General features: G+C 62.0%; 30 protein-coding genes. 17 read left to right on the top strand and 13 right to left on the bottom strand.

Going from position 1 to position 42,884, the window contains the following annotated elements:
• Nucleotides 1–198 precede the first annotated feature (198 nt).
• The 6 genes from JNK74_23570 to JNK74_23545 all read right to left on the bottom strand — a co-directional run bounded on the left by JNK74_23570 (nucleotide 199) and on the right by JNK74_23545 (nucleotide 7,090).
• Nucleotides 199–1,383 carry an exo-alpha-sialidase gene (locus JNK74_23570; protein MBL7649168.1) on the bottom strand — a complete coding sequence of 395 codons (1,185 nt, stop codon included), beginning with the start codon at nucleotides 1,381–1,383 and terminating at the stop codon, nucleotides 199–201.
• A gap of 56 nt (nucleotides 1,384–1,439) precedes the next feature.
• Nucleotides 1,440–1,739 (bottom strand): putative addiction module antidote protein, encoded by a 300-nt coding sequence (locus tag JNK74_23565; protein MBL7649167.1) that lies wholly within the window; start codon nucleotides 1,737–1,739, stop codon nucleotides 1,440–1,442.
• A gap of 4 nt (nucleotides 1,740–1,743) precedes the next feature.
• Nucleotides 1,744–2,040: a type II toxin-antitoxin system RelE/ParE family toxin gene (locus JNK74_23560; GenBank protein ID MBL7649166.1), complete on the bottom strand. Its 297-nt coding sequence runs from the start codon at nucleotides 2,038–2,040 to the stop codon at nucleotides 1,744–1,746.
• Nucleotides 2,041–2,092: 52 nt separating this feature from the next.
• Nucleotides 2,093–4,189, bottom strand: coding sequence for a PQQ-binding-like beta-propeller repeat protein (locus tag JNK74_23555; protein MBL7649165.1), 2,097 nt, complete (start codon nucleotides 4,187–4,189; stop codon nucleotides 2,093–2,095).
• A 162-nt stretch (nucleotides 4,190–4,351) separates the two neighbouring features.
• Entirely contained in the window at nucleotides 4,352–5,503 is a 1,152-nt protein-coding gene (locus JNK74_23550; protein MBL7649164.1) for an SGNH/GDSL hydrolase family protein, read from the bottom strand.
• Nucleotides 5,504–5,692: 189 nt separating this feature from the next.
• Nucleotides 5,693–7,090 (bottom strand): aldehyde dehydrogenase family protein, encoded by a 1,398-nt coding sequence (locus JNK74_23545; protein ID MBL7649163.1) that lies wholly within the window; start codon nucleotides 7,088–7,090, stop codon nucleotides 5,693–5,695.
• Between the two features lie 215 nt (nucleotides 7,091–7,305).
• Between JNK74_23545 and JNK74_23540 the strand changes: the two genes are divergently transcribed.
• Entirely contained in the window at nucleotides 7,306–8,808 is a 1,503-nt protein-coding gene (locus tag JNK74_23540; protein ID MBL7649162.1) for a PilT/PilU family type 4a pilus ATPase, read from the top strand.
• A 21-nt stretch (nucleotides 8,809–8,829) separates the two neighbouring features.
• Here JNK74_23540 and JNK74_23535 read toward each other — a convergent pair whose 3' ends face one another.
• The 5 genes from JNK74_23535 to JNK74_23515 form a co-directional block, all read right to left on the bottom strand.
• On the bottom strand, nucleotides 8,830–10,350 hold the full coding sequence (locus JNK74_23535; protein MBL7649161.1) for a hypothetical protein: 1,521 nt from the start codon (nucleotides 10,348–10,350) through the stop codon (nucleotides 8,830–8,832).
• Nucleotides 10,351–10,479: 129 nt separating this feature from the next.
• Nucleotides 10,480–12,732 carry a polysaccharide biosynthesis tyrosine autokinase gene (locus tag JNK74_23530; GenBank protein ID MBL7649160.1) on the bottom strand — a complete coding sequence of 751 codons (2,253 nt, stop codon included), beginning with the start codon at nucleotides 12,730–12,732 and terminating at the stop codon, nucleotides 10,480–10,482.
• A gap of 3 nt (nucleotides 12,733–12,735) precedes the next feature.
• Nucleotides 12,736–14,229, bottom strand: coding sequence for a polysaccharide biosynthesis/export family protein (locus JNK74_23525; protein MBL7649159.1), 1,494 nt, complete (start codon nucleotides 14,227–14,229; stop codon nucleotides 12,736–12,738).
• 65 nt (nucleotides 14,230–14,294) lie between these two features.
• Nucleotides 14,295–16,703 carry a tetratricopeptide repeat protein gene (locus JNK74_23520; GenBank protein MBL7649158.1) on the bottom strand — a complete coding sequence of 803 codons (2,409 nt, stop codon included), beginning with the start codon at nucleotides 16,701–16,703 and terminating at the stop codon, nucleotides 14,295–14,297.
• Nucleotides 16,700–17,728, bottom strand: coding sequence for an AAA family ATPase (locus tag JNK74_23515; protein MBL7649157.1), 1,029 nt, complete (start codon nucleotides 17,726–17,728; stop codon nucleotides 16,700–16,702). The genes JNK74_23520 and JNK74_23515 overlap by 4 nt, the downstream gene beginning before the upstream one ends.
• Nucleotides 17,729–18,231: 503 nt before the next feature.
• On the opposite strand from JNK74_23515, the gene JNK74_23510 reads away from it, so the two are divergent.
• The 4 genes from JNK74_23510 to JNK74_23495 all read left to right on the top strand — a co-directional run bounded on the left by JNK74_23510 (nucleotide 18,232) and on the right by JNK74_23495 (nucleotide 23,618).
• Nucleotides 18,232–19,992 carry an FHA domain-containing protein gene (locus tag JNK74_23510; protein ID MBL7649156.1) on the top strand — a complete coding sequence of 587 codons (1,761 nt, stop codon included), beginning with the start codon at nucleotides 18,232–18,234 and terminating at the stop codon, nucleotides 19,990–19,992.
• Nucleotides 19,993–20,184: 192 nt separating this feature from the next.
• Nucleotides 20,185–21,726, top strand: a complete 1,542-nt coding sequence (locus JNK74_23505; protein MBL7649155.1) for a hypothetical protein — start codon at nucleotides 20,185–20,187, stop codon at nucleotides 21,724–21,726.
• Nucleotides 21,727–21,818: 92 nt separating this feature from the next.
• Nucleotides 21,819–23,189, top strand: coding sequence for a sigma-54-dependent Fis family transcriptional regulator (locus JNK74_23500; protein ID MBL7649154.1), 1,371 nt, complete (start codon nucleotides 21,819–21,821; stop codon nucleotides 23,187–23,189).
• A gap of 45 nt (nucleotides 23,190–23,234) precedes the next feature.
• Nucleotides 23,235–23,618: a hypothetical protein gene (locus JNK74_23495; protein ID MBL7649153.1), complete on the top strand. Its 384-nt coding sequence runs from the start codon at nucleotides 23,235–23,237 to the stop codon at nucleotides 23,616–23,618.
• A gap of 51 nt (nucleotides 23,619–23,669) precedes the next feature.
• On the opposite strand, the gene JNK74_23490 is transcribed toward JNK74_23495, so the two are convergent.
• Nucleotides 23,670–23,957 (bottom strand): hypothetical protein, encoded by a 288-nt coding sequence (locus JNK74_23490; protein ID MBL7649152.1) that lies wholly within the window; start codon nucleotides 23,955–23,957, stop codon nucleotides 23,670–23,672.
• Between the two features lie 148 nt (nucleotides 23,958–24,105).
• Here JNK74_23490 and JNK74_23485 point away from each other — a divergent pair, with 148 nt between their 5' ends.
• The 5 genes from JNK74_23485 (at nucleotide 24,106) to JNK74_23465 (ending at nucleotide 32,578) form a co-directional block, all read left to right on the top strand.
• Nucleotides 24,106–24,573, top strand: coding sequence for a hypothetical protein (locus JNK74_23485; protein MBL7649151.1), 468 nt, complete (start codon nucleotides 24,106–24,108; stop codon nucleotides 24,571–24,573).
• Between the two features lie 317 nt (nucleotides 24,574–24,890).
• Nucleotides 24,891–26,453 (top strand): ribonuclease Y, encoded by a 1,563-nt coding sequence (gene rny / locus JNK74_23480; GenBank protein MBL7649150.1) that lies wholly within the window; start codon nucleotides 24,891–24,893, stop codon nucleotides 26,451–26,453.
• 141 nt (nucleotides 26,454–26,594) lie between these two features.
• Nucleotides 26,595–27,392, top strand: coding sequence for a TIGR00282 family metallophosphoesterase (locus JNK74_23475; GenBank protein ID MBL7649149.1), 798 nt, complete (start codon nucleotides 26,595–26,597; stop codon nucleotides 27,390–27,392).
• A 474-nt stretch (nucleotides 27,393–27,866) separates the two neighbouring features.
• Nucleotides 27,867–31,451, top strand: coding sequence for a chromosome segregation protein SMC (gene smc / locus JNK74_23470; protein MBL7649148.1), 3,585 nt, complete (start codon nucleotides 27,867–27,869; stop codon nucleotides 31,449–31,451).
• A complete protein-coding gene (locus JNK74_23465; GenBank protein MBL7649147.1) occupies nucleotides 31,448–32,578 on the top strand; it encodes a glycosyltransferase family 4 protein in 1,131 nt (376 codons plus the stop codon). The genes smc and JNK74_23465 overlap by 4 nt, the downstream gene beginning before the upstream one ends.
• A 115-nt stretch (nucleotides 32,579–32,693) precedes the next feature.
• Here the strand turns inward: JNK74_23465 and JNK74_23460 are convergent, their stop codons facing one another.
• Nucleotides 32,694–33,464 carry a 1-acyl-sn-glycerol-3-phosphate acyltransferase gene (locus tag JNK74_23460; protein ID MBL7649146.1) on the bottom strand — a complete coding sequence of 257 codons (771 nt, stop codon included), beginning with the start codon at nucleotides 33,462–33,464 and terminating at the stop codon, nucleotides 32,694–32,696.
• 262 nt (nucleotides 33,465–33,726) lie between these two features.
• Here JNK74_23460 and JNK74_23455 point away from each other — a divergent pair, with 262 nt between their 5' ends.
• The 7 genes from JNK74_23455 to JNK74_23425 all read left to right on the top strand — a co-directional run bounded on the left by JNK74_23455 (nucleotide 33,727) and on the right by JNK74_23425 (nucleotide 42,745).
• Complete coding sequence (locus JNK74_23455) at nucleotides 33,727–34,233, top strand: hypothetical protein (GenBank protein MBL7649145.1); 507 nt, start codon at nucleotides 33,727–33,729, stop codon at nucleotides 34,231–34,233.
• A 105-nt stretch (nucleotides 34,234–34,338) separates the two neighbouring features.
• Nucleotides 34,339–36,792, top strand: a complete 2,454-nt coding sequence (locus JNK74_23450; GenBank protein MBL7649144.1) for a hypothetical protein — start codon at nucleotides 34,339–34,341, stop codon at nucleotides 36,790–36,792.
• 347 nt (nucleotides 36,793–37,139) lie between these two features.
• Nucleotides 37,140–38,234, top strand: coding sequence for a type IV pilus twitching motility protein PilT (locus tag JNK74_23445; protein ID MBL7649143.1), 1,095 nt, complete (start codon nucleotides 37,140–37,142; stop codon nucleotides 38,232–38,234).
• A gap of 212 nt (nucleotides 38,235–38,446) precedes the next feature.
• A complete protein-coding gene (locus tag JNK74_23440; GenBank protein ID MBL7649142.1) occupies nucleotides 38,447–39,118 on the top strand; it encodes a sigma-70 family RNA polymerase sigma factor in 672 nt (223 codons plus the stop codon).
• Between the two features lie 102 nt (nucleotides 39,119–39,220).
• Nucleotides 39,221–39,916: a hypothetical protein gene (locus tag JNK74_23435; GenBank protein MBL7649141.1), complete on the top strand. Its 696-nt coding sequence runs from the start codon at nucleotides 39,221–39,223 to the stop codon at nucleotides 39,914–39,916.
• A 131-nt stretch (nucleotides 39,917–40,047) separates the two neighbouring features.
• Nucleotides 40,048–41,958 (top strand): hypothetical protein, encoded by a 1,911-nt coding sequence (locus JNK74_23430; protein ID MBL7649140.1) that lies wholly within the window; start codon nucleotides 40,048–40,050, stop codon nucleotides 41,956–41,958.
• A gap of 223 nt (nucleotides 41,959–42,181) precedes the next feature.
• On the top strand, nucleotides 42,182–42,745 hold the full coding sequence (locus tag JNK74_23425; GenBank protein ID MBL7649139.1) for a hypothetical protein: 564 nt from the start codon (nucleotides 42,182–42,184) through the stop codon (nucleotides 42,743–42,745).
• Nucleotides 42,746–42,884: the final 139 nt, after the last annotated feature.

Here is a 42,884-nt window from a genome sequence, read left to right as displayed (position 1 = left end):
ACGGCAGAGCCTAATGAATTCTCACCGGCTGAGCCGGTGGATTAGCTTGGATTTAGAATAGTGAATTGAAATATCGGAATTCGATTTTGGAGCGCTTGCGCCTGCCATTTGGGTTTCAATTCCCTATTCTCTATTCTTAATTGGCCATTCCGCTCGCGGATTCACTATTCTCAATTCACTATTTCCGCCTCCGGCGGATTACTTCCATTTGATCCTCGCCACGTACACGGAATTGTCCGAGCCATACTTCTCCACACCGGCGGGCTGCATCCATTCGGCGACGGTGACCCAGGTTTCTTCATCGCTGACTTTGGTGACGGCGAAGTTGCCGAGTCGCGCGCCGCGCTGGGGGACGAGGATGCGTTCGGTGTTGCGGATCACGCACAGCTTTTCGGGACCGACCTGGGCGATGAAGAGGGGGGCGCGGTGGCGGAAGACGTGGTCGTTGTTGGCGCCCCGGCGGGTGTAGACGAGGAAGAGGCCCTTGTCGCTGGTGACCCAGTGCTGCTGGGTGTTGTAGCTGCCGAGCTCGGCGCCGTCGTCGAAGGTCCATTTGACGGGCGGATCGAAGTGTAGTCCGTCGTTGCCGCGGGTGACGTGCCCGGCTACATCGTTGCGCAGGGTGAGGAAGTATTGCCCGTTGAAGGCGGCGAGGGAGGGTTCGGCGAGGCCGCGCTCCACGTCGTAGTTGAGCATGTCGCCGTGCTCCACGTAGCGGAGGGTTTCGCCATCGAAGCGGGCGCGGACGACGGTGGCGCTGAAGGGTCCGGGGGCCGCGCCTTTGCAGTAGATGGGCAGGAGGATGTCGCCGTTGGGCAGGTCCACGCGCTGGGTGCAGCCGGCGCCGTTGTTGTAGAAGATTGGGTCGGCCGGCATTTCCATTTCGCGCCAGGGGGTCCAGGTGCGGGCCTCGGGGTCGTAGGCGGCGTAGGCGGTGGCGCGCGGCCGCTCGTCGACGATGGCGTTTTCCGCGTTGTACATGGCGGTGTGGCCCGTACCCAGGAGCGTGCCGCTGGCGGCGTGCCACATGGGCGTGAAATCGCAGACGACGGAGGTTCCGCCCAGGTCGTTTGGACGCCGCCCGAGGGTTTCGTGTTCCGTCGGCCCGCTCCAGGTCTTGCCCAGGTCGTCCGTGCGCATTTCGTTCAGCGCGTAGAATACATCCGAACCGCTGAGGAGCAGCTTCTGCATCGTCAGCACGACGGACGGGGTCTCCCCGGGAATCGTCCCCGCGCGGGGGTGCACCCAGCAGGTTTTTTTGTCGAAGCCGGCGTGGATGGTGTCCAATTGGATGTCGTAGTCAACAACTTCCACGGCAGAGACCGAGAAAACGCTGAACACCAGTCCAATGGATGCCACAGATCGAATCGTAATAGCTCTCATCGCTTCGCTCCAAGCTTTCTAGCGCCGTTCCGCGTCGGGAATCACACGTGCGTTCATCAACCCGGATGGGCCTCGGCGTGCAACTTCAGCCCGAGCGCGCCGACCACTTTCAGGATCGTGTCGAAGCTTGGGCTGTGATCGCCGGACAAGGCTCGGTAGAGGCTTTCCCGCGAAAGCCCGGCGTCGCGCGCCACTTGCGTCATGCCTTTCGCACGGGCGATGTCGCCCAATGCTTTTGCGACCGATGCGGCATCGCCGTCGGCTTCCTCAAGGACGGCTTCGAGATAGGCCGCCATTTCTTCCGGTGTCCTGAGGTGTTCTGCGACGTCATAACGGGTGGTGATGGTTTTTGGCATGGTTTTACTCCGGTAAATTGCGCCCCAGCTTGAGGGCGACTCTAATATCCCTGGCCTGGGTGCTCTTGTCGCCACCCGCCAACAAAATGATAAGCGTCTTCCCCCGCTGCTTGAAATACACGCGGTAGCCGGGGCCGTAGTCAATTCTCAATTCCGAAATGCCCTCGCCAATGGGCTTGACATCACCCGGATTTCCCGCGGCGAGGCGTTCGATTCGCGCGAGCACACGAGCCCGCGCCCGGATATCGGCCATGGTATCCAGCCAGGTCGCAAACTCGGAGGTTTTTCGAACTTCGAGCATAACATAACTGTAGCCCATGGGCTACACTTTGTCAATTCGTAATTCTCAATTCTCAATTCTTAATTCGAAACGCGACATACGCGTCGCCTTCGGCGGTGCCCATTTTCCCGCCGCCCGCAGCCACCACGACGTACTGCGTGCCGCCGACTTCGTACACACTCGGCGTGGCGTAGCCGCCGGCGGGCAGTTTGGTCTCCCAGAGCATGGCGCCGGTTTTCTTGTCGAAGACGCGGAACATTTCGTCTTTGGTGGCGGCGATGAAGAGGACGCCGCCTTTGGTGACGACGGGTCCGCCGTAGTTCTCGGTGCCGGTGGGTTCGTGGCCCTGGGCTTTGAGGTCGGGGGTGTCGCCCAGGACGGATTTCCAGAGGATCTCGCCGGTGTTCATGTCGATGGCGTTGAGGGTGCCCCAGGGGGGCTTGATGGCGGGATAGCCCAGGTGATCGACGAAGCGGTTGTAGCCGGTGAACTGGTATTGGGGCGGCAGGGCCTCGGCGGGTTTGTCGCCTTCGGCGGCGGGCGTTGCGGTGGCCGCTTCATCGGCCTTGTAGATGTAGTCGAGGACGGCCTTCATCTTGGCGGGATCGATGTGCTTGAAGCTGGGCATGAAGCCTTTGCCGGTCTGGGTGAGGGCCTCGGCGACGTCGCGGGGGGTGCGGGTGGCGATGCCCTGGAGGGCCGGGAACATGCTGAAGGGGTTGCCCTCGCGGTTGACGCCGTGGCAGAAGAGACACTGCTGGGCATAGACCATGGCGCCTTCCTGCAGGGCGGGGTCGGCGCCGAGCTGGTTGATGTCAACCATCTGCAGGATCCAGGGCATCTCGCTGGCGTTTACATAGAGCACGCCGCTCTCCGGGTCGGTCGCCGCGCCGCCCCATTCGCCGCCGCCGTCGAAGCCGGGGAACACGAGGGTGCCTTCGCGGCTGGGGGGTGTGAAGGGCTTCTTCTTGATGACGTCCCAGCGCTTGGTCACGTAGTCCTTCGACTCGGGGGTAATGTCGGTGATGTCGTTGAAGCCGAAGGCGCTGCGGGAGAAGCGGGGCGGCTTGGTGGGGATGGGCTGGGTCTTGGCGGCGAGTTCGCCGATAAGATCAGAAGGGGGCACGGCCTTTTCTTCAATCGGGAAGAGGGGCTCGCCGGTTTCGCGGTTAAAAAGGAAGACGTAGGCCGATTTGGTGATCTGGGCGACGGCGTCGATCTTCTTGCCGTCGTGCTCCACGGTCATGAGGTTGGGCGGGGCGGGCAGATCGCGGTCCCAGAGATCGTGGTGAACCGTCTGAAAGTGCCACTTGCGCTCGCCGGTGTTCGCATCGAGCGCGAGGAGGGTGTTGGCGAAGAGGTTGTCGCCGTGGCGGTCACCACCGTAGAAATCGAAGGCGGCGGAGCCGGTGGGCACATAGACGATGCCGCGCTCGGCGTCGAGGCTCATGCCGGCCCAGGAGTTGGCGGCGCCGGTGTAGGTGTAGGCTTCGGGGGGCCAGGTTTCATAGCCGAACTCGCCGGGCTGGGGAATGGTGTGGAAGACCCAGGCCTGGGCGCCGGTGCGGACGTTGAAGGCGCGGATATGGCCGGGGGAGGAGGGCAGGGCTTCGTTGGTGCGGAAGCCGAGGATGTAAAGGTCCTTGTAGACCACGCCGGGGGTGGTGGCGGCGACGGGGAAGTCTTTGCCGTCGTGGCCCAGGCCGAGGGAGAGGTCCACTTTGCCGCCCGCGCCGAAGCTTTCGATGGCCTGGCCGGTGGACGCGTCCAGCGCGTAGAGGTGGGAGCCGGCCGCGAAGAGGATGCGCCGCTCGGCGCCGTCGGTCCACCAGGCGAGGCCGCGACACACGGCCTTCTGGCGATCCGCCGGGGTGAAGGCCCATTGCTCCGCGCCCGTGGCCGCATCCAACGCGAAAACCTTCATCCACGGCGACACGCCATAGAGCACGCCGTCGATGATGAGCGGGTTGCACTGGATCTGGCCGAGCTTTGTGGCGTCGCCGCCCTCGCTGGCGTAGGTCCAGGCCACTTCAAGCCGGGTGGCGTTTTCCGGTGTAATCTGCGTGAGGGGGGAGTAGTGGGCGCTGTCCTGGCCGCCGAGATAGGCGGGCCAGTCGGTGTTTTGCGCGGCGGCACTCAGGGCGCAGAGGGAAAACAGACAGGCACTCATACGGGCATGGGTCATGGTCGTCGGGCCCTTTCGGCGCGGGGTTTCTTATGGGTCGTATGGGTCGTATGGGTCGTATGGGTCGTATGGGGCGTATGACCCCGAATCAGTCCGATCCGTCTGATCGGTCCGATCACCGGTCCCCCATTCACTATTCCAAATTCACTATTCCAAATTCCGAAGGACCCACGCGTAGATCGAATCGCCGATTTGCTGGTAGCCCGCGTCATTGGGGTGTACGCCATTGTTTAGGCGCGCAATGCTTCCCGTGTCGCGGGCGTTGGCGGGGCCTTCGCTTGCGGGATAGTTACGGTGACAATCCAAGTTGATATAGGCCGGGATCAGCGAGAGCCCTTCCGCCTCGTGGCCGCCGTAGGCCTCCACCATGCGCTCGAGCAGGCGATGCTGATTTTTGAGGTACTGCCAGCGGGTCTGGCCGTTGTTGTAATTCGCACCGAAAGCGTCTTGTGTGCCCGCGGGCGGCACGGGCGCGATCAGGCCCACGTGCGTGCTGGAATCGAAGGCGTGAATCATGCCGATGAGCTGGTCCATGTAGCTCAGGATGCCGTCGATGGTGGATTCGAGGTTATCGTCCTTCGCATGAAAGACATCGTTGCACCCCAGAAAGATCGTGACGAAATTGGGCGAAGCGCCGCCGTTGTAATCCGCGCAATAATGGCCGAAATCGATCTCCGGCGGGTTGTCCCCGTTCTTATAGACGAATGGGCTGCCCCAGGGGTGAAACACGCCGGTCCGGGGTGCGCCGGTGTAGCGGGTGGCGAATCGCTCCGCCGTCCAGCCGCCGTAGCCTTCGTGGCGGTTCAAGGGGTTGTCTTTGGGCTGGTGACTGCCCACCAGCGTGATCTTCGGGCTGTCGGGTGCGGCGCAATAGTCGAGAAGCGTCTGGGTGTACACCGAGGCGTGGGTGAGGCTGTCGCCGATGGCGAGGTAGGTCAGGGCCCTGTCTTTCCCCGTGCCCGCGCGCACCACCTGCACGACGGAATCCGCCTCGGCGATGACGGCGTTGTTGCCGTCGATCACGCGCAGCTTCAGGGCATAGCTTCCGGCGTCCTCCGCCGTTGGCGTGAAGGTCCAGCGCTCCGACTGCTGCATCCCCTTTTCACAGTCCACGTCGAAAACATAGTTCGCCGGATTGACCGCGAGGATTACGTTCTCGAAGTATAGGTTGGCCTCCACGCCGGGCACGGCGGGGATCACCGGCGGCAACAATAGGCGTACCGGACCCGCTTCGGCCCCCGCACGCAAAGCGGCACTCAACACGAACAACACCAAAAAATGCTTCCGCAACGACTTCACAGCACAATTCCTTTCGCGTTTCGATGAGACCAATCCCGACCCATGCTAACGCCCAAGACGATCAAAAGCAATCACACGAAAAATTTCCGTGAAATTCCGTGTGCTTCCGTGGTCATAACGTTTTGAACCACGGAACGGCACGGAATTTCACGGAAAAGAAAAGGCTGATTTTTTGCTGCGAACTTATCCTTACTTCGGAATCTCCGTGCGCAGGTGCATGCTTTTCAGCCGCGTGAAGGCCGTCAGGCCATAGTGCGAAAGCGTCGCGCCGCGGCCCGTATCTTTTACGCCGCACCAGGGCAGCGCCGGGTCCAGAAAATCGCAGCGGTTCATGAAAAAGGTGCCCGTCTCGATTTGCTCGCCGATCTTGATCGCGCGATCCACGTCGGAAGTCCAGATGGACGCCGTGAGGCCGTAGGGACTGTCGTTCATGTACTTGATCGCTTCGTCATCGCCGGAAACTTTCAAAATCCCGATCACGGGACCGAAGCTCTCCTCCTGCATCAGGCTGCAATCCTGCGGCGCATCGGCCACTAGCGCGGGCGCGCAAAAATAGCCCTTCGACGGCAGGATAAATTCGTCCGGCGACACCACGAGCCTTCCGCCCGCCTTCACGGCATCGTCCACCTGTTGCTTGAGGAAGGCCGGGGCGGCTTTGGAGGCCAGCGGGCCGATAGACGTTTCTGGGTCCATCGGATCGCCCAGTTTGTAGGCGCGCACGGCCGCCGCCGCCGCCTCCACGAAGCGATCATAGATCGGCGCCTCCACGTAGATGCGCTCCACCGCGCAGCAGGACTGGCCCGCGTTGTAGAACGCGCCGTCGATGCAATTGGCCACCGCCCAGTCGAAATCCGCGTCGGCGCAGACATAGGCCGGGTCCTTGCCGCCCAGTTCCAGGCCCACGTCGATAAAGCGATCCGCCGCGCTGTGGTTCACCTGGCGACCGCCGGAGACCGAGCCCGTGAAGGATACGTGATCCACGCCGCTGTGCTGGATAAGCAGTTCGGTAACCTTGTGGTCCGCCGCCACCGCCCGCACCAGCCCTTCGGGCGCGCCCGCCGCCTTGAAGGCCTCTTCAAAGACCGTGCCGCACTTGGGGGTCTTGCTGGAGTGCTTCACGATCACCGCATTGCCCGCAAGCACGGCGGGGATCACGACGTTCACCGCGATCAGCAGGGGATAATTCCAGGCGGCGATATCGAGTACCACGCCCTTTGGTTCATGGCGGATATAGCGCGCGAAGCCTTCCTTGTGGGGGAGCACGTCGTCCTTCAGGGCTTCCTCGGCGATGGCGATCATGTGGGTTGCCCGGTCCACCAGACCATTCACTTCGCCCCGGGCCTGGCCGATGGGCTTGCCCATCTGGGCGGTGATATCCTGGGCGATGGCTTCCTGATGCTCCTTGAACCAGGCCGTCGCCTTCGTGCAGAGGGCCTGGCGCTGGGCGATGTGGGTGCCGCGCCAGCCCAGATACGCCGCCCGCGCCGACGCCACCACACCGTCCACCTCGCCCGCTGCAAGCCCCGCAACCTGAAACACAACTTCTTCACTGAAAGGGCTAATCACCGAAATTTCATTACTGCTCATGGGGTACCTCGTCGATTGCTTGCGGGGGAAAAGGGGCGGTCCCGGGCGGGTCCGCGGCCGGGAAGCCGACGGCGTCCAGGCGGGGACAGTATAGTGGAGGGGACGAATTTGCTTCAAACGGATTTTCGTTGAACTCCCATCACACAAGCGCTAGTATACCCCCTGTGAGGGTTCCCTCACGGGCAAACCAAATGAGAGAGACAGGAGGTTGTTGCATGGCTACGTTCCTACTGGGTACGGGTTCGCAAAAAAACCTGCGCCAGATTACCACGCTCCTCGAGAAGCACCTGCTTCGCACGGAAGGCATCCCCCGCAAGATTTCCGCCTGGTTCGGCACCTTTGCCTTCGAAGCCGAACGCCTGGAATTTGACGACCCCTTCACCCGCTTTACCGTACGCGTTCAGACCGGCGACCCGCTCGTCCCCGAGTTGGAGGCGCGTGCGGCGCGTCTCGCTCACGCCTGCACCGTCGAGAAGCAGGACGGCGTGGTTCAATTCTCCTTTGTGCCCCCCAGCGGTCCCGTGACCGAGGAAAGACTGTTGGCGCTTGACCAGTTCTGCGCAAAACTGCGAATCCCCGAGGTGTGGCGCGCGGAGGGAAGCAACTACCGCATCGACCGCATCAGCGTGGAGCTTCTTTTCCAGGCCATGGTCCAGTACAAGGCGAGCGACGTCCACCTCTCTCCCGGCGTCAGCCCCATCTTCCGCATCGACGGCGATACCCGCACCTCGGAGCTGATGGGCGCCCTTTCGGCCGTGCAGATTACCGAACTGATCCGCGAGATGGCCCTCGATGAGGCGTGGGACGAATTCGTCAACCACAAGCAGACCAGTTTCAACTTTCACCAGTCCGGCCTGGGCTATTCCCGCGTGTCCGCGTTTATCAAGTCGGGCGCGCCCCATTGCACGCTGCGCTTCCTGCCGGAAACGATTCCCAGCTTCGAGGATCTCCACGTCCCCCGCAAGACCATGGAGCAGTTGGCCAGTCTCCACCGCGGTCTGCTCCTCGTCACGGGCATGACCGGAAGCGGCAAGTCCACCACCGTGGCCGCCGTCATCGACTGGATCAACAGCACCCGTTCCAGCCACATTCTGACCATCGAGAATCCGGTGGAATTTGTTCACACGAACAAGAAGTCGGTGATTTCCCAGCGAAATCTGGGGATCGATGTGGACTCCTTCAATGACGCGGTGACCGGCGCGCTCCGTCACGACCCCGACGTCATTCTCATCGGCGAAATGCGCGACCCCGACACCATCCGCTCGGCCATCAACGCCGCCGCCACGGGCCACCTGGTGGTGAGCACCCTTCACGCCAATACCGCCGCGGAAGTGGTGAACCGTATCGTGAGCTTCTTCGACCCCGTCGAACGCGACCTGGTCAAACTCCAGTTGCGCGACTGCCTCAAGTGCGTCATCTGCCAGCGGCTCGTGCCCCGGATCGGCGGTGGCCGCGTGCCCGCGCTGGAAATGATGCTCAACGACGTTAAAGCGGTGGCCGACGGCATCATGGAGGGCAGCACCGATCACATCCGTATCGGCATGCAGCAGACCGTGTCCCACTCCTTCCTCTTCGAACACTACCTCCACAGTCTTTTCAAAGATGGGAAGATCGACATGGAGCATGCCCAGTCCTTTGCCACGGACAAGAGCATGTTCGACCAGATCCACATGGGGACCTATGCCGTGCCTCGGCTCGACGCCGTGCGCGGTCACTGAGCCGATCCGGCGTCCTTTCGATCAGCGGGCCGCAGAGGCCGCCGCGCCTTCCACCGCCGGGATATCCGGTGCGGAAGGCGCTTTTTCTTTTGCCAGCGCCGCCGCCTGCTTCTTCGCCAGGAATCGGGCCGTGTGCCGGGCGATTGCTTCATTACGGATCGAGACCGTGAGCGCGATGAGGAACCAATAGGGCTCCATGATGCGGACGATCAGAAACGAGATGGTTCCGATCGAGTGGACGACCAGCGCGAGCGTGGCGCCGAACATGCCCAGCGCGATACCCCGGGCCATCCAGTCCTCCGTCCAGCGGTAGGCCTCCCGCGTTGTTCGCAGGAGTCGCCATTGTAGAAACAGGAAGGTAAAAAGCCCCACGAATCCGGTCTCGAGCAATACGCGCGCGTATTGGCTGTCCAGCACCGACTCCCAGGATATACCCCCGCCAAACAAGAAGAACTCCGTGCCGAGGGACAAGAGGAAGGCCACCTTTCGCCAGACGTGAACCCGCTCATAGGTCGATTTGTCCACCTTGCCCAGCTCCTGGCCCGCGATCACCACTTCCTGCCCGCCTTCCTCCTGCACCGTTTTCATCACGCGCTCGATCACCACGTCGGGCATGATCACCGAGGAAAGCGCGAGGGTGATCGCCAGCGCGGCGAGAATGGCGTACTGGCGGCTCATCAGCGCGATCACCGTGATCCCGGCGATCAGCCCGCCGTAGGAGGCGCGGCTCAGCGTGTAGAGGAGGGGCACGAAACCGGCGCCGCACAGCATCAGAAACAGAAGCTTCTTCTTAAACCCCGGCGCCTGGATCAGCAAGCCCAGCGCGACGCACAGACAGACCACCAGGTAACCACCCAGGGTGTTCGGCTCCGTGCCCCCTTTTTCGAAGGGTGCGCTCACCCGGGGCGTCGTTCCGATGGAGTGCATGCCGAAAACGCTGACGATCAGCATCACCAGGAAAAACAGGGTCATGGGCGTGCGGAGATCCCGCGAGCGGCGCACCGAGTGGGCCACCATGAAAAAGATCAGGTAGAACTCCATCATCTTGAGCAACACGAAAAAAGCCGCGCGGCGATCCCACGCGGGAAGGCTGCGCTCGAGGGCCAGCAGTGTGGAAAAGATGCAGACGCTGAAGTAGGCGACAATCGCCACGTTGATCGGGCTCGGCTGCCAGAGGGTGAGACGGCCTTCAAAGGTGAGCTTGATCATCACGCCGATGAAAATGACCAGAATCAGAATGTCGTCATAGCGAATATTGACGTTGCGGTCGCCGCCCGATCCGGGGCGCAGCTCGATTTCAGGCGAAAGCAGCATGGCCACCAGCAGCACAAAGAGCCCCACCTCCACCCGGAGGACCGTGCCGCCGAACACCAGCATGCTGATGGACAGGGCGATGGTGAGGCTTTGATTGCCGAGGATCATGTGCTGGAGCACGAGGCCCACGCAGCAGATCACCATGAAGGCCGCAAAAATGGGCACTTCGAGCTGGCTCTCCGCGACTTCACCGCGGCCGATGCCCCGCTCTGAACGGAAGAATGGCATTGTTTTCAGCCTACCTGGGGCGCGGAACTATGGAGCGGGGGCTTTCAAGCCCCAGGAAACTCCCGAGCCCGCATGGCCAACCTGTTGCTCGATAGCCCGGGGTGGCGGCGGGCAGGCCCCCGCGCCACATCAAAAGTGGTACCATTTCCGCCGGCCCTGAGAACCGTCGTCATAGTAGTAGTAATAGTAATAGTAGTGGCGACGCGTCGTCTCCAGGCCGTTCACCACCACGCCCGCCACGTCCACCTGCGCCGTCGTGAGCAGCTTCTTCGCCCGCACCACCGTCTCGCGCCGCGCGTTATTCGTCGAAACGACCATCATGCACGTGTCCACATGCGTAGCCAGCAGCACGGGGTCGGTCACCACCAGCACCGAGGGCGCGTCGCAGATGACCAGATCGAACTCGTCGCCCAACTGGCCCATGAGCGCCGCCATGTGGTCGGAGCCAATGAGTTCCGAAGGGTTCGGAGGCACCCGGCCGCTGGAAATAATCCAGAGGTTCTCGATCCGCGTGGGGCGGATGACACTCTTCGGATCCAGCCCTTCGCGGAGCACGTCGGCGAGGCCCGGGCCCCGCTCCATGCGCAGCACGCGATGTACATTGGGGCGGCGCAAGTCCGTGTCCACGATCAGGACGCGCATGCCGCGATCCGCCATGGTCACCGCCAGGTTCACCGCCGTCGTCGTCTTGCCTTCGCCCGGCACCGCGCTGGTCACCATCACTGTTTTCGGTTTGAGCTTGATCGTGGCAAACTGGAAGTTCGTGCGCAGGGTCCGGTAGGCCTCGGAGATGGGCGATTTCGGATCGTGCTGCGTCACGATGCACGAGTCGATCTGCTCCTCGTCCACCGTGCTCACATAGGTCGCCCGGCGACGGCGTCCGCCCCGGGGCCGCCCGAAGCGCATCCGCGGGATCGTGCCGATCACCTCCAGGCCGATATACTCGTTCACGTCCTCGATGCTGCGAATCGACGTGTCGTTAAACTCGATCATCATCGCCAGGCCAAAGCTGAGCACCAGTCCCACCAGGCCGCCAATCGCGAAGTTGACCCAGCTCTGCCGCCCCGAGCCCTTGCCGGGCGTCGGCACCCCGCTGATCACCGAAGCCGTGCGCTCCACCGAACCCAGGCCGTGCTCGATATTCGCCCGGATCTCCAGCTCCTTGTCCGAGGCCTCATTGAGCTTCTGCTCGATATTGTCCACCTCGCGCGTCAACTCTTCGGAGGACATCTTCAAATTCACCAGCTCCGGCACCTGGGGGAGCAATTCGTCGCGCTCCTTCTTGATGGCGTTCGCCCGGATCTCGAGCCCCGTCAGTTGGAGGCGCAGGTCGATCTGCTGCTGGTAGATGTTTTTTCGCTTCGTCCAGATATCGCTGCCGCCGGGGATTCCAATCGACTTCTGGCGCTCCGCCTCCATGATCAGGCCCTGGGTCTCGGCGATTTCCTCCTCCAGCTCCAGAAGCCGCGGCCAGGTGGGCTGGTAGATGGCGCTGAGCGACATCTTTTCTTCCAGCAGCCCGTCCAACTCCGCGAAGAGTCCCGTCACCATGTTGTCGCTCGGTTGATTCAGCGACTCGGAAAACTGCTCCGCCGCCAGCTCCAGTTCCTTGTCCAACTCCGCCAGTTTCTGTTTCACCGTCTCACGGGTGGATTCGGATTCGCTCAGCGCGTGCTCCATCCGCGCCAGTTCCTGATCCACCGTCTCATAGGCCCGGAACCCATGCTCCTTCTTAAAGGCCAGCCGGGCTTCTTCCGCCGCCGACAGATCCGCGCGCAGCTTTTGGATGTGCTCCTTGATGAAGTCGTGCTTTTCCCGCACATCCTCCATGTGTACCTGGCGGTTCATCTCCATGAACACCCGCGTCGCATACTCCGCGATGTCCTCCGCCTCCCGCGCACTCTCGCAGCCCTGAACGTGGATCTCTATCTGATCCTTGCTGTCCTTGCTCGTCGAGAACTTGATCTTCCCGGCGACGCGCTGCGACTCCACCTTGAATTCCTCTTCCGTGGCCACATCGCTGCGCGGGCCGCCGGTCGCAATATCCCGCTGGATCAGCGCCCGGGCGACTTCCTCTGCCACCGCGGATTCGCTGGTCTTGGCCACCAGCGTGGCCGCCTGCAAGGTGGGCGAGCCGGCCGACTTCGGCGCCAACTGGGAATACTCCGTCGGCTTGATGATAAGCATGCCCGTGGCCTGATAGAGGGTCGGCGTGGTCTTGTGGGTCATCCACGTAAGCCCGCCGAAGGAAACCGCGCCGAGTATCGTGCTGAAAAGCAACAGCGCCCAGCGCTCTGAAAAGATATTCCAGAGAAACCGGAACTGGTTCTCTTTCGGCTGTCGCGTCCCCTCTTCAAGGATCGGCGTATCAATACTCGACATGGCCTATTCCTTGCGCACTTCCGCCCGAGATTCCAGCGCCGCGAGAAACGCGTCGTCGTGGCCAAAGCCCTGCAACTCCAGGCTGCGCTCCCACTGGATATCTTCCGGCTGATCATGGATGGTCGGCGTCACAAATATCATGAGCTCGCGGCTGGTCTTGCTCCGCTCCTGGTGTTTGAAGAGATTTCCGAAAATCGGCAGGTTGCCCAGGCCCGGAAGCTTCTGGATCACCGTGTGGTTGTCCGCCATCACAATTCCGCCAATCACCAGGGACTGGCCGTCGCGCACGATGCGCTGACTGTCGCTGCTGCGGACCGCGCGGACCGGAACGCCGTTGGAAACACCCACCGCGGTGGAGACCTCGGGCGTAAGCTCGACAAGAATATAGCGCCCACCGTCGGGGTCGCGGCGCACGTGGGGCGTCACGTCCAAAGTGATGCCGATTTCCAGAAAGCGGGTATTTGAGACCGATGAGAATCCCGCCGTGCCCAGTTCCGAATAGGGGAATTCCTCGATCATCCGGATAGAGGCTGGTTTGTGATTCACGGTGCCGATATAGGGCGAGGCGAGCAATTCCGCCTTGTCGTCCGCCACCAGCGCATCCAGCATGACCCCCAGATCGATGCCGCTGTTCATGTAGCCGAAGAACATCTGTCCCGCCGTGCCTACCTGCACCGGCACCTGAAGGCGCCGGTCAAAATTGCTTTCATCAATGAAGCGCCGCCCGCCCGCCGTACCCGTGCGGGTGGAGCTTTGCAGGGCCTCGTTCACGTTGGCGCCCGCATACTGGCGCATGGAGTTAAGCAGCGCATCCTGGCGGGGCGCCGGGCTGTAACCGCCCGCCGCCTCGTCGCCCTGCACGAACCAGCGGATACCCAGTTCCTTCGCCGCCGCCGTCTCCACTTCCACAATCTTCGATTCAATCAGGACCTGCGTAATCTGGGATTTCATCTCGTCCAGTTCGCGGATCACCGACAGCATGTTCTGCACCACCGCGGGCTCGTCGGTCAGGATCATGCTGTTCGTGTTCGGATCAAAGCTCACACTCCCTCCACCGCTCGACATCCCCGAGAGCGCCGCCTGGAGCGACTCCGCGTCCGCGCTGTTCAGCGGCACCACCTGGGTCTGCATCGAAGCCGTGCGCACGTAGCCCCCCGGAATCTTCTCGCCCTCCGTGCTCCGGGACACCGTCACCTTCGGGTTCTTGAGCACCGCCTTCAGCCCCATGGATACCCGGGCGCCCGCCTCTTCCAGCGAGAGTCCTTTGAGGGATACATTCCCGATGTAGGGCACTTCCACGTTGCCGTTCGCATCCAATTGCGTCGTCGTGGATAGCTCCGGTTGCCGGTGAACGTTGATAAAAACCAGATCGCCCGCGTCCAGGGCCGTGCCCGTCGCCGCCTTCGCTTCCGCCTCCGGTTCCTGCGACACGGCCGCGCCGCAAAGCAACAGGCCAACAAGCGAGAAGGCGGTTCTGAACGCTCTGGAAATCTGCATGACTTTTTACTCCACGGGTTACACCCTGGTCGGCCCGCGCATCCTTGCGCGGCGCCGCGGCGTTCTCATTGACTTTCGAATTCCGGGGCGGCGGCCGGTCCGGCGGCCGCCTCGGGGGCGGGCGCCGGGGGCACGAGCGCTTCGAGCTCCGCCCCGGGAATTTCGGCACGACCGGACTCATCCTGTGGAACCGGTATGGCCGATTCCACCGGCGCCACCGATTCCGACTCCGCCGGCGCGACGGACGCGGGCGCGGTTGCCGGCGCGGGCGGGGCGCCCTCGGCGGCGGGAACCGCGTCAGTCGCGTTGGCGTCCGTCTGCTCGGCAAAGGAGAGCCACTGAAGGCGCTCCTCAAGATTGCTCCGATCACTCGGGGCGATTCCCGGCACCTGAATAGCCCTCCGCCAGTACGACATCGCCATCTCCTTCAACTGCTCACGCTCCGCGCCGTCCCGTGCGGCTTCGGCCCGGCGCCGGAAGAGATCTCCCAGTTCCAGATAGTCCGATTCCGCGCTGTAGTTTCCGGGCAGCGTGGCCGACTGGAGGTAGGAGGTCTCGGCCTGTTCGTAGTTGCCGGTCATGCTGTAGGAGCGCGCAAGATAGCGCAACATGGACAGCGCCGCCGCCGGATCGTCCGCCGGTTTTACTTGATCGCGAAGCACGGCTATCGCTTCTTCGAATTGCTTGAGCTCGTAGTGCAGCCGCCCCATGATACTCAGTGCCCGGGTGCGCTTGGGGTGCTGGGGATAGTCTTCCGTAAACTTCTTGAAAAGCGCCAGCGCGCTCTCGTAGCGCTGCCGCGTCTCGTCCCAGGAGGTCGCCGGGCCAAGGGTCAGCGTGTGGGCGGCGCGGAATTCCGCGTCGGAGCGGCCCTTCTCTCCCGGCGCCATGCGGGACGCCAGTTGCAGATAGGTATGGGACGCCGCAAGATAGTTCTGATCCGACAACTCCCGCTCCGCCCGGACCGTCAGGTCCTCGTCCTGAAGCATCATCGGGCCAATCACGAAGGTCCAGAGGGTTCCCGCCAGACCGCCGAGTAATAGAAGGAAAAATACCGCCTTGACAATCTTTCTGCTCTTGCGGGCCACCCGTGAATGGCGGCGCGAGCGGCGGCGCGAAGGCGCGGCGCTGTAGTCGTAGTTGAAAGCCAGATCACTGTCGGGATTGGGAGCAATGGTCGGGGTCGCCTCCGTGGGGACCGTGTTTTCCGCCCGCTCGCGCATCCGGAGATCCAGGGCCGTAGGGGGAGCCTGTGTGCCCCCGTAACTCAAATCCTCCAGCGGTGCCGGCTCAAGGGGCAATGCCGCCCCTGGAGCCTTCGCCACGACGGGAAGGGGCGCCGGTGCGGCGGGCGGTGCGATTGGCGCGCGCTTCTCCAGCGCCTGCATCAGTTGCTCCGCTTCCGCAAGGGCGCCGCTCGCCGGGGACGTGCGCGACACCGTCGGGGCCGGCACGGATACAGCCGCCGGCGCTGAGCCGCGGACCGTCATGGAATCGAGCAGGGCGTCCCAATCATCGGAAATCCCCGATCGGGCCGCTGGTGCGTCGTCTTCCCGCGCGGGAGCCTCGGGTGCGACCGGTTCTTCCGGTTCTTCCTCGATGGCGTCCTCCGCCGCAGGCACATCGACTTCTTCCGGAGCCGCTTCCGTCGCGCGCCCCGAAAGAGAGGCCAGCAGCGCGTCGAAATCGTCATCGTCAATCTCGGCGGCCGGCGCCGACAGGTTTGCCGTGGGTGCGGAGGCTTCAGGCGCCTCCTCGGGGGCCACTTCACCCGGCTCCGTTGCTTCGTCTTCGATCTCGAGATCGGTCTCATTCGCCGCGTCGGAGGTGCCTTCCGGCTCCACCGTATCGGCGGCTTCCACGCCCATGACCGACTCAAGCTCCTCCACCAGCGCCAGCAGCGCGCCGGACGCGGAGCCTTGATACTCCTCCGGATCACTCGGGAGATCCGCGGCTTCTTCGCTTTCCGCATCCACCGGCGCGTCGGCCGAGGGGTTTTCCTCCACGCGCTGGAGCCCCGCGACGATGTCGCGGAAAGCCTGCGCCGAACGCGAGGCGCCGCCGTCCACCACCAGGGATTCGGTATTCCGATTGGGAATCAGATCCGCGTCGAGCGTGATGTCCCGCAGTCCGCCGAGCAGTGAATCGCCGCTCAGGGTGTCATCCACATCCGCCACACCCTTCTCGTAGAAGCTCAGCGGACCCTGGGGATTCAGATCTTCATAAATGGGCGTGTGGGCCAGCGACCCGTCAATCCCGTGAAGCGCCTGGCGCAGCGGCGGGCGGGTCAGTCCCGTCATTTGAATAAAGTCGAGGGAATTGCCGCGCTGTGTTTCCGGCACGCCGCTCTCGTAGCGATCATCCACCGGCATCCCGTTAAACAGGCTGCCGTCGATCGACGCCAGTTGCTGGCGCACGTAGGCGTCCCCCTCGGTCGAAGGGTCCCGATGGTCTCGATCGGCCCCTGGGCTCATAGGCCCCCCGATCCCTGGCCCTGGCGATCCCGGGCCGATCGCAGCAGCAGGTCCGCCGCGCGGCGGTCCCGGGACTGCTGCTCCCGCGCCACCGGCTCACGCACCAGTCCCGCCGCCGTCACGGCGGGCGCGACGACTCGTGGCGGCGGCGCCATGCCCGCGGCCTGGGCCGCCCGTGCGCGCTTCTCCGCATCGGGCAAGGTGGTTTTCTCGATGGTGTGGAGCACGATATCCGGCGTAATCTGCCGGGTCTTCAGTTGTGCCGCGAGCAGCAGAGAGTTGCGGCAGAGGGTAACGATGACCCGGGGGCTTCCCTCCGCATAGGCGTGAATCGCACGCAGGGCGCCCTCTTCGAAGGACGGGCCAAGCCCCGGTTGTGCGCCCGCCTGGTGCAGGCGAAAATCGATAAACAGCCGCATCTCTTCAAACTGGATGGGCTCCAGGGTATAGGTCAGGTTGATGCGCTGCTCGAAATTCGGCGCGGCCCGGAGCACCTGCATCCACTCCAACTGGGCGAAAAACACCAGATTAAGGAGCTTCTGCTGCTGCGTCTCAAGATTTTGCACCAGCCGGAGTAGTTCAAGCTGGCCGCGCTTGTTCAGATTCTGCGCGTCGTCGATGATCAGCGTGCAGATGCGGTGGCGGTTTTCAAGCAGGTGCTGGTTCAGCGCCTCCATATGGGAGACAAAAGAATGCTCCGCCGGGCGAAGGCCAAACTGGGCCACGATCGCCTCCAGCAACGCAAAACTGGTCCACGAAGGAATCGGCGAACCCACCACCGCCGTCTGATAACGCTCCGGCTCCGCCGCCATACCCGTGATCAGCTTGCGCAGCAGCGTCGTCTTGCCCGTGCCATAGTTCCCCAGAACGACCGCAATGCCATGGCTCGCGTCAATCCCGTTCCAAAGGCGGAAGAGGCACTCCTTGTGCGCGCGCGTGGCATAGAAATAGACCGGGTCTGCCGTGGGAGCAAAAGGTTGCTCGCGCAGGCCCAGAAGCCCCAGATACGATTGCGAATCATCCATGCGCACGTTGCCTAATTCTAGCGATGCTCTGGCGCCAGTCCATCCCAACCACATCCATTGTTGGTTGCGACCACGCCGCACCTACATCCGTGTGCGGGCGACGTGTGAGCACATCTGATTTTCTGCGTTTCTCCGGTCGAGTCACCTCCACAACCCTGTGGCCAGGCGCCCTGTGCCGGGAAAAACCGAGAACACCGCGCTAAACACACCAGTTCAACGGCGCGGGATCTCCGCAGGCACCAAGTGCTTTACGGGCTATTGTAACCTGTCTCAGCGACCCTAATAATAACGAAACCGCTCAATACTGTCAATCAATTACCGCAGAAGGGCCACCGCCGCCGGGGGGCGGCCAAACCGCGTCCGGATCGCGCACCATCAAGCACCGCTAGGAGTTACATATATTATTGACTTGGTTTATCGGCACAATCATGCTATATACTTAATCCGATAAGGTATCTTTTGAACCGTCGCGGCGCGACTGTGCGCTCAGGAGCTGGGAATTCATGAGAAAAGAGCGGGTGGTCATACTCACGGGACCCCTTCAGGGGCGCTCCATTGAAATAACGCGAAAACTGTCAATTGGTCGAAACCCCGACAATGACCTCCAACTGGAAGACCTCCAGATCTCCCGGCAGCATGCCGTCATCGAGCAGAACGAACACGCCACCATTGTCCGGGATCTGGGCAGCGGCAACGGCAGTTTCATCGGTGATCGGCGCATCCTGGAATATAAACTGTCTCATGGCGATGTGCTCCGCCTGGGCACCCAGGAACTGCGCTTCGAGGCCGAGGCGCTCTCCCAGGAGGAAATTCAGGCCAAGGCAACCCGCGAAGCCGAGCGGGGCAGTAGCGGCGGTGTAAAGTTCGACAACACCCTGGGCGGGCACTTTGAAACCGCCAAAGCGTCCAACGTGTTCGAAACGTTTTTCCAGAGTCCCGGCGCCGCCGCCAACGATACGAAGCTGGCCGAGATTCAGCAGCGCCTGCGGGCGGTCTACGCCGCCAACGAGATTATTACCAGCGAACGCAACCTCAACAAGCTGTTCGAGCGGGTGATGCAGGAAATTTTCCAGCTCATTCCCGCCCACAACGGCGTCATCCTCCTTCACGTTCCGGGCAGCGACGAACTCGTCACCGAGTTTGTCCGCTCCGGCGATAAGAATGCGGAAGTCAAAATCAGTTCGTCCATCGTCAATCGCGCCTACGAGCACGGTGAAGCCATCATCACCTACGACGCGGCCGACGATTCCCGTTTCGAGGCCGGTGCCAGCATCATCAGTCAGAATATCGCCTCCGCCATGTGCGCACCCCTCACCTGCCAGAAGGAATGCCTCGGCGTCATCTACGTGGACACCCGCGGCACCACCAACGCCTTCGTCAACAGCGACCTGGAACTTCTCGTGGCACTTGCCGGGCCCGCGGGCGTCGCGATCAAGAACGCTCAGTACGTCCGCATGCTGGAAAAGGCCTACGAAGACACGCTCCTTGTGCTCGCCAACGCCATCGAATTGCGGGACCACTACACCGTGGGCCACACGTGGCGTGTAACCAATTTTACCATCGAAGTCGCCAAAGAACTGGGTTGGCCCGAAGAAAAATTAAAAGAAGTTCGTATGGGCGGCGTGCTCCACGATGTCGGCAAGATCGCCGTAGACGACGCTATCCTCCGCAAGCCCGACCGCCTTACCGACGAAGAATTCGAGAAGATCAAAGTGCACCCGGAGAAAGGGGCGCAGCTCCTCCGCGACGTGGACTTCCTCGTCCCCCTCATCCCCTATTGCCTCTACCACCACGAGCGATACGACGGCAAGGGCTATCCCTATGGCCTCGCCGGCGAAGAGATCCCCATCGAGGGACGCGCCGTGGCCGTGGGCGACACCTTCGATGCCCTCACCAGCAACCGCCCCTATCGCAAAGGCCTTGATCCAGAAAAGGCCATCAGGATCATTGAAGAAAACAAAGGCACCCAGTTCGACCCGGACTGCGCCGACGCCCTCATCCGAAGCTATCGCAACGGCAAGATCGACCGCATCCTTCAGGACTACCACAAGAGTTCAGAACGCAGCATCGCCTGCCCCTTCTGCAGCACCTTCATCCAGCTCAACGAATCCACCACCGAAGGCGCCGAAGTCTCCTGCGACGTGTGCCACCGCGCCGTCATGATCATGCGCAAGAACGACGCCTGGTTCGGCGATCTGGTACCCGAAAACAAGCGGGCAAGCCAGGCCAAGCGAAAGATCCTCACTGACAGCGACCGGGGGTAGGGTGCCCGTGGACGGGTACAAACATCGCGGCGACCATTAGTCTCGCGTATCCTTTTCCAGGGTCTATTCCCCGCTGTGGTCGGGTGCACGCCGGACAGGACAGCCCGGTGTGGCTCCGGTGTGCGCGGCACAGTGCGGGGTATCCATTACGCGCAATAAGATCCCCCATCCTTCTTGGAGGCGCTGGTCACGATGAAGTCACTTCTGATAGTACTGCTGGCTACCGTTGCGGTCATGGCTTCGTCCCGAAGCATGGTGGTTGCAGAACCGAGCGGCGTGTTGGACATTGGCGACCGAAAGCAACTCTTTCTTGACCAAAGTGTAGTCGAGTCCGCGTCGGGCGTTACCTTTACGATGAATACACCGTCGAAACGACTCGAGGGTCCGGTGCTTCTACCCGATGCGCCGTGGGAAGAGGCGGCGGACGGGAGTATCGGCCTGTATTGCAGCGTACTTCGGGAGAACGGAAAGACGCGGCTCTGGTATGACGTGCGCTTTGGCGATACGGTGCAGGTGGCCTATGCGGAGTCCACCGATGGCATCCACTTTGAGAAGCCGGCGCTGGGAATCTTCCCGCTGAATGGCTCAATGGAAAACAACATCGTGATGCCGAGTCGTATTGGCGGATGCGCGGTGTGGATCGATCCCAACGCGTCCCCCGAGCAGCGCTACCGAAGCCAGAGCAAGGGCTACAACGAACCCACGGCACAACAGCTTTATTCCTACACCTCACACGACGGCATCCACTGGACGCAATGGATGCATGAGAACATTGGCGACTGCGATACACAGAGCATCGCCTTCTGGGATCGGCAGGTTGGGCGCTATGTGCTCTATACCCGGCGCAATCCCAACCCTGGCACACCTTCCCGCTCGCGGATCATCCGGCGTCTGGAGTCGGACGACTTGACGAAGTGGGAGAACGAAACCCTGGTGCTCCAGGCGGATGCTGTGGATGATGCCACCTACGCTTCTCCCACGCCCAAGCCGCCGGTGGACTATTACGGCGGCGCGGTGTTTCGCTATCCCGACGAAGAGGGGCTCTATCTGATGCTCAGCCAACCCTTCTGGCATTTCAAGCGTCGCCCCGAGGGCCAGCGCTGGGGCGTGAAGGATGTGGAGAATCCAAAAAGTGGCGAGAATCTCGGCCCGGCCACGATCGATGTGCGCCTGAACGCGAGTCGTGACGGCATCCACTTTGAGCGGGTGGGCGGGCGACGCCCCTTTCTGGCACCGGGCCTCTCGGGCGCCTTCGACTCGAAGATGGTGTGGGCCATTCCCAACCCGATCCCCATGGGCGATGAAATCTGGATCTACTATGCGGGCACCAACAAGGACCACGATGGCTTTGTCGATCCGGCGGCCCAGGGACTCCTCAGCGGTATCTCTGTGACCACCCTCCGTCTGGACGGCTTTGTATCGGCGGACGCGGACTACACGGGCGGGGAATTGACGACGCGTCCCCTGATCTTCAGCGGCAACCGGCTTGAATTGAACATGGACGCGGGCGGCGGTGGTAGTGTTCAGGTTGAGCTGCTGGACGAAGTCGGCGCGCCGATTTCCGGCTTCTCCCGGGCGGAGGCGACCCTCCTTTGCGGGAACTCAGTGCGGACGCCCGTGTCCTGGGGAGAGGGCTCCGATGTTGCGTCCCTCGCCGGAAGGCCTGTCCGCCTTCGCTTTATCATGCGGGATTGCCGTCTCTACGCCTTTGGTTTCACGGACACCGCCGGCTGACTAACGTTGCAATCGCGTGCGCGTTGAGATTTCATTTCACGGCTTCGCTTCATTATGGTACAATGGCAGGCATGAAAGCTTCACGTGTTGCAATGAAGAGCGCACCCCTCCGGGACCGCTTTGGGGATATTTTGATCGCCTGTGCCGATGTGGCCTATGGCCATACGGTGGGGCACTTCCTGTCCACGGAGCATGCCCGGACGGAGCGTTGTCATGACGCCGCGGGGGTGCTGCGTCTGGTGGGGAGGCATCCCTTTGACGTCATCATCCTCGATCTCGATTTGAATCAGGACAGTGACGTCGATCTGGTTTCGTTTATCCGCGAGCAGAATCCGGCGGCGCGGCTTATTCTGCTATTTGATATCTACGAGATGGATCGGGCGTTGGAAGGGGTCCGTCAGGGCGCTTTTTTCTATCTGCCCAAGTCCAGCCCGCCTTCCGATGTGGCGCTGGTGGTGACCAAGGCGCGGCAGGTCCACGCGCTGGCCACCACGGCGGACCGCTATGAGCAGGGGATGGTGGAGGAACTCGCGGGCAACAGCCCGGCCATGCAGCGGGTCATCCGGCTGCTGCAGAAGGTCGCGCCCACCGACGGCACCGTCCTCCTTCTCGGCGAGAGCGGCACGGGCAAAGAGGTGTTGGCCAACGCGGTCCACCGCCTGAGTGCGCGAAAGGACAAGCCCTTTGTCGCGATCAACTGCGCGGCGTTGCCCGAGGCCCTGCTCGAAAGTGAGATGTTTGGCCACGTGAAGGGCGCCTTCACCGGGGCGAATCAAGACAAAGTCGGCCTCTTCGAGGAAGCCAACGGCGGCACCATTTTCCTGGACGAAATCGGCGACATGGCCCCCATTACCCAGGCCAAGCTCTTGCGCGTATTGCAGAACGGCGAGATCCGCCGCGTGGGCGCAAGCACGTCAACGCGCGTCAACGTCCGCATCATTGCGGCGACGAATCGCGACCTGGTAACCGCCGTGGAGGAGAATCGCTTCCGCGAGGATCTTTACTTCCGGCTTAACGTGGTGCAGATTCGCATTCCCCCCTTGCGCGAACGCATGGAAGCCCTGCCCAGCCTGATCCAGCATTTCATCAAGCTCGCCAACAGCCGCTATGGCAAACAGGTCTCCGGGCTCGACGACCAAACCAAAAGTCTGCTGGCCCACTACGAATTCCCCGGCAACGTGCGCGAACTGGAGACCATCATCGCCCACGCCGTCATCATGGCCGACGGCCCCCACATCCACGCGGTCGACCTGCCCGACCAGGTCCAGTTCGGCATCAAGCCCCGCCTGCGCATCGCCCACCAGGCTGAGCGCAGCGTCATGACCCTGGTGGAACTGGAAAAGAACCACATCCAGACCACGCTGGAGTCGCTCAAAGGCAATCAGACCAAAGCCGCCAAGCTGCTGGGAATCTCACGCTCAACCCTGTGGCGGAAGATGAAGGAATACGGGCTGGAGGGGTGAGGCGTGCCAGGGTTTTCCTGCATTGAACCAGAAGTGGCGAGTAGCATGGTTGGAAGAACTCGTCTGGACACATCCGTCCATCCACCGATCGTGCACGAATTGGAAATCGAGTTAGACTACTGGCCGTCCGGCGAAGTGCTGGAGGAATTCCCTTGTTTCTTCGTGGTTCCCCGCGTGCGAGTTGCGATAGAAGCCTCGAAACTGACCGGAGTCACCTTTCACGAAATGACGGTATCGCCATCGGACAACTACCGCGACCTTTACCCGAACCAACCCCTGCCGGAGTTTATCTGGATGAAGCTCCACGGGGTCGCGGGTCAGCACGACTTCGGAATTGCGAAAGATTTGCGGCTCGTAGTTTCGCGCGATGCGGAACTGGTGCTGCGGGGCTTCAATCTGAGCTTCGCGACGTTTGATGCGTATCCGTGAGGAACAAAAAACCAATGAGCGATTTGCGCACACATATCGGGTCTGGTTGTTCTAAAAAACCAGGAACACCGGATCATCAGGAGCGGAAAACGACTCCGGGCATACTTTTCGGGCGAAGAAGTAGACATCTCGTCCGAATCGTTCATAGGCCAACTCAATAAGCCCACGACGGGTGTCCGAAACACCAAAAACCTCTTCGCCCCGAATCGCGACGAACTTGCCCGGATAGTCCCGCATGAACTCGGCCTCATGCGCAACAAAAAATGCTTCGTCGCGGAGAATGTCGAATGCGGCGTTCGCCTCGACTTCGGTCTCGGATCTGGTAAGAGTGGCGCTCATACACCTATTATACCCCTCGCTGCCCAAGCCGTCCAGCATTTGATTTAAGGTTTTATAGTCTCTCAATCAAGAGTGCAAAAGCCTTGGAAACTTTCGCACCGTTTGCCAAACGCACTTCCAGGGCGTATCATGGACGGAGAGTCCAATCGTGAAACATCGTAAACTCGGTACATTTGAGCGGTTAAAGTGGCGAACACCCCTGAGTGCGACTTTTCCGCGCACTACTGAATCGTATGAAATTGTACATACTTGGAGCGATGCCGTCGTTGACACGGCCTCACCAGCACACATTTTGCCCGGCAGTTGCCCAACGCTACACGCCCGTGAAGACGCTCGATCTGAGTCGGAAATACAAGTTTGGCTAAACCTTGGTGTGAAGCAAGAAATTGTGACCATGGTAAGTCACGAGATCTATCACGCACCAATCAGCGGCGTGGAGAGCGTGCCCCAATGGCGTTATCTATTTTGGGTGGACTTGAATATCCCCGGGATCCCGGATTTGGATTTCGCTCCGGTCATTTTCATGGACATTCCCCATCCCATCATCAGCGTCGGCCTCTGTGTCGAGTGCGGAATGCGCTTCACCTTCGACGCCAACGGCTTTTCCGTCCGCTGACCATCCCGCGCCCCCCAAGCCCCCGCGCCGCGTTGACTTCCCCCATCCGCAACCCTATAATGAGGGGCAACTAATATTTCTGCTCCGGCATCAGGTATGTGAGAAGCAAGGATTCAGGTCAATATCCGGCCCCAACCTTTGGGTTTCCGGCTATTTATTCATACGGTGATTTTTTAATGTCGTATCTTGTCATTCAGGCACGCAGCGCCAAATTTACCCTCTGGACTGACAATCTGATCTAAATCCTTGCCTGTTCATAGCACCTTCCGCCGGTTGTTAATACTGTATAACCCTTTACAGGGCGGAGGTTTATGTAAATGGATATTGCAAGCGTTATCTCAGGCGGAATCGGAGGCCTGATTGTGGGTTACGTCGCCTGTGTCGTCTTGTCGCAGGCCCGGGGCAACAGCCTTCTGGGGAAGGCGCGCCGCGATGCGGCCCAGCTCCTTTCGGACGTGGAACGGGAATCGGCTACTCGGGAGAAGGAAGCCAAGACCCGCGTCAAAGAGCTCGAAATTGACCTGCGCGCAAAAATGGAGCAGGAAGCCCGGGAGCAGCGCAAGGAAATCGCCTCCATTGAGAAGCGTATCCTGACCAAGGAAGAGGCGGTCGACAAGCGCGCCGAAGTCCTCGACAAGAACGCCGTGGCCCTCGCCACCCAGGAACGGGAGCTCGTCAAGCGGGAAAAGGCCCTCGAAAAGGAACTCGAGAAGGTCGCCGCGCTCATCAAGGACCAGACCCAGAAACTCGAAGATATCTCTGGACTTACGGCGGATCAGGCCCGCCGTGAACTGTTTATCACGCTCGAAAACGAGGTCAAGCGCGACTGCGCCCTCCAGCTTAAGCGCACGGAAGACGAGCTGAAGGAGCAGGCCGAGAAAAAGGCCCGCTGGATCATCAGCGAAGCCATCGGACGCTGCGCCTCGGATCACGTGGCCGAGACGACGGTTTCCGTGGTCAACCTGCCCAGCGACGAGATGAAGGGCCGGATCATCGGCCGCGAAGGGCGCAACATTCGCGCGCTGGAAAACGCCACGGGTATCAATGTCATCATCGACGACACCCCCGAAGCCGTTATCCTGTCGGGCTTTGACCCGATTCGCCGCCAGGTGGCCCGCATCACCCTGGAACGTCTGATTCAGGACGGTCGCATTCACCCCGCCCGCATCGAGGAGATGGTGGAAAAAGTCAACGAGGAAATGGCGAAGACCATCAAAGAGCGCGGCGAGGCCGCCTGCCTCGAGGCCGACGTGCACGGTCTGCACCCCGAAATCGTCAAGCTCATGGGCCGCTTGAGCTTCCGTACATCCTACGGCCAGAATGTTTTGCAGCACTCCATCGAGGTCTGCCACCTTTCCGGTATCATGGCGGCTGAACTCGGCCTGAATATCCAGGAAGCCAAGCGCGCCGGCCTCATCCACGACATGGGCAAGGCCCTGACCCACGAAGTGGAAGGGTCCCACGCCATCCTGGGTCACGACATAGCCAAGCGTCATGGCGAGAACGAGACCGTGTGCAACGCCATTGGCGCCCACCACAACGAAATGCCCATGAACTCGGTTATCGCCGTGCTGGTTCAGGCGGCCGACGCCATGTCGGCGTCGCGTCCCGGCGCCCGCAGCGAGACCATGCAGAACTACATCAAGCGCCTCGAACAGTTGGAGCAGATTGCCAACGAGTTTGACGGCGTGGAAAAGGCCTTCGCGATTCAGGCGGGCCGCGAGGTGCGCCTGGTGGTCCAGCCAGACCGCGTGAGCGATGCCGAGGCCTCCGCTATGGCCCGCGACGTGGCCCGACGCGTGGAAACCGAAATGACCTATCCCGGCCAGATCCGCGTTACCGTAGTTCGAGAAACCCGCGCGGTGGAAATGGCGAAGTAAAGGCGCCGGAACGTAAAATTCTGCCTCACGGGCGCGCGCCGCATGGCCGCGCCCGTGCTTTACTCTAGTCACGAAGGGCGTGAGCGCTGGGCGGGCCCTTCTTTTCGATCCAGACTTTTCCAACATGGCGACTTCGTAAACATGAAACTGGTATTTATCGGCGATATTGTCGGCAAGCCCGGGCGGCAGATTGTCGCCCAGCGGATCCGCGAAATTCGCGATTTCTGGCAGCCCGATATTATCGTGGCCAACGCCGAAAATGCCGCCGGCGGCCTGGGCGCGACCCCGGAAGTCATCGACGAACTCAAGCGACTCGGAATCGGTGGTTTCACCATGGGCAACCACACCTGGCGCAAGAAAACCATTATCGCCGCCATGCCCGGTCTTCCGGAGCTGGTGCGACCCGCCAATTTTCCCCCGGGCCTGCCCGGTAAAGGCGCCACGGTCATCACCCTGCCGGACGGGCGCAAACTGGGCCTGCTCAACCTGATCGGTCGGGTATACATGGAGCCTTTCGATTGCCCTTTCCGCGCGGCGGACGCTCTGCTGCCGGAATTGCTCAAGGAAACCCGCACCATCCTGGTGGACATGCACGCCGAGGCCACCTCGGAGAAGATCGCCATGGGCTGGCACCTCGACGGACGCTGCTCCGCGGTGGTGGGCACCCATACCCATGTGCAGACGGCGGACAACTGGATCCTGCCCGGCGGCACCGCCTATATCACCGACGTGGGTATGTGCGGCCCGATCCATTCCGTCATTGGCACGGACAAGGATGTGGTGGTGAAGAAGTTCATTTCCGGCATGCCGGAAAAATTCGACGTGGCGACGGGAACAGCGTTGCTGTCGGCGGTGGCCATCGAGATTGACGACGCCACGGGCCAGGCCCGCGCGATTGAGCGGATTCTGATCCGTGACGAGAAGGTGAAGAAGAATTGAGCGTCGCTTTGTTGGAGCGCAATTTGTAACTCGCCGTTCAGCGGGCGAGACGGTCTAATGACTCAATCTCGTAACAAGTCGGCGGCAGATCGAAAATTGAAGAAACAAGGTGCGCGCCCCGAAGGGGCAATGCAGCTTCCAGCCCAGGGCAACGCCCTGGGAATAGGGGTGTCTCGTTGTAATAGCCCTGAAAGGGCAGCGCAGTACAGCGCGTGCTTAAACTGCGCTGCCCTTTCAGGGCGCGGAACGTGTGTTTCTCGATTACCCAGGGCGTTGCCCTGGGCTGGAAACTGCACTGGCCCTTCGGGCCGGAAGAGCGTCGCTATCGACAATGAATGAGTATTGCCCATCCCCATCGCAAGCACGATGGCAGAGCACGAAATCAGTATCATAACGAAGGCCCATAGCTATCTTGACCCATAAGACCCATACGCAATTTCCTGGGAATTTCCCAGTTCAACCAACGGTGATTCAATGTACTTTAAACGCGTAGAAATGCTCGGGTTCAAGTCCTTCGCGGACAAGACCCACATCGATCTGGAGTCGGGCACCACGGCCATCGTGGGGCCCAATGGTTGCGGCAAGAGTAATATTCTCGATGCGCTGCGCTGGTGCCTGGGTGAACAGAGCGCCAAGGCACTCCGCGGCAACCACATGCAGGACATTATCTTCAACGGCAGCGAGCAACGGTCACCCATGGGCATGGCCGAGGTGACCCTGACCTTCGACAACGCCGATTCCAAGTTGCCCCTCGATTTCGCCGAGGTGCAGGTGACCCGCCGCGTCTACCGCTCGGGCGAAAGTGAATACCTCATTAACAAGGCTCCGTGCCGCCTTAAGGACGTCCAGGAACTTTTCATGGACACCGGCATCGGCACCAATGCGTACTCATTGATCGGCCAGGGCAAGATCAGCCTCGTGTTGAGCTCCAAGCCGGAAGATCGCCGCTTCCTCTTTGAAGAGGCCGCGGGCATCATCAAGTATAAGGCGCGCAAGAAGGTGGCCATGCGCAAGCTCGACAACGCCGAGCAAAACCTCTTGCGCCTCACCGACATCATCGCCGAAGTGCAGCGCCAGATGCGCAATCTCAAGCGCCAGGTGAACGCGGCGATTCGCCACCGCGAACTGACCGAAGCCCTGCGCGGCCTGGAAATCCGCAACGCCTGGCTCCACTACAACGAGTTGAGCGGCCAGATCGAAGATCTGAAAGAGCGCTACACCGTGGCGGAGAAGGCCTATGAAAAGGCCTCGACCCAGACGGCGAAGATGGAGGCGCGCCAGGAAGAACTGGCGGTCAAGCGGGTGGAGCTGGAGCGCATGCTCATGGCCCGACGCGAGGGCGAGTACCAGGTCGATTCCGAAATGGAAAAGATCGAGAGCGAGATCGCCCTCATCCGTAAGGAGATCGAATTCTCCAAGACGCAGTGCGCCCAGGCTGAGAAGGACAAGGAAGAATTCCTCAAGCGCGCGGAGAACGCCAAGGGCAGCCAGGGCGAGACCGGCAGTCGTTCCTCGGAGCTGACCCAGGAAATCGAGGGTACCGAGGCGGCGCTCAAGGCAAAGCAGGCGGAGTACGCGCAGGCCGAAGCCGCCGTGGCCGAGGCCGAGCAGCGCGTGGAATCCGCACGCGCCCGCACGCTGGACACGATCAACACACGCAACCGAACCCAGACCGAGCTGGAGACGGTGGGCGTGAGTCTGCAGAACATCGACGATCAGCTCGAAGGAATTTTCGGGCGCCAGAAGGTGCAGAACACGCGCCACGAGGATCTCTCCACCCAGCTCCAGGAGCGGCGCAAAGAAGAGGGCGAGGTCCAGAAGCAGCTCACCGAGACCGTGACCGACCGCAAGGGCACCCAGGAAAAGCACCGGACAATCTCCGAAGAGCTCAAGGCCGCCAACGAAGAGTGGCAGCAGCTCCGCGAGCAGAAGAGCAGCAAGGAAGCGCGCCTGAACTCGCTGCGCGAACTGCGCGACAACTACGAAGGCTTCGCGGTCGGCGTTAAGGCCGTCATGAAGGCCCGCCAGCACGAAATGCCCGAAGTGGACGGTATCATCGGCCCGGTGGGCGACTTGCTCTCGACCGACAAGGAATACGGCAAGGCCATCGAAGCGGCCCTCGGCGGCAACATCAACAACATCATCTGCGATCACGCCGACGCGGCAAAGTCCGCCATTGCCTTCCTCAAGAAGCACCGCGCGGGCCGCGTGACCTTCCTGCCGCTCGACACCATTCGCAGCAACAACCGGGACGACACGGACACGCTCCGCGGTTCTCACGGCGTTATCGGCAAGGCCATCAATTACGTCCAGTGCGACGCGCGCATCATGCCCGCCCTGGAGTACCTGCTGTACAACACGATGATCGTCGAGACCATCGACGACGCCATCCGCATCGCCCGCGCGGAGCGCCGCTTTCCCCGCCTCGTCACGCTGGACGGCGACGTGGTGACTTCCTCCGGCGCGGTAACCGGCGGTCAGACGAAGAACGACAGCCAGGGCATGCTGGGCCGCAGCGCGGAGATCGAAGATCTCGAAGGCGCGGTGCAGAAGGCCACGGGCCGCATCAACATTCTGGTCCAGCAGGCCCAGCAGATGACTGGGGCACTGCAGGAACTCTCAAAGAAAGCCGCGACGCTGACGGAACAGGAAGACAGCCTGCGCCAGCGAATGAACAAGGCGGGCGTGGAAATCGCGCGCCTGAGCACGGAGCTTGACACGCTGACCAGTTCCGGCTCGCAGTTGGGCGAGCAGCGCGACGCGCTCCTGGCGCAGCGCGAGGCGCTGGAGACCAGGCGCAAGGAGGCGGCGGAGCGCATCACGTCAATGGAGGGTGACGACGACCTGATCCAGCGGGAAACCGCCCAGGCGCAGGAAGACGCGGCTCAGCGGCGCATTGCCCTTTCGACGTGCAGCGACGCGCTCGCCGAACTGCGCATCAAGCTGGCCTCCTTGACTCAGAGTCTGGAAGAGGCGGAGCGCAACCGGCTGCGCGAGGCCCGCGAACACAGCGAGGCCCTCGAAGAAGCCGCGCGTCGCGACAAGATGATCGAGAGTCTGATGATGAAGGCCCGCGATCTGGAGGCGGGCATCGCCGATCATCTGGAGCGCGCCAAGGCCCTCTCCGAGACCAAAGAAGAGGCCCACGACAAGGTGCTGGAGGCGCAGAAGGAGCACAACGCCCTGAACGAGGAGGCCTCCGGCCTTGCCCGAAGCCTCAAGGAGCTGCGCATCGAGACGGCGAAAGGCCAGAAGGAAGTTCACGCCCTGGAACTCGAGCTGACCCAGCGCGAAGACCGGATCGCCTACCATCAGGAGCGTATCGCGACAGAGTACGGTCTGGGCCTCGCTTCGCTCGATGAGAAGCAGGTGGGCACCGACGAGTACGACGAAAAAGAGCGGGAAAACCTGATCAAGGAACACCGCAAGGACATCCAGCGCCTGGGCACGGTGAACCTCATGGCTATCGAGGAATACGAGGCGCTGGAAAAGCGCGATCAGTTCCTCTGCTCCCAGGAGGAGGACCTGCGCAAGGCCCGCGAAACCTTGCTGGGCGTGGTGGACCGTATCGATACCACCATCAAAGAACTCTTCATGGACACCTTCAAAACCGTGAGCGAGTGCTTCAAGAATTACTTCCGCCGCCTCTTCAACGGGGGCCAGGCCCGGGTCTATCTGCTCAACGAGGACGATCCCCTTGAAAGCGGCATCGAGATCGAAGCGCGCCCGCCCGGAAAGAAGCCCCAGACCATTTCGCTCCTCTCCGGCGGCGAGCAGGCCATGACCGCCATCGCGCTGCTGTTCAGTATCTTCACCGCGAAGCCGAGCCCCTTCTGCGTGCTCGACGAAGTGGACGCGCCTCTGGACGACGCCAACGTGGGCCGCTTCCTCGAGCTCGTGGGCGAATTTACGGACCAGAGTCAGTTCATCATCATCACGCACAACAAGCAGACGATGGCCAAGGCGGGCGCCATCTTCGGTGTGACGCAGCAGGAGCGTGGCGTGTCCCAGTTGGTCTCCGTCAAATTTGAGGATGTCAAAGACGAAGACGCGGCATGAGAGTCCTCCACCTTTTCAGCAATTGCAAATGGACAGGGCCGGCTGAGCCGGCCCTGAACCTTTGCCGCGCCCTGCGCGACGAAGGCGTCGAAACGGAGTTCGCCTGCGCGCCGGACGCGGGGAAATCCGTCAATATGGTGGTGGAGTCGGCCCGGTCGCGGGGCCTGACGCCAATCCTCGATTTTCACCTGCGCAAGCACCGCCATCCCTGGTACAACTTCCAGGACGTGCGGCGGCTTCGCCGCTATCTGGCCGAGCACCCCTTCGATATCGTCCATTGTCATCTGGACAACGATCACGAGATCGCTGCACGTGCCCTCCAGGGCGGCAATACCCCCCTGGTGCGCTCCAGCTATGAGGGCACCGGTCTTGAGCGTAATACACGACGCCAGCGGATGCTCGCGCGCACCACGGCCCTGCTGGAGCCCTCCGAAATGGCCCGGCTCCACGACATTGCGGCCTTTGGCATTGCGCCCGATAGAACCGAAGTGGTACCCGGCGCGATCGACATCACCCGCTTCGACCCGAAACGTTCTCTGCCCGATGCGCGCACAAGACTAGGCCTGACGGCCGACGCCTATGTAATCGGCATTGTCGCGCGCATGCAGACCCACCGCCACTTCGAGGATTTGCTCCAGGCCATGCGACACGTGGTGGATGCCCTGCCCGAAGCGCGGCTGGTGATCATCGGCCGGGGCACCCACCAGGAAAAAGTGGCCATGGAACCGGCACGAAAACTGGGTCTCGACGGGCAGGTGATCTTCACGGGCTATATTGAGGGCGATGACTTTGTCGCCGCGATCGCGGCAATGGACGTGGGGGTCTACCTCGTGCCCGGCAGCGATGGCACCTGCCGCGCGGCCCGGGAGCTCCTGGCCATGGGAAAGCCGGTGGTGGTGGCGGATCGGGGCATGCTGAAAGAAATTGTACCCGACGGAGAAGCGGGCATTGTGACGGACGGTAGCGTGGCGGGGCTGGCGAACGCGCTGCTGTCGCTGGGGCGCGATCCGGAGCGGCGCGGCGCACTCGCGGGGGGTGCCCGAAGGCTCGCGGAGACGCGCTACGCCCTGGGGCCACAGGCGGAGCAGGTTAAGGGGATCTACGAACGGATTCTGGGGCGAGCATAGGCTTTTTGAGTCTGCAACGACGACCATGGTGTGCCACCTTTTCTGATACCGATTGTTCGTCTGGAGTGACTTCCTTCGGTCTGCCGACAGGGATGCCAACGCTCCCAATCCGCCGTCACGTAAACGGTACGTACTTCGCCTTCACCGCCTCGTGCAGGGCTGCGGCCAGAGTCTTACGATCGGTGCCCGAAATTGGCCCTTCGCCGAAGTGCAATGTCACCTTGAAGCCCGGATACCTCAGCAGCCGCCGCACGTGAAAGAAAAAGCCCTCGGGTCGCCACCAGCCCACCACATCCGAAGGTCGGGGCGTGTTGTTGGGCGTGCTGTAGTTGATGGTGACGTAGTGGACCGGCAGGCCGTTGTCGATGGCGGGCTGGATCAGCGCCGACTTGAATGGCTCCACCGCCAGGCCGCGGGAGATGCGGCTTTCCGCAAAGACCACCAAGCCGTCGCGCTCGGCCAGGGTGTGTGCGATGAGCTGGTTTACCCGGACGGCGTCCTGCCGCTGCTCGCGATTGATGAAAAGCACGTGAAGCGATTTTGATACCCAGCCGATGACGGGCCAGTGCTCCAGATCGCCCCGGGCCACGAAGGTGCATCCGAGTACGGTGGCGAGGGTGAAGATATCCAGGTAGCCGAGGTGGTTGGCCACGAGGTAGTAGGGCGGCTTCGGCAGGGGGCCGTGCACCTCCAGGGCCATGCCCACGATGCGGCGGAAGCCCTGGCCCCAGACCCGCATGATCCAGCGGCGCCCTCGACGGTCCAGCGCCTCAGACCACCATCCGATGGGCCAGAAGGCCAGACGCACACTCCAGATGGCGGCGGTCCACAACAGTACGAGCGGAAAGCGCACGCCGCTGCGCAGGGATTGGAGAAGGGTTTCCATCGTGTGGGCCAGGTATCCTCGGATCGCGCGGGCCACCCGATCACGGCACCGCCGGGGAGATGATAGCACGGCGGCGCGCGGCGGCGACAAGCGGGAAAAGGAGCGATATGCTTCTCATCATCCGTCGTATCGGCGCTATCGGTCCCATTCTTAGCCTTGACACACCCACCCGACTGTGGGAAAATTAAGGTGGCGCAGTAGCTTAGGCACTTCCCGCCCCGGCGATCGCGCCATAAAGCGTCAATCCGAGGCATAGAAAACCGTGGCACTCAACATTGGAGCGACATCGCAAGCGGTACTACCGCTGGCATCGGCTGGGGTCTCCCGGTCGGTTCGCAGTGCCGCATCCAATCAGAGTGCCGAGAAGCCGGGTCAGCTCGTGCGGGACAAAGAAGCACCCGCCGTCCGCGCGGGATTTGGTGAAGGCACCCTTTCTCCATCCGGTGCCGCGCTCAAGACCCTCGATGCCAACCTCCGCGCCGCCGAGCAGCTTGTACCCACGGTGGAAGAGCTTCGAGAGCGGGCGCGACTGGCCCAGGCCCGGCGGGAGGAAGCGGTCGCCGCACGGGAAGCGGAGCCGGTCGAGTTTCGCCAGCCTGAACGGGTGCGCCCCGAGGCCAGCCCCGCCGTCCGCAATTTCTTCGAGCGGGAAAGCCCGCCGGCGGAACGACCGGAAGAGGATACCGCGCCTACGGAAGTCTCGAATGGCGCCGCGCCTTCCATCGACGCATCCGCCGCGCCGGGGACCCGGTTGAATCTTCAGGCCTGAGCCTGCGGACCCGGGAATCTCAGGTCTTTCGAGCGCCCCCGCCAACCTGCTATGGTATGGCGCATCCAGCGTGAGTCTTACGCCCATCTTTCAGGAGTATCCCCCATGTTTCATCGCCGCCCGACACCCCTCCTTCTGTTCGCGTTCACCGCTTTTCCTCTGGCGGTCCTTGCCCAGCCCTTCGAAGTCTCGGGCGAGCGAAAGGATGTGCAGGTCATCCGCGAGGCGAATCAGACCTACACGATCCCGATGGGCGGTACCGCGGACATGGACAACACGGCCACACGGCGGCACGAGACCTGGGACGTCGGCTTTCAGAACAATGTCTCGCTGCTCCTTGAGAATACGGGCACGAGCACCGTGGTGAACCCGCGCATTGTCACCAACGGCAAGCGTCAGTGGCGGACGGCGGAGTCGATGCTGGCGGAGTTCACGGCGGGCGCGAAGGATCCCCAGGAAAAGATCTATATGATCTGGGAGGGACTGCGGCAGAACCGCCACCACGACGCCCCCCTCTTCGAAAAAGGCGACTACCACGATCCGGTGCGCTTTCTGAACTGCTATGGCGGGGGCTTTTGCGATGATTCCGGGGCCATCGGTACTGGACTATTCCACCTCGCGGGCTTCAACGCCGAAGCCGGTGGCCAGGACCCCTTTGTTCGCGGACTGCACGGCCATGTGATGTGCGAGGTATGGCACGATGGCGACTTCCAGTGGATGGACATTGACCAGAGCACCTTCTTCCTCGATCGCGAGAATCGCAAGCCGGTCAGCGGCGACACGGCCACGCGGGACCACGACTATGCCCGGCGCGAGCTTGCCTTCGGCCCCATATTCCCCGGATGGGAGGTTCCCGCGCGCAATGCGGCCATGTTTGGCGCGGACGATGAGCGCAGCCCATACTGGAAGACGGGCCACACGATGAATTACAGCCTGCGTCCCGGCGAGCAGATCGAGTTTTTCTGGGAGGGGCGGGGCAAGACGCCCTGGCAGGAAAAGGAACGGAAACATCGTTTTTATGGCAACTCCGAGTTGCTCTATACGCTGCCGGCGGATCCCTCGCGCCTTTCGGGCACGGACGTGGTGCTGGAAGGTTTCAAGGTGGCGCGCGACGCCTTCTTCATGGCGGCGGAGGTCTCCTCCATGACGATTCCCGTTGCCTCGCCCTATACGATCTGCGGCGGCAACCTGGCGGTCCAGGCGAGCCCGAACTTCCCACCCAACGCCGTATTTCGCGTGGAACTCTCCCTCGACGGCCAGAACTACGAAGAGATCTACCGCCGCACGGCCATGCCCCGCTGGGCCGTGCAGGTGCCGCTGGACGAGGCGCTGAAAATCCACGGCGGCGACCCGAAGCGAACGTATTGGCTGCGCGTATCGTGCATCAACGCCCGTGGCGCTTCACTGCGCGCGGTACGTCTGCGGACGGACCTGTACACCTACCCCATCGCCCTGCCGCGCCTGTCCGTGGGCGACAACAGTGTGGCCTACTCGGATGAATCACCCGCCGGGCGCACGGTGCGCGTCACGTATCGCTGGAAGGAATCGGGCAACGTGCAGGCCCCCGCGGCCCCGGCCGCGCCCGAATCTCCGGCAGTCGCCGCCGAAGTCCATGCCACCTATGTGCCCTTTGCCTGGCCCGCCGTGGAGGGCTGCGACGCGTACTGGCTGCGCGTCAGTCGCGATCCGGAATTCAAGTACCCCTATCGACCGAACTACGATGTGGTGCTGACCGAGAACAAGTACGAAGTGCCTTTCGCCGGCATGTTCTCCCCCGGTGAGACCTATTACTGGCGGGTGCGCCCACGGCTGGCCAACGGGATGTGGGGCAACTGGAGCGAGACCTGGTCCTTCACCTGGGCCGGCCCGACGGTTCCGAAAGATCTCGCGCTGGACCAGAAGGGTGAGGACAAGATTACGCTGACCTGGGCGCCGAACCCGTCAGGCATTAAGCCCGTGCGCTACAAAGTCTACGGCAGCAATGAAAAGGGTTTCAGCGTCGGTGGCGAGGCCATTCAGGCGCTCCACCAGGGCCCGCCCATTGTGATGGTGGAGACCAAGCGCCCGAAGCTCGTGGTGGGTGGACGCAAGGCCGACGGCCCCCTGGCGAACCTGGCCTATTATCGCGTGGTCGCCGTGGACAAGGCCGGCGTGGAAAGCTGCCCATCGGACTATGTCGAACTGCCCCGTCCGCTGGTCTACAGCACGCCGGTGACCAAGGCCACGGTGGGCGAAGCATTCCAATACCCGATCGAGGCGGTGACTTCCATGGGCGATCTGCAGCACCGCTACGACGCGCCGGGCGACGCCTATTGGGAAAAGGAGAGCCTGCGCTTCGAAAAAGTGTCCGGGCCGGAATGGCTCAGCGTCGACGAACGCACGGGCGTGGTCCAGGGCACACCGTCGGAGAAGGCGCCGAAAACCGAGGTGGTCATTCGCATTACAACCGCCTTCGACGATGAAGTGAAGCCCGACGCAACCCAGGCGGCGGTCTTTATCGCGGCAAAGGAGACCCTGGTGAAGAGCACCGAGCACCGCTTCCCGGTGACGGTGAAGTAGGGCTCGCTTTCGGAGAGTGCCCCCTCCGCGCGCGTTTACGGTTGCGCTCTCGACAGGAGCCACGGGAGCGCCTCCCCGGTTGGAGCGCGAGCAGTCCCGCTATCATTGGCCCAGGTCCCGCCAGCATGTCCGCGGTCCGTTCCAGGGGGCTTCGGACACTGGGCCGCGATTGGGTGGGAATTCGGCCCCCCGGGGGCGTTTTTTCACGCCAATTGCATCGGAGCATGGCGTGGGCTATCATGGCGTCCTGAAGAGTGGGCCGAGGAGGATGGGAGAGTCTTGTGCGCATCCCCCATGGCCCTGCACCGTTACCGCAACCGAATGTGAGCCGCAGGAGCGTTCCCCGCATGGATATTCATGATCTTTTTGACCTTGTTGCCCAGGAAAAGGCCTCCGATCTGCTGATCAGCGCCGGGGCGCCGCCGATCCTGCGCATCCACGGCCAGTTGTTTCGGAGCCGGACGGATGCCCTGACGCCGGAGATGACGGAGAAGCTGATATTCGATTTTCTCACGGAAGATCAGCGCGAGCATTTCCTGGCCCATAAGGAGCTGGACTTTTCACTGGCTTCGGGGCGGCGCCATCGCTTTCGTGTAAACGTCTATCGGCAGAAGGGCGCGGTGACGGCGGCCTTTCGTCCGATTCCGGAGAAGATCCCGAGTATTGACGATCTGGGCCTGCCGGCTTCCGTGCGCGAAATTGCCAATGTGCGCCAGGGGCTGGTGCTGGTGACGGGGCCGACGGGCCACGGCAAGACGACGACGCAGGCGGCGCTCATCGATCTGATCAACAACGACCGCGCCTGCCACATCATCACCGTGGAAGACCCGATCGAATACGTGCACACCCACAAACGGTCCATCGTGGATCAACGCGAGGTGGGCGGCGACACGAACAGCTTCCCCACGGCCTTGAAGTACGTGCTGCGCCAGGATCCGGATGTGATTCTGATTGGTGAAATGCGCGATCTGGAGACGATCAAGGCAGCGCTGACGGCGGCGGAGACGGGCCACCTGGTTTTCGCGACGCTCCACACGAACGACGCCATTCAGACCGTGGACCGCATTATTGACGTGTTCCCCGGTCATGAGCAGCAGCAGATCCGTTTCCAGCTCTCCATGACGCTCCACTCCATCATTTCCCAGCGGCTCCTGCCGAATCTGGACAATACGGCCCGGGTGCTCGCCTGCGAGATGCTGGTGAACAACACGGCGGTGGCCAACCTCATCCGCGAAGGCAAGACCCACCAGGTGTACAGCGTGGTGGAGACGAGCACGCGCGAGGGCATGATCACCATGGATCGCTCGGTGAAGAACCTGTACAACGGCGGCCAGATTTCCGAAGAAGACGCTCTGGCGCTGATGAAGAACCCGAAGGATCTCAAGGGTGGTTCGGGCGAGGCCGCACCGGTGAAGAAAACGGTGAAGAAGGCGACGAAGTAGGACGGGAAATCGGACCGATCAGACGGAGCAGATGGGCCTGCGGGTTAGGTCAAGCCTAATTTTGGGGTCGATCCGAGGTGGATTTTTGTCCCGGCTCTGCTATACTGGTGCGCGTGTCGGAAAAAATATTTTTTTCTGGAACCTTTCCCAAACCCATAGGATATATCCCCTCAGAACAGTTGGGACAGAACCCCGGGGATGAAAACACGATTATGGCCGATGGCTTAGAAAACGTAGTCCCGTTACGCGCGGAACCGTTATTGCGGATTGTGGAGCGCGGCGATGGCCCGCTGGCGACCTGGACGGACGAAGCGCTCATGCTGGAGCATGGCCAGGGCTCGGAAGAGGCCTATGCCGTGCTGGTGCGGCGCCACCAGAAGGGCGTGCTGAACTATGTTTACCGGATGGTGCAGAACCGCCACATCGCGGAAGAGTTGACGCAGGAGGTTTTCCTGGCGTTGGTTCGCAATGGCGGACGCTACCAGCCGACGGCAAAGTTCACCACGTATCTCTACACGATTGCGTCGAATATTGTTTCCAAGGAATGGGCGCGGCGCAAGCGGCGCCCGAAATTCTTCAGCATCTCAAGCTGGTGGAACCACGAGGACGACGAAGCCTTCAACCCCATGGATCATGTGGGGGATGAGCGGGCGAACGTTCTGGCGGCGTTCCAGCGGGGCGAAGTGTCGGAAGCGGTGAATGAAGCGCTCCGCCACCTCCCCGAGCACCAGCGGGAGACCTTTGTATTGCGTCGCTTTCAGGATCTCTCTTACGAAGAGATCGCGGAAGTGCTTGAAGTCCCGGTGGGGACCATCAAATCGCGCATCGTGCGTGCGGAGCGGGCGCTGCGGCCCTATCTGGAGAAATATCGCGAGTATATTTGATGGTTTCCGGTTCCGGGAGAGCGCCGTGGCGCGCGGCCCTTATTGGGAGGGGCCGAGGCGGGCGCTCCGGATGGAAGATTGCGTTACAGGGTACATAGGCGAATGCAAGTAGCAACGAAAATTCGGCCCCACCCCGGCAAGCGGGCCTTGCTGGCGTATGCGGAGAATCTGGTGGACAATCGCGCCGCGATTGACCGCACCCTCGCAGCGCACTTAAGCCAGTGCGCGGCCTGTCAGGCGGAAGTGCGCGCCATACAGGAATCGCTGGCTTTTGTGGCTTCCGCGCCCGCGCTGGAGCCGGACAGCGAGTTCACCGCGCAGATTCTGATGGCGGGCAAACAGGCCCGCTCGGAGATGAAGCGCGGTTCGGGGCCGTTGCGTGCCGCGTGGAAAGTGGCCCAGGCCTGCGCGTGTGCGGCGGGCATGGTGGTGGTGGCCGGGCTGACCTTCGCGGCCTTCGTTGGTGCGCCCGAGCAGAAGAACGCGGCGCCGGTGTTTCAGCCGAGCGTTCCCGTGGTGGCGGAGAGCGGCCAGTCGCCCGAGGCCATCCGCCAGGCGGCGCTGGATGTAGCGGAAGAAGTGCAGACGCTATCGGCGGCGATCAAGTCGAAAAGCGGCGCGGCGCCCCATTCGCCCCAGGAGCAGGAGCAGATGCGCATAGTCCAGTCGCGCGATGATGACATCGCGGCGGCGATTTCGGCGCTGGAGCGCAACCCGAACAATGTCCGGGCGACCCACGTGCTCCATACCTATCTGAAAGACCTGCGCAACCTCTATGTTGCGGGCGGCAGCCTCTGAGGGCTCGCCCCGCATACGAACAGTACAAATGCAGTCCGCGCCCCCGGGCGTGAAAGCACAGCCGGAAGGCCCTTTGTGGGGCATCTGCGATCTGTGCTCATTTTTTTTGACACCGACTCCGGAACGCTATTATGTCCCGCTTTGGCACCTGTACCGCGCTGTTACTTTTTTGCTCCGTGTCACTGGCACAGGGGCCCGCGCCCGAAAAGGGCCTGCTGGAAAAGACCCAGTCCTTTCTCGATGAAGTGGGCAAGGGCATGCGTAACTTCGGCGAAAAGGCCGAAGGCATTTTCGGCCCGGGGATGGGGCTGGATCAGGAGAAGCCCGCGGACTTCACCAAAGAGCGCGATGTCAGCGAGCGAAAAGAAACCGGTCCCGCGCCGCTGGTGTCGGTTTCCAACGAATTTGGCGAGATCCACATCGACACGTGGGATGAGCGGGTGGTGCGCATCAACGCCAAGGTGATTGCCGGGGCGGAATCGGCCAGCGTAGCCGAGGAACTGTCGCGCTCGATCGATGTGCAAATAACCACCGGGGAGGATCTGGTGCAGGTGCGCCCGGTGCTGCCTGATCGGCACCTCGACATGGGCGCGGTGTCCATGCAGGCGAATTTGTATATCACCGCGCCGCGGGGGGCCAACGTGGTGGTGGACAACGCGTTCGGCGACACCTACGTCCGCGGCGTGGGCGGCTTCGTCGCGCTGGAATCCCAGCATGGCCTGGTGGATCTGGGCGATATCGGGGGTGCGGTGAAGGCCCGGGTGCGGGGCCCCTTTCCTCTGCGCGCGGCCGGTCTGAAGGCGGGCGGGCAGTTTCAGCTTCACGACAGCCAGGCCGAGTTCAGCGAGGTGACCGGTGGACTTCAAGTGAACAGCTTTGGCGGAAGCGTGGCGGTGCGCGGCCTGCAGCCCGAGGCCTCATTCGATATGATCGGCTACAGCACGGCGATCCACCTCCTGCTGCCTCGCGATGCAAAGCCCGATCTGACCGCAACGGCGCTTTACGGCTCCATCGATTCCCAATTGCCGGTGACGCGCTCCGAGCAGGGCCCCCGGATCCTGGCGCGCCATGGAAGCCCGGACGCGAAGCAGCGAATCGACATCAGCGCGACCATCGGCGAGATACGGGTGGAATTTGAGGGCAGTCCCAGCGGCGTGGCGACCGGACCCCAGGGCGACGACAAGCCCTACGACGAAATCGTGTCGGAGAACCACACGGTGACGCCCTACACACGCCTCCAGATCGAGGCGGTCCGTGGGGACATTGTGCTGGAAGCCTCCGATGATCCCGGCGTGAATATCTCCGCCACCCGAATCGCCTGGGTGCCGAGTCCCTCCAAAGCCCGTGCCGCGCTTGATGCGCTGCCCTTGAAAGTTCAGAAGGACGCCGACCGGCTCACCGTGCGCACGTTGCTCACGGGCGACCTGACCGCGCTTGAGTGCAGCGACTATCGCATCAACCTCAAAATACGATATCCCCGGAATCTTCCGATTGCCGTCATGGCCGAGGATGGTCACACCCGGGTGAGCGGCAGCGTGGGCCAGGCCACCATCGAGCAGACGGCGGGCGCGGTCAGCGCGGCGGACTGCGCCGGGCCGCTCACACTGACCAATAAGAACGGGGGTATTCGGGTTTCCGGGGCTGCGGGCACGGTGGAAGCATCGGCGCGCTATGGAGACTCTTTTTTTGAGCGCGTGACCGGGACGCTCACGGCAACCTGTGTGAAGGGGGGGACCGTCATCGACAAACCCGGGGGCGCGGTGTCTGTGCGAAACAGCCTGGGGAATGTCCGCGTTCTTGCCCTGGATGGCATGGCGGGCGATATGGATATCAAGGTGGAAGACGGCGACCTGAGCGTGGTGCTGGGCGACAAGGCCTACAGCGAGCTGAGCGTGGCGGTGGAGCAGGGCACGGTGGACAGCGCAATACCTCTGGAGGGGAGCATTCTGGGCCGAAATCAGGCCAAGTATCGGGGATTTCCGAGGCAGGGTCAGTTTAAGATGGAACTTTCTGCGAAAAATGGGGATATAGTACTTGACTAGCATCTCGTCCGCCCCTCGCGGCGGGCGCGGTGAGTCCGACCACGCATGAGCCACCTTGGCCATACTATGGTGTAGTAGGCCAGCGAATAAAGATCGCCATTGGGTGGTATGGTTCCTAACCGCTCGTGAATAAAGACCTTGTACGATCGGGTCGAGTTGGTATCGGAATTGCTTCGCGTTTGCAGCCGGTCACGTCTGCACCAAGCTGGAAAGAGAGCACCCCATGTCCAATGCCCTGATTCAGGAAACCCTGCTTCCGTTTCACATTCTGTTTACCTGCCCCCATTGCCAATCCGTTCGACAAGTGCCCGAGCAGTATATCGGCCAGAGTGGCCAGTGCAACACCTGCGGGGGCGGGATCACCATTTCGGAGAAATCCGCCCCGGCGTTGCCGCCAGTCTCGGTGGCGGCCCAGCCCAAGGACTGGTACCGCCAGCGCACCTCCTACTTCGAGTTCTGCCGCGACAACTACGAGCGCGCCCGGGCTCAGTTTCCGCCCATTTCGAACGACGCCTACTGGCAGCACGGCATTCAGGCGGCCGCGAATTGCCCGGATCGCCTGGAGCAGGTGGCGCGCTGGGAAAAGTTGGTGGCCGAGGGGATACCCTGGGCCGTGGCCTTTGAATACCTGGTGCACCACTACGCGAAAGAAAAGGACTACGAGAAGGCCTACTACTTCTGCTGCGTGTACTTTCACAGCGAGCGCTGGAAGAACCCGCAGTGCGCCAACAGCAGCTACAAACTGCTGAAGCTCATGCGCAAGCTGGATATGAAGCTGCACGGGTAATGGAACCCGAACCGATAGATCATTACCGATGGACGCAAACGGGATGTTTGCGTCCATCGCTGTTTGTGTGCCAGGCATGGCCCCGTACTTATGAGGTGTAAGTCCTCTACAGGCCCTGATAGTGGGAACTGTTAGGCGA

This window comes from Candidatus Hydrogenedentota bacterium, from assembly GCA_016791475.1.
In the GTDB taxonomy this organism is placed as follows: Bacteria; Hydrogenedentota; Hydrogenedentia; order Hydrogenedentales; family JAEUWI01; genus JAEUWI01.
This window is presented reverse-complemented; position numbering and strand designations above follow the sequence as displayed.

Coding starts and splice junctions, on each gene's coding strand:
- JNK74_23495 (MBL7649153.1), top strand. CDS start 23,235: ATGGTTGGAAGAACTCGTCTGGACACATCCGTCCATCCACCGATCGTG.
- JNK74_23445 (MBL7649143.1), top strand. CDS start 37,140: ATGGATATTCATGATCTTTTTGACCTTGTTGCCCAGGAAAAGGCCTCC.
- JNK74_23515 (MBL7649157.1), bottom strand. CDS start 17,728: ATGGATGATTCGCAATCGTATCTGGGGCTTCTGGGCCTGCGCGAGCAA.
- JNK74_23545 (MBL7649163.1), bottom strand. CDS start 7,090: ATGAGCAGTAATGAAATTTCGGTGATTAGCCCTTTCAGTGAAGAAGTT.
- JNK74_23540 (MBL7649162.1), top strand. CDS start 7,306: ATGGCTACGTTCCTACTGGGTACGGGTTCGCAAAAAAACCTGCGCCAG.
- smc (MBL7649148.1), top strand. CDS start 27,867: ATGTACTTTAAACGCGTAGAAATGCTCGGGTTCAAGTCCTTCGCGGAC.
- JNK74_23510 (MBL7649156.1), top strand. CDS start 18,232: ATGAGAAAAGAGCGGGTGGTCATACTCACGGGACCCCTTCAGGGGCGC.
- JNK74_23525 (MBL7649159.1), bottom strand. CDS start 14,229: ATGCAGATTTCCAGAGCGTTCAGAACCGCCTTCTCGCTTGTTGGCCTG.
- JNK74_23450 (MBL7649144.1), top strand. CDS start 34,339: ATGTTTCATCGCCGCCCGACACCCCTCCTTCTGTTCGCGTTCACCGCT.
- JNK74_23565 (MBL7649167.1), bottom strand. CDS start 1,739: ATGCCAAAAACCATCACCACCCGTTATGACGTCGCAGAACACCTCAGG.
- JNK74_23440 (MBL7649142.1), top strand. CDS start 38,447: ATGGCCGATGGCTTAGAAAACGTAGTCCCGTTACGCGCGGAACCGTTA.
- JNK74_23560 (MBL7649166.1), bottom strand. CDS start 2,040: ATGCTCGAAGTTCGAAAAACCTCCGAGTTTGCGACCTGGCTGGATACC.
- JNK74_23500 (MBL7649154.1), top strand. CDS start 21,819: ATGAAGAGCGCACCCCTCCGGGACCGCTTTGGGGATATTTTGATCGCC.
- JNK74_23435 (MBL7649141.1), top strand. CDS start 39,221: ATGCAAGTAGCAACGAAAATTCGGCCCCACCCCGGCAAGCGGGCCTTG.
- JNK74_23535 (MBL7649161.1), bottom strand. CDS start 10,350: ATGCCATTCTTCCGTTCAGAGCGGGGCATCGGCCGCGGTGAAGTCGCG.
- JNK74_23475 (MBL7649149.1), top strand. CDS start 26,595: ATGAAACTGGTATTTATCGGCGATATTGTCGGCAAGCCCGGGCGGCAG.
- JNK74_23505 (MBL7649155.1), top strand. CDS start 20,185: ATGAAGTCACTTCTGATAGTACTGCTGGCTACCGTTGCGGTCATGGCT.
- JNK74_23430 (MBL7649140.1), top strand. CDS start 40,048: ATGTCCCGCTTTGGCACCTGTACCGCGCTGTTACTTTTTTGCTCCGTG.
- JNK74_23520 (MBL7649158.1), bottom strand. CDS start 16,703: ATGAGCCCAGGGGCCGATCGAGACCATCGGGACCCTTCGACCGAGGGG.
- JNK74_23425 (MBL7649139.1), top strand. CDS start 42,182: ATGTCCAATGCCCTGATTCAGGAAACCCTGCTTCCGTTTCACATTCTG.
- JNK74_23460 (MBL7649146.1), bottom strand. CDS start 33,464: ATGGAAACCCTTCTCCAATCCCTGCGCAGCGGCGTGCGCTTTCCGCTC.
- JNK74_23570 (MBL7649168.1), bottom strand. CDS start 1,383: ATGAGAGCTATTACGATTCGATCTGTGGCATCCATTGGACTGGTGTTC.
- JNK74_23465 (MBL7649147.1), top strand. CDS start 31,448: ATGAGAGTCCTCCACCTTTTCAGCAATTGCAAATGGACAGGGCCGGCT.
- JNK74_23530 (MBL7649160.1), bottom strand. CDS start 12,732: ATGTCGAGTATTGATACGCCGATCCTTGAAGAGGGGACGCGACAGCCG.
- JNK74_23490 (MBL7649152.1), bottom strand. CDS start 23,957: ATGAGCGCCACTCTTACCAGATCCGAGACCGAAGTCGAGGCGAACGCC.
- JNK74_23555 (MBL7649165.1), bottom strand. CDS start 4,189: ATGAGTGCCTGTCTGTTTTCCCTCTGCGCCCTGAGTGCCGCCGCGCAA.
- rny (MBL7649150.1), top strand. CDS start 24,891: ATGGATATTGCAAGCGTTATCTCAGGCGGAATCGGAGGCCTGATTGTG.